This is a genomic window from Klebsiella sp. BIGb0407 (genome assembly GCF_024807845.1).
GTDB lineage: Bacteria > Pseudomonadota > Gammaproteobacteria > Enterobacterales > Enterobacteriaceae > JGM124.
This window is the reverse complement of record NZ_JANUEQ010000007.1, coordinates 1-57,671: the sequence shown is the minus strand read 5'-3', so window position 1 is coordinate 57,671 and position 57,671 is coordinate 1. Positions and strand designations below refer to the sequence as shown.

The following is a 57,671-nucleotide window of genomic DNA, read 5'->3' as shown; positions in this document are numbered from 1 at the left end:
TTCGTCCTGCTTCGACATAGCATTCTCCTTAATTTTATCTCTGTATTTTTATGCATTGCCGAATAGATAACAAGCAGGGAAACCTGTTGTGGCCCTTTCAAATGTGATCCTTTTCTCTTTCTTAGAAGATTGCTTGTACAAGTCGTAGACAAACCTGTTCACAGAGCATATCTTACCCCTATGGATAATAAATCATGAGTGAATATATATTCTGAACGCCAATTAATCGTTTGTTTCTGCTGTTTACTGAGCAGATCATTAACAAAATGGCGTTCTTTTTCACCCAGGTTGAATATTTATTCATTTGAGAATTAACATTCGAGAGGTGTTTTATGAATCCGTTTTCACTCTCCATCGAGGGTTTAGAAAAAAAAGCACGTGCGATTCGTCGTCGCATCATTGTGCTCAATGCTGAAAGCCCGGCTGGCGGCCATACTGGTGCTGACCTGTCACAGGTTGAGCTTCTGACCGCCCTGTACTTTCGTATCCTTAACTGCTCCGTAGAACTGAAAGACAGCAAAGAAAGAGATATCTATATCCAGTCTAAAGGACATGCCGTTGGTGGTTATTACTGTGTACTGGCTGAAGCTGGATTTATCCCTGTAGAGTGGCTCTCCACCTATCAGCACGCTGACTCTCATTTACCCGGACACCCTGTTCGTCACAAAACGCCTGGCGTGGAATTGAATACCGGTGCTCTGGGACATGGTTTGCCGGTTGCCGTCGGTATAGCCCTGGCCGCTAAGCGAGACAACAGCAATCGCCGTGTCTTCGTGGTGACTGGAGATGGCGAACTTGCAGAAGGCAGTAACTGGGAAGCGGCATTAGTCGCGGCACATTACCAGCTTGATAACCTGTTTATCATTAACGATAAAAACAATCTGCAACTGGCAGGTGCGACCAAAGATATTATGAATACCGACCCGCTGGATGAGAAATGGCGCGCCTTCGGTATGGAAGTTACGCAATGTAATGGCAACGATATGGCTGATGTAGTCGCCACTCTGGAAGCCTTACAGCCTAACGGTAAACCACATGTCATTATCGCCAATACAACCAAAGGCGCAGGGGTATCCTTTATTCAGGGTCGTCCTGAATGGCACCACCGTGTACCAAAAGGTGAAGAAATAGCATTGGCGCTCGAGGAGCTAAAAGATGAGTAATAGCGAACATCTCGCCACCGTCATGGTGAATGCGTTTATTGATGCCGTTGACCGCGGCGTGGATCTGGTTCCGGTTGTCGCTGATTCCACATCGACCGCCAAGATTTCACCTTTTATCAAAAAATTTCCGGACAGACTGGTCAACGTGGGTATCGCTGAACAAGTTCTGGTTGGTACCGCGGCAGGGCTTGCTCTGGGTGGAAAAATTGCCGTCACCTGTAACGCAGCGCCGTTCTTAATCTCTCGCGCTAACGAGCAGATTAAAATCGATGTCTGCTACAACAATACTAACGTGAAGCTATTTGGGCTCAACTCTGGTGCCAGCTACGGGCCACTGGCCAGTACTCACCACAGTATTGATGATATCTCTGTTCTACGTGGCTTTGGCAATATCGAAATATATGCCCCATCCTGTCCGATTGAATGTCGGCAGATCATTGATTACGCCCTGGAACACGTCGGCCCGGTCTATATTCGTCTTGATGGCAAAGCCTTACCTGAGCTTCATGATGAAAATTATCAGTTCGCACCAGGAAAAATTGACGTTTTGCGTCAGGGGACAGATATTGCCCTGGTCGCAATGGGCTCAACGGTACATGAAATTGTTGCCGCTGCCGCACAATTAGCAGAAAGCGGTATTGAAGCCACAGTTATCAATGTACCTTCTATTCGCCCCTGTGATACCGAACAGCTGCTGGAAGTTCTCAAGCCGCACCGGGCCGTGGTCAGTGTAGAAGAACATAATATTAATGGCGGAGTTGGTAGTCTGGTGGCAGAAGTCCTGGCTGAAGCAGGATATGGCATCCCACTGCGTCGACTGGGTATTCCTGATGGCGGATATGCTATCGCGGCCGATCGTGCGGCAACACGCGCCCACCATGAAATTGATACTGCCGGAATCGTAAAACAGGCAACGGCCTTACTTCAGGCACAACAAAAATAATAAGACAAAGAATGTCTGGTGGCGTTGACACTTATCTGCATCAGTGAGGCAGCCGTGATCGGTAAAGAAATTATCATCGCCCTCGATGAGGGCACCACCAATGCTAAAGCAGTGGCAATCGATAGCAGTGGTAAAATTGTCGCATCTTTCTCCAGGGCTTTGACCATCAGTACTCCGCAGGAGGGCTGGGTCGAACAGCCTGCAGAACTGCTGATCGAAGCCTCTGTTGATGTGGTATCACAGGCGATTGCCGCAGTAGGTGCAGAGAATGTTGTCGGACTGGCAATAAGTAATCAGCGTGAAACGGCCGTCGGCTGGTATCGCGATAGCGGACGCCCGCTATCTGCGGCTATCACCTGGCAGTGTTCACGTACAGCGCCATTCTGCCAGTCATTACGTGAGTCAGGAAAAGAAGCACAGATTAAAGCAGTTACCGGGTTGCCTGTTGCCCCACTGTTTTCTGCGTCAAAAATGCGCTGGCTACTGGAGTCAGTGCCTGATGGTTTTACGCGGGCTGAACAGGGTGAAATTTGTTTAGGCACCGTCGATAGCTGGCTACTCTGGAACCTGACCGGCGGTGAGTCTTTCCACTGTGATTATTCCAACGCCGCACGCACCCAGCTCCTTAATCTGCATACTGCGGACTGGGATGATGAGATGATGGCGCTGTTCTCGATTCCGCGTCGGGCTCTCCCCGATATTTTACCTTCGAGTGGACACTTTGGTTATACCCGAGGATGCCAGGGTATCCCTGACGGTATTCCCGTGCTGGCAATGACAGGCGATTCACATGCCGCTCTGTTTGCCCACGGGCTGGGGGCGGCAGGCTGCGTCAAAGCGACCTATGGCACCGGCTCTTCGGTGATGGCCCCGGTCAGTTCGGCTCAGTATGACGTGAATAGCCTGGCCACCACCGTCGCCTGGCATGATGGTGAGCAGCTAGTCTATGGTCTGGAAGGTAATATTCCCCATACCGGTGATGCAGTTGCCTGGATGGTGGAGAGTACCGGACTGGATGAGTTAGCCCCGCAGGAACTGGCACAACAGCTGGCTCTGTTACCGGCCTCCGTTGACTCGACATTAGGCGTCTATTTTGTTCCCGCTCTTACCGGGCTGGGTGCCCCCTGGTGGGATGAAAATGCCCGCGGCACGATCAGCGGTCTTAGCCGAGGCGTCAGACGTGCGCACCTGATACGTGCAGCACTGGAGTCCATCACTTATCAGATTGCGGATGTAATAATGGTGATGCGTCAACGCGAAGATTTTCGTTTAACGGCGCTGATGGTGGATGGCGGGCCGACCAAAAATAGCTGGTTAATGCAATATCAGGCCGACCTGCTGGGTTGCCCGGTGCTCCGTAGCGATGTCGCTGAGCTTTCCGCTATCGGAACTGCGCTACTTGCCCGTAAGGCGTTATTGCAAATATCCACCGAGGAACTCCGCCAGTTCTTACCTGAACATCTGAATTTTCAGCCTGATATGGCTCGCCATGAACGGCTACAAAAACGCTGGCATGAATGGCAGACTGCGGTTGAATTAACCCGGAAATCCAAAGTTCTGCAATAAGACTGACTATCAGGCATTGAATCAAGATAACCGATAAGCCCGAATATAACAGGCGAGTCGGTTATCCTCACGGATAAAACCATTTATTCCCGTCATCATTGATAATACTGTACTGAATAGAGTTCGCTCTTTTGCTTCTGTCGCTCAGCGTCACCTGACCGTCACTGTACGGACTGACAACCAGCCCACCAAATACTTCGCCATCAATATTCAGCTCACCAATATTCATATGCCATGGAGTGGGATTTTTAATGGCTAACGTCTCTTTATCATTCACACGAATAACGGAAAAATTGAGTTTTTTTCCATCCTCTTCTTCCAAAACCGGGATATTCTCCGGACGAACAAATACCTTCAAACGAAATCGCAGAGGTAAAAAAACGTGCTGCTCTGCATCATCCGTCTTAGAACGAGGAGGGATCTGGTAAATATTCAACCAGTAAAGTGACTCTCTGTCTTTCAGTATCTTATCCGGTGACACTAACTGTAATTTAACGCTTTTTATCTCACCAGGCTGGATACTGAATACGGGTGGAAGCGCAATCACCGGGGTTCTGCTGTCCTGGGGATTCGCTAGCGGATCGCCATCATCTGTCCATATCTGAACAACCGATGGCTCATTTCCAGAATTAACTAATCTCATAGAAATAACATTGTCACCACTATTGAATACCGCTCTGGTTCCTTCAACATTCACGACTGCAAATGAATGCGTAATACAGCATAAAAAAGGCAGACAGAACAATGTGATATTTCTGGTCAATTTATTGAAAACTAACAAAAACTTGTAACTGTGCATTTACCGCTCCCGCCGTTACTTTTTGATTAGGAATCGTCCCTAACTCAGCAGTAAAGTTTCCGGTGTAAACATCTGAAGATCTTCCGGAGCCAGATAACGTCAATAAGTCTTTAAAACCATACCATCCGGCAGTATTGCCTCTACCAAAAGATGTTTTTGCCGGAAGTAAATTAAGGTACCTGTCATTTTTATCTAAAATTCTGATCCCCACGCCAGCTGCTTGTCCATTAGTGCCATAATTCGTGTCCAGCAACCAGGTTAAAGCACCACTGCTGTTAGACAATTTCAACGCTTTGGCCTTACTGACAGCAGTGGGTTGATTAACCAAAAATCCCATTGCGACATTGGCGGACCCCTTACTACCGTCGGTAGAAGGCGCCGTGCTGGAAGCTGCCCCTGACTCACACTCGAGGCTTACAGTAAAGTTAGCCCGGCTGGTATTTCCCTGGCTGAGCTCATTTACCGTAATTTTGGGTATCAATACTCTGGATGGATAGTCATTCACTTTGCATGATGCGCCTCTTACAAAGGTGACATAGTTAGTCAGTGACCAGCCTGCAGGCCAGGCTGCAGAGAAACCTGAGTGATTAGAGTTATGGTCAGCATTATTCACCAGGTTAGGGCTACGACCGCCGCCTTTAAACGCGATATACCCTGCTGGCTGATTTCTACCGTAGAGATATACCCGCTTATTATTTGGATTACGGCTTACCTCATCAACTTTAAAAAGTTCAACAAAGACATTACTGAAAGCACTGGCAGGAACATAGGTATAGGTGCCATCAGAATACAGATCGCCTTTAGGTAATTGACGCGACTTCCAGTAACGGGAGTAATATTCTCCGGTGGTTAAGTTAGTTAATCGGATCGCAACGTTTTGTACATAAGTAAAGTAAGCTCCTGGTACTTCGGCTGTCTCATATTTACCGCCATAATCATCATCCCCGTTGGTCGCGTAGAATTCAAATAAGCCATCATTAGTAGCTGCAGCATCACATTTGAAAAGAATTTGTTTTGGGTCATAGGCTACGGTATGACCGGAGGTAAGAAAAGTTGCGACAGAACTCGCCAGAAGCGTACCCCCGGGCTGAAATGAGGTCAGCGAGCTAACACTCACAATATTAGGAAGACCTAAACTCGATTGAGAGGCGGAGTCACCGGCCCCACTCCAGTTTTGTGCGGTATAACCCGCAGCAATGGCTGATGAAGATAATGCTTTTATGGCAGTAACGCGCTCGCACTTTCCTGCTGTCCCTGCCGCATATCCGTTAAAACTCCAGCTTATTAATACGGATAAAAAGACCAGAGAAAATTTCTTTATATTTCTTTGATAGTGAATTTTCATATTTATTAATCCTTATCGCAGGATAAATTCAGCTGAGACAGTGTTTTGTCATCTTGAGTGGGTATTGCATATTTAAGATTACAGCCATGGGAATTTTTCTGCCCCCACTTAACAAAAATCGTTCCGGACATATCAGGTACGCGGGCATAAATTTGGCCGCCCTGCCCCACCATGCCAATTTGTTTGCCGTCTTTATCAAAAACTTCCGCTCCCATTGGCGGTAACTCGCCATCAGGAAGTGTTGTTATTAATAAGGCATAGCCATAACGTGATTCAAACTCAATTTTTGGAATAGCGCCGGAGTAAGGAACAACACGCTGGCTACCGCCTTTTAACTCAACGTTCGGGTCAATATTTTTAGGATCTAAACTAATATTATTATATTGATAAGGTGACATTGACGGATAAATCGCATAGCCAAAGCGGTCTATTGTTGCTCCCTGACCATTCTGAACAACCGCACCTTTAGCACCTGCAGCATGAATAATCGCAAAGGTATCGCTCACATAAGGCCCGACGGTAACACCGCCACTATGAGCGACAATCGTTCCCGAATATCCTGCCCCGTATTGTTTATAATCACCGCCACCAGAAATATTACCTCTGACGCTTCCTAATGACGTATTCTGCTGAACAGCGCCACCCCAGGTCGATGAGGCACTGCTATTTTTATATTTTTCCGCACCGGCATATAATGAATAGGTCGTATTACTATTTTCGCCAGCAGATCCACTCAGTCCTAACTGACTATTATTGGATTCTCTATCCCCACTCATACTCAGTGAAAGATTAGAGACGTTTTTCCTGATATTTAAGGGTATTGACAGGTTCAATGAAACCGTATTCTCTATATATTTTCTATTGTTTGATGAATCATAATCAGAATCATCGACGCTGTAAAAATAGCGCCCGCTGGTCATCACACTTTGTTGCCGGGAGACATTGATACTGTAGTTAATATCATGCCAGTCATTACCGTATGAAAGCTGTAACTGTTTTATGCTACCGCGGCCACCATAATAATCTGCGATACTGCCATACAGACTAAGTGTTCCCTGAGCATCGAAAGTCTGGCTTACAGTTAATGATATTTTATTTTTTTGTTTAATCGTATCTGACCAATAATTTTCGCCGTTATCCAGCTCTCGCCTGACACCTAAAACATCCTGTAAATCTCTGAATCCATTGGTTGAATACCGATAGGTTGCCAGAACCAGATTGGTACCCGTCTCAAAACTTTTACTGTAGTTTGCTTCGAATCGCCAGCCAGATTCAGATTGATTTCTTTCAACTTTAGCGCGCGAATAAGTGGTATTAATACCAAAGGCACCCATTCTTGAGGCGATCACACCACCAAAAAGTAGCGCCTGATATTTATTCGCGATACGTAAACCACTGTTCATGGTAAACATATTGGATAAACCCTGCTGTAACGTCAGCTCAGCAAATTCATTCTTAACATTGCTGAAGTTTCTGACTCTACCTACCGAAAAGGAATAATCAGTGTTTCCCGGGCGAATCGACTCCGGAACAGAGGCATAGGGAACGGTAAAATTAGAGACTTTACCATCAGCATCAATAACTTCCACCAGTAAATCGCCCTGACTTTTTGTATTATATAAATCATTAATAACAAAAGGACCAGGAGGGACTGATGTTTGATAAATCACGCTACCTTGCTGGCGGATAACCACGCGCGCAGAACTCGCCGCAACTCCCCTGACCTGAGGAGCATAGGAGCGGCTGCTCTGGGGCAGCATTCTATTGTCTTTCTCTAGCTTCACACCATTAAAGGATAAGCTACCAAACAAACTATTCCCGGTAAAAACATCACCAAGGGAAAGAATGCTTTCAATGGCTTCAATAGGTCTTTGAACCCAGGTTCTGACGGTATTATATTTATACTGACTGCCAGCATAACTATTTGAAGAGTAACGCAAATTACCTATATGTCTGATTTGCCATAATCCAACATTGGTCCCAGAATTAATATTGCTCCACAGATAATCATAGTGATATTTCAATTTTGAATTATCAGTACGTGTAACATTAGTATTATGTTTTAGAAAAATGGCAAATGAACCCTCATCCCAGAGACTGGCTGGAATGTAGCCCCGAGGATGTTTGATTAACTTGGATTGAGGTATGGATATATTAAGACGAGACGATGACAAGTCTATTGTAGAATTAAAATATCCTTTATCTGAGGGTTCACTGAGGCATCCATCAGTGCTATTAAACTCATCGCTCGTTACTTTCTCTCTCAATGCTTTGATAAGCGGCTCATTTAAGCACTGTTCATCCTTATCGGAGGGATTTTTTTTTACCGTGACCTCTTCATTAGTAGCAATGACTTCATCATTAACATAAACATCAAGAAAATATACGCCAGGCGCGACATTTTTATCATCATTATTAAATTTTGTCATATCCATCCCTGAGGATGAACCCTGAAGTAAATTAGAGTCGAAGTAAAAATCATTAGCGAATAATGATGATGAATAAATAATCCCCATCGCAATTATAATCTTGCTAAAGACAAAAAAACGATCGGGTTCAGTTTTATTATAATGAATAACTTTCATTAATCCTGGCCCCTTGATCATTGAGCACTATTATATTAACTGTTTTTCCTTTAATGGTGCTGGATTTAGAGAATTTAAACACTTCGTTTCCAAATGGTGCAATCATACCTGATTCAGAAGCCGATTTTTTCCCATTACTTAAAAAATAGATATCACTAATTGTGACATAAAAAGGCGTATTATTTTTCACACTTACTGCCGAAGCGGAACCAGCTGCCTGAGTAACAGTAAGATCGGGAAATTTATTTCTTTCGAGTGATAATAAAGATGCTGGACGATAAAATAATTTAACTCTATTTCTTAAAATAACAAACATCTTATTAGAATCAGAAACGCCAGCGTTTAAATTAGATGGAGGAATCTGTATGAAATTAAAATAAAAAACGGACTCTTTATCAGCTGGCAGTTTTGCATCACCTAAATAAGTTATTTTAAGAACCTGACCACCATTAGGATTCATACGGAAAATAGACGGTGTTGCAACAAAAGGCACCTTTACTTTTTCGTCCGGACCACTGGTCATGATACCTTTATCAAACCATGTTTGGATAACATAGGGAATATTGGTATCATTTCTCAGATCGACATCAACAGAACGAGAGCCTTCATTGTAAATAATTCTTGTTCCTGTCATAACGACACTGGCATTAACATGAAAAGAAACAAAATTATTTAAAAATAATGCAGCGATCATTATTAGTATTAATTTCATATATTTTAGCATATCAGCACAACCGTTATTTAAGGAGTTAATCAAAAAATACCGGAAGAATATCTTCCGGTATTAATATTATTGATACGTTACAGCATATTGTAAGGATGCTGCGACTGAACCGACAGTTGCACCTCCTGTAGAGAAATATGATGCAATATATTCATGGCTTGCAGAGGTATTAGGATTTTCTGCATCTTTAGATGAGGTGATAGTTAAATCTCCTGCACCTGTATATGAACCTTTACTAAAATCAATCGCAGTGGCAGGTTTAAGCCCATCCGCAATCTGTATTTCTACATTTTTGGCAGTACCGGTATTTCCTAAGTTACCATCTTTTGTCACAATATTACCGACAAATACGGTAGATACTTTAATATCATTAGTATCATTTGCGGTACAACCGGTCACACCAACCTCAAATGTGGTATCACCTGCAGACTGTCCTGCTGTAAGTAAATCATTAGCTCTGACTGTGGGTAATAAAACTACCGGTGAACCCGCGTTGCCATTGATAGAAACTTGACAGGTTTGGTCTGCTACTTCGCCCTGGAATGTAATAGTATTATCTGAAGCAGCAAAAGCGGATGCTGATGCTGTTGCAGACAGTAAAACCCCAAGAGCAATAATTTTTTTATTCATGATAACTCCGTCCCCCTTATTAAGGGTATAATAAATAGCGCCCACACATAAATATATTTACGCGTCAGGGAAAGACTATATGGATAATTAAATAGTCGCTATTTTTAATATAAATAAAACCTTCGCCATTAAACACAGTAATAAATTGATTATTATTTATTACATTTAAAAGATAGTAAAAAAATTTAATTTTTGCAAATTTTCATATAAAAAATAATAATGAAATTGAAATGTTAAATGTATTAAAAATATGTAATTCCGATGTTTTTTAATAAAAAATTTAACGTTAACATTTTACAACCCATTGTTTTCAATTGAAATAAAAAGGTTGCAAAATAAAATAAAACATTAATTTAAATATAAGCAAACAGTGCTTTGTTTAAAAAATATGAAAGCAGATGGTTAATTCGACAAAATTTTCAACAGCCTGATATTACATCTCTATAAAAATGATGGTCGTTATGCCAATTTAATATTAATATCACCCGGATAATTCTTAGTAATGATTATTAATCTGTGCATAAAAATATCTAAAAAAACACTAACCACACTATTAGTGTGGTTATATCGTTAAGAATAATTCTTATCGCATCTCATAACATTGCATAAAATTACCAATAAAAAATAAAATAAATATTTTTCGGTGCATTTAATTATAATATTACTCCATTACCTCCCAGAGATATTCACAGGGGAGTTCAGTGCTTTTCTAAATTTCTCTACATCACAAATAATATACTCATTGAACTGCTTACGAATAAACTGTTCATCAATCAGCTGAGTGATTGCTCGACGATAATTACGCTCTGAACAACCAAAACGTTCAGCTTCCCGATAGACCTGAGAAAAATCGACTAAAGGTTTCTGTTGCCGATAACGTTCATAAATATCTGCCATGATATTAAATACCAGCGGTTGTAAAAAACGCTCCATCGTTTTTGCCATACCATGCTGATAACTGATAGAAAGCAGCTGGCTTAACCAAATACCCACCTCGGGGTGTGTCAGTAAAATTTTCTCCATCATCGCTAACGGAATAACCTGTACCGTCATCGCATCATTCGCAATAACTGAAAACTGACTTGGCGTCTGAGTCAGAAACTCAATTTCACCAATAATGGTATCACTGACAAAACGCTGCCCGAGACTGAAGACTTTTCCATTATCGGCATGGTAATGCATGGTGTACTCACCCAGCATTATCCAGTACAACGCTTTTATCTCTTCGCCCTGGCGTAAAATAGCTTCGCCAGGGCCAAACTCTTTTTTTTTAACGGCGCCGATAGCACCGCTTCACGCAGGGTTTGATAACCTCGCAGAGCATGTTGCTGAAGAGTATTCATCTATTCCGACCTCCGACATATAAAGCCGTTCACAGTTAACCCGAAATCTGAGCTTATTGCTCCCATAGCGAATATTCCAGCAGAGCTATGCCCTCTGAAAAAATAAGAGCGAAAAATGAAATAAGAAACTGCCCACGCGTATTGTCGGCATTCTACCTTTCCGGCAAAGAGTTAACTCTGTATCGGAGACCTAATTCTGGTGAAAAATCAATTTTGTGATCCCGGTCGGGTAGACCCGGACATTTGCCTTTTTCTCAATCAGCGACTCTTTCTAATGTACTCCTGAACTCAGTGAGGAGAGAGAGTCTGATGACACCACATATTAATGCCAGTCCAAGTGATTTTGCTGAAACCGTTATCATGCCCGGGGACCCATTGCGGGCCCAGTATATTGCAGAAGCCTATTTAGATAATGCAAAACGAGTCTGTGATGCCCGCAATATGTTTGGTTTTACCGGTTACTACCGTGGCCAGCCCGTATCAATCATGGCACATGGCATGGGCGTTCCGTCCATTTCTATCTATACCTATGAATTAATTAATTTTTTTAACGTTAAAAAGCTGATTCGCATAGGAACCTGCGGTGTCATCGGTGAGAACCCTAATCTGCAGAATGTAGTCGTTGCAACCGGGGCAGGAACCTCTTCTTCGGTTAACCGCGATCGTTTTGGTGGCTATGACTATGCCGCCGTTCCTGACTTCGAATTACTGCGTCAGTGCTGGGATGTTGCACAGCGACGTAATATCCCAACCCATTTTGGTAATACTTTCACCAACGATCTGCTGTATGACAAACCCGAAGGCATGCTGCAGATATTAAACAAGATGAATATTATTGCCGTCGAAATGGAAACCTCAGCCCTGTTTACTGTTGCGGCACAGTATCGGGCAAAAGCACTGAGCCTGCTGACACCCTGCATTAATAGTCTGACAGGGGAAGAAGTCCCGGCTTTGCAACAACAAACCACACTAGACCAAATGATTGAGCTCGCTTTAGAAACTGCGGTTTATAGCGAGCATTCCATAAGGGCTCTTGAATGAAAAATACCACGTCAAAACCAGCCACTACCGCTCTGAAAGTTGAATCTAATGGCGTCAATGCTGTACCTGAATCTGAACGTTATGGTCATGCTTCCGGGCTTTTCCCTGTCTGGTTCTCATGGAATGTCTCTATTCTCGGCATCACCTATGGAATTTATGTTTACTCACTCGGACTGAGTGTCTGGCAGGCTATCAGTGCCGGTATTATTGGTTATTTGCTGTCATGCTTTCTGGTCGGTATCCTGGCCGTTGGCGGACCTCGCACCGGTCTGCCAACACTAACGCAGACGCGTTTTTGTTTTGGTTATCATGGTAATAAGTTCCCGACACTGTTTGCCTATATTTCAAATATGGGCTGGAAAATTACCCTGATTACACTGGCTTCGACCACTGGAGCCGCCTTAACCGCTAAACTATGGCCGAGTATTTTTGCGCTGGCCGATGGTCAGCCAGCATTAGTCTGTGTTCTAGGCTGGTTTGCTTTGATCCTGGCATTAACCCTGTCAGTCGCTGTTTATGGCCATCAGTTGATTATGCAAGTTGAGAAGTACATCGCCTGGGTCACCGGCTTAATGAGTATTGTCTTTGTGTTCTTAATCGTGCCACATATTCACTGGGACAAAATTGGTCAGACCGCTGTTCATGGGGACTTATTCACCTGGATTGGTGGTGTCGTACTGGCGATGACCATGGTGGGGCTAGGTTTCCTGAACTACGGTGGTGATTTTGCTCGTTACTTACCGAGTAAGACGCCAGCCTCAAAGGTCATCTTCTGGACGACTTCAGGTATCGCTCTGCCGGTCAGTATTTTACTGATGCTCGGCGCTTTCCTTGCTGACAGTAACCCGGCTCTCAGTGCCGCGGCGGCGAACTCTCCGATTACCTCTTTAACAGATTTACTGCCACTCTGGTTTTATGTGCCTTTTTCGATTGTTATTATCGTCTCTCTGCTCTCTGCTGCCATTACCGGAGTCTATAGCTCAGGGCTTGCCTTGCTGGCGATGGGGATCCCTGTCAGCCGTGCGGCTACCACCACGATCAATGCGATTATTATCGGTTTGGGCGCGTTTTACCTGATGTTTATCTCAGATTCATTCCTTGCCACTTTCCAGTCGTTCCTGGTAGCTATTGGCGTTGTTATGGGCTCGGCAGGAGCTATCCAGCTCGTCGATTTTTACCGACAGAGACGTCTGGGCTGGGAAGTAGTCATGGCGAATAGAGCGGGTTACGGTGGCAGAAATGGCCGCTGGACTGCACTGCTCTCCTTATTGATTGCCACTATTGTCGGGACTGGCACTATAACTTCGAGCGACCCTTATATTGCTCATTTGGTCGGTTTCTTGCTAACACCAGAAACACGTGACAGCGTATTCGCTTCAGCAAGCCTTGGAGTCATTGTTTCGATGATGACAGGAGCTGTTATCTACGCTTTTCTGACTTATGTGCTGAAGATAGAACTGCCGGGCATTAGTGCCGAGGAAATGGTACGCAGTAAGAAGAACGTTCTGGAGAAACAGCCGGTACGCTGATGTCCCTTATCCCTTGATGAAACAGCTATCTATCAGTCGGTATCAGTTTTCTGATATCGGCTTTTTTATCTTTCCGGTAAAAAAAAACACCGAAGAGAAACTCTTCGGTGTTTGTCTGCTGTCCATTGTTGTTCTGCAAATTTTGCAGAGAACAATTAACGCTTGGAGAACTGAGGACGACGACGTGCTTTACGCAGACCGACTTTCTTACGTTCAACCTGACGAGCATCACGGGTAACGAAACCAGCTTTACGCAGTTCAGAACGCAGAGACTCATCATATTCCATCAGCGCACGGGTGATACCGTGACGGATAGCACCAGCCTGACCAGAGATACCACCACCTTTAACAGTGATGTACAGGTCAAACTTCTCAACCATATCAACCAATTCCAGCGGCTGACGAACTACCATGCGGGCAGTTTCGCGACCGAAGTACTGTTCTAAAGAACGTTGGTTAATGATGATTTTACCACTGCCCGGTTTGATAAAAACACGAGCTGCAGAACTTTTGCGGCGACCAGTGCCGTAGTATTGATTTTCAGCCATTGCCTATAATCCCGATTAAATGTCAAGAACTTGCGGTTGCTGTGCCGCGTGGTTGTGCTCGTTGCCTGCGTAAACTTTCAGTTTACGGAACATAGCACGGCCCAGTGGACCCTTTGGCAGCATGCCTTTAACCGCGATCTCAATCACACGCTCAGGATGACGAGCAATCATCTCTTCAAAGGTCGCTTGTTTGATACCACCGACATAGCCAGTGTGACGGTAATACACTTTATCAGTACGCTTATTGCCAGTTACAGCAATTTTTTCTGCGTTCAGAACGATAATGTAATCACCAGTATCAACGTGCGGAGTATATTCCGCTTTATGCTTACCGCGTAAACGGCTAGCCAATTCAGTAGCCAGACGACCTAAGGTCTTACCAGCAGCGTCAACAACATACCAGTCGCGCTGTACGGTTTCTGGTTTAGCTGTAAAAGTTTTCATTAAAAGCTTACCCAATATATAGTTACACGTTGGTGAACACCCAAACGCTTAAAATCAGTTGAGGCTCACACGACATTGTCCAGCAAACCTACCCCTTCGAATAGCCTATGCCGGCACGACAAAAGTTTTGGGAAAAAAACTTTGGTTGTAACGTGGGGTCGCAAGATTATAGAGAAGTCGCTGTCAAAAATCGACCCTAATTTATCCTTTCTTCTCTAAATAAATATTTAAGGCATATGCTCCAGGCGTAAATACTCCTCACTTTGCATTTCTTGTAGCCGCGATAAGCACCGCTGGAATTCAAATTTAAGCCTTTCACCTTGATAAATATCGAAAAGATCGGTTTGTGCAGAAACAATCAGTTTGACATGCCGTTCATAAAATTCATCCACCAGCGCAATAAAGCGCCGGGCTTCATTTTCGTTCCTGGTATCCATCACTGGCGCATTAAACAGCATCACCGTATGGAACTGGCGCGACAGGGCAATGTAATCATGCTGACTACGGGCATCGACACACAGCGTTGAAAAATCCACCGCCAGGGTTTGGTTCGCGATACCCAGTGTTGCTAACGGCCGATGGTTAATCTCTATCACGGGCCCGGCCTCACGTGGTGTGCCTGTCAGTGCGGTGTAAAGTTTTTCCATCTGCCCGTTCGTCTGCTGATTAAGCGGTGACAGCCAGATATGTGCCTGGGTCAACGTTCTCAGCCGGTAATCGATACCTGCATCGACATTCATGACATCGCAATACTGTTTGATAGCCTCGATTGCCGGTAAGAAACGAGCCCGTTGCAAGCCATTACGATACAGCTCATCAGGAGGAATATTCGATGTCGCCACTAATGAAATACCCCGGGCGAAGAGTGCTTTCATCAGGGTACCTAACAGCATGGCATCCGTGATATCCGAGACAAAAAACTCATCAAAACACAAAATATCGGTTTCAGCTTTGAAACTGTCCGCCACTTTCTCCAGCGGATCGCTTTGGCCCTGCAACTGAGTCAGTTCTTCATGAACCCGTAACATGAAACGGTGAAAATGCAGCCTTAACTTACGTTCACCAGGCAAGCTTTGGAAAAACATATCCATCAGCCAGGTTTTTCCCCGGCCGACACCACCCCACATATACAGACCCCGGACGGGCTCTTGCACCGCCGAAACGCGACTTTTACCCAGCAGTTTGCTAAATCGTACACGCAGGCTGTCTGCCGCGGGCTCAGGTTTTTGTGAGGTAAACTGCTGCCATATTGTATCCAGTTGGGTTATGGCATTCAGTTGCACATCATCAGGCTGATAATCACCTTGTAACAAGGTTTGCTGGTAGCATGATAGGGGAGAGATATTTTGCATGGTATCCTAGTATTTCCTTTAAAATCGGATAGCTGTTTACTACAGTTGTCGAAAAAAGGCCGTTCTACCCTAAGCGAAGCTGCGGCAAGATTCCACTTCTCTTAAATTAACGGTTATAGTGGCTAAAGTACCCAATGGAATCACAAGACAACGGGAGATGTTCATGACTTGGGAATATGCGCTTATTGGATTGGTTGTGGGCCTGATAATTGGCGCCACTGCGATGCGTTTTGGCAATCGTAAACTGCGCCAACAACAAAACCTTCAATATGAACTGGAAGCAAGCAAAAAAGAACTTGAAGAATATCGTGAAGAGCTTGTCAGTCATTTTGCACATAGTGCAGAGTTACTGGACAAAATGGCCGGTGATTATCGCCAGCTTTATCAGCATATGGCAAAAAGCTCCAGCAGCTTGTTGCCGGGTATGACCGCAGAAACGAACCCGTTCCGCACGCGTCTTAATGAATCAGAAGCAAGCAACGATCAAGCACCGGTTCAGATCCCACGCGATTACTCGGAAGGTGCTTCTGGTTTATTGCGTAGCGGAGCAAAACGCGACTAACCTGCATCTTGCTCGGGGGATTTAGCAGCCCTGGTGTTATCTTCATTCAGATAGTTGGATTACAGCTTGTCTGTGTATCGGCTATCTGAATTCTGTATCTGGAAGTCATACTATCGCAATCTATATTGTGTCCCCTTTTCTTATTGTTATGAGAGCCTGCATCTAATGAAAAAACAAATACGGCTGTTAAGTGCATTAGCGTTAAGTATCGGTGTGACACTCAGCGCTTCGCCTCTGGTTTTTGCATCAACGTCGACAGATGTCCCCTCACAACAGCAAGTATTACCCAGCCTGGCTCCGATGCTTGAAAAAGTTCTTCCTGCGGTTGTCAGCGTACAAGTTGAGCGCAGCGCACCTGCTGCGGGTCCTGAGTTAGCAAACCCATTAAGAAAACCGCCGCGTGGTCTGGGTGGCTTAGGTTCAGGTGTCATTATTGATGCCAAAAATGGTTATATCCTGACCAATAACCACGTGATTGATGGCGCAGATAAAATCAAAATTAAACTCAATGACGATCGCGAGTTTGATGCCAAAGCTATCGGTAGTGATAAGCAAAGTGATATCGCTTTGCTGCAGTTACAAGATGCTAAAGATTTAAAAGAAATTAAGGTGGCTGATTCTGACGCTCTGCGGGTCGGCGATTTTACGGTTGCAGTAGGCAACCCATTTGGCCTTGGGCAAACGGCAACCTCAGGGATTGTTTCTGCGCTGGGGCGTAGCGGGCTGAATTTAGAAGGGCTGGAAAACTTTATTCAGACCGATGCCGCCATTAATCAGGGGAACTCTGGTGGGGCACTGGTTAACCTCAACGGTGAACTGATTGGTATTAATACCGCGATACTGGCCCCTGGCGGAGGTAACGTCGGTATTGGTTTTGCTATTCCCAGCAATATGGCGCAAACCCTGGTTAAACAGCTTATCCAGTACGGTGAAGCTAAACGTGGCTTACTCGGAATTAAAGGCACAGAGCTGAATGCTGATATTGCTAAAGCGTTTAAACTCAATACCCAGCGCGGTGCCTTTATCAGCGAAGTGATTCCTGACTCTGGATCGGCAAAAGCGGGCGTCAAAGCGGGCGATGTTATCACTAGCCTGAACGGAAAAACGATTCAAAGCTTTGCTGAATTACGTAGCAAAATTGCCACCACAGAACCCGGCACCGTGGTTAAACTCGGTCTGTTACGTGATGGAAAACCACTTAACGTCGACGTGACTCTTGATAAGAGCCCGGAGTCGACTATCAGCCTGGAGTCCGTTTTACCTGCACTACAGGGAGCTTCATTCGGTGATGGCCAGTCAAAAGACGGAACGAAAGGTGTTCTGCTGGAAAATGTAGAGAAGGGTTCACCTGCGGCGTTGATAGGGTTGCAGAAAGATGACGTTATTGTCGCGATTAACCGTGAACCGGTCCAAAATCTGGTAGAAATGCGTAAAATTATAGATACCAAACCTGCCATTATTGCCTTGCATATTATTCGTGGTGACAACAGCCTGTATATCATGGCGCGTTAAGATTAATCGCGAAACGGGCATGTCAGCTCAGCCTGCCCGTTTCACTTATGCTACTCTACCGTCCTCTCTGATAACTTAATAAAACGCTATGCTTCTGAAGATACTTCGTTCAGTGGTGATAGGGTTAGTCGTTGCTGGTTTATTGTTATTCACAATACCTTCACTCCGGCAGACAATTAGCCCGCTTACCCCATCAGCCTTTGACAGCACCGATGAAACCCCGGTGAGCTATAACTCGGGAGTACGTCGTGCAGCTCCAGCTGTCGTTAATGTCTATAATCGCAGCACTGGAAATAATGGCCAGCCAGAATTACATATAAAAACGCTCGGCTCTGGCGTGATTATGGACGCCCGCGGCTATATCATAACCAACAAACACGTCATCAATGATGCCGATCAAATCATTGTTGCACTGCAAGATGGCCGTATCTTTGAAGCCTTATTGGTCGGTTCTGACAGTCTGACAGACCTTGCAATATTAAGAATTGATGCCACTAATCTTCCCACTATCCCTATCAATAGCAAACGACAGCCGCATATTGGTGACGTAGTGCTGGCTATTGGTAACCCGTATAACCTCGGTCAGACCGTAACCCAGGGGATAATTAGTGCTACCGGACGCATAGGCCTGAGCACTTCTCGCAGACAATCCTTTTTACAGACTGATGCCTCGATTAACCGGGGAAACTCTGGCGGAGCACTGGTCAACTCTCTGGGTGAACTGATTGGTATTAATACCCTGTCATTTGATAAAAGTAATGACGGTGAAACGCCTGAGGGGATTGGCTTTGCTATTCCAACCGCACTTTCAACCAAAATCATGGAAAAGATCATTCGTGATGGTCGGGTGATCCGCGGCTTTATCGGTATTAACGGTATGGATTACGCGTCACGAAATCCATCGGCTACCGGTATTGAGCGACTACAAGGCATTATGGTCGGAGAAATTACAGAGAACGGGCCAGCTGCTAACGCAGGTATCCGCGTCAAAGATTTGATTATATCAGTTAATCATAAACCGGCTATTTCGGGGCTGGAAACGATGGATCAGGTCGCAGAAATTCGCCCGGGCTCTGTGGTTGACGTTGAAATCATGCGCGAAGATAAAAAGCTGACTTTGCCGGTTACTATTCAGGAATATCCAGAAGGTTGATTTTCAAACATAAAAAGGGAAAAACAGTGTTTTTCCCTTTTTATTTTATTATCAACGCTGAAAACAGATTTGCCTCAGCGTTGATAAGATTAAGGCTTACTTCACAAACTCTTCGCCCAGCTTGATGTCACTCTTCAGAGTATCCAGCATACCGGTCAGAGCGTCTTGCTCATAAGCGCTCAGGGTACCAATGGCTTGATACTCTGCAATACCGTTTTTACCTAACAGCAGTGGCTGAGAGAAGAAACGGGCATATTTGCCGTCACCTTCTACATAAGCACATTCAACGACATTGCTTTCACCTTGCAGTGCGCGCACCAGCGACAGACCAAAGCGTGCAGCCGCTTGTCCCATGGACAAGGTTGCTGAACCGCCACCGGCCTTAGCTTCAACCACTTCAGTACCCGCATTCTGGATACGTTTAGTCAGGTCAGCGACTTCCTGCTCGGTAAAGCTTACGCCTGGGATCTGGGACAGCAGAGGCAGAATAGTCACGCCTGAGTGGCCACCGATAACCGGAACGTCGATTTCAGTTGGTTTTTTACCCTTCAGTTCCGCAACAAAAGTATTTGAGCGGATAATATCCAGGGTAGTTATCCCGAACAGTTTATTCTTGTCGTAAACGCCAGCATTTTTCAGTACTTCAGCAGCGATAGCGACAGTGGTGTTCACTGGGTTAGTGATGATTCCGATTAAAGCTTTCGGGCAAGTTACTGCCACCTGCTGAATCAGATTTCTCACAATACCGGCATTCACATTAAACAGGTCTGAACGATCCATACCTGGTTTACGTGCGACGCCAGCAGAAATCAAGACAACGTCCGCACCTACCAACGCAGGTGTTGCGTCTTCACCAGAGAAACCCTGGATTTTCACATCGGTAGGGATGTGGCTCAGATCAACCGCAACCCCTGGGGTTACCGGTGCGATATCATACAGAGAGAGTTCTGAACCTGAAGGCAGTTGGGTCTTGAGTAGAAGGGCAAGCGCCTGGCCAATACCACCTGCCGCGCCGAGGACTGCAACTTTCATCCTAAAACTCCTTATTATGGGTAGCTAAATCATGCCGTAACTTCCTGCGATGGCGACCATAATCCTGAGAGGGGGTAATTACAATTATTTCGTTGCAAGATTGCGATAGATTACAAATCCTGACGACGTTTTACTGCACTTACTTTCCAGGTGGAATAACGCCAGGTCACGACCTGATGTGGTTTATATCAACCGCGATTACATTACTCGTCTGGAGACATCAAAACAACATCAATTTAATAACATTTGGTTTACTTTAATGCTTATTTTGAAGTCGTGAGCCAGGCATGTTCGTCGATAACAAAATCTGATAAGATTCCTCGTTTCTATAAGATTTTTTCACCTGGCTTTACCATTCGCTATTTGCATAAAAATTCATTAAAACGCATAATAATTTTCTTTATCGCCCTTCTGTCAGGTGAATAATGCGTATTCCTTCAAAACAAGATGAATTAGTTAAAGCTTTCAAGGCCTTGCTTAAGGAAGAGAAATTCAGTTCGCAGGGAGAAATCGTCCAGGCCTTGCAGAATGATGGCTTTGAAAATATTAATCAGTCCAAAGTTTCTCGCATGCTGACCAAATTTGGTGCGGTACGGACACGTAATGCAAAAATGGAAATGGTCTACTGTCTGCCAGCAGAATTAGGGGTACCCACCACCTCCAGTCCGTTAAAGAATCTGGTTCTGGATATCGACTACAACAGTGCTGTGGTGGTGATTCATACCAGTCCTGGTGCTGCTCAGCTGATTGCCCGTTTACTCGACTCCCTCGGTAAATCCGAAGGCATTCTGGGCACCATTGCTGGAGATGATACGATTTTTACCACACCCACCAGTAGTTTCTCGGTGAAACAGCTTTACGAAGCGATTCTGGTCCTGTTTGAGCAAGAATTGTAAATTATTCTGCTATTCCCGCCATCAGACATGGCGGGGAGCCCGTTTCTATCACTTCACTCAGGCATTAATAAGCGTGTGCTGATATTTATGTAATATCAGACTCAGACGCTGCACCAGCTCTATGGTCTGCGGTGGCGCTGACCACTGCTGTAATTTTTCCTCATAAACATCCAGCTCGGCCAGCAGCAGTAAGTATTCACGCTGCCGTTTACTGTCATTATTCGCTGAAATAACCCGGTTTGCCGTTTTGCGTAACTGACGATGAAAAGCCGATAGCTCTCCATTGACCGGTATTGCCACATCGCGCAGGCGCTGATGCAGAATTATCAGCGTCAGTGCCAGACGATAGCGGTCAATATCGCCAGGAAAGCGGCTCAGTAATAAGAAGAGCTGCTGATACAGAGCAGGCAGATGGTTCTCATTACGGCGTGTTTTATTGGTCGTCAGAGCAGAAACCGCCGCCGAGACAAATTGATTAAGCAAGGTGCGCCCGGTTCTCTCTTGCGAGTTATCACGAACCAGCAAAATAACCATCAGCGCCAGGACACTACCGACGATTTGCCCCAGAGCGCTATCAAGGAAGGTACTGAAATGGAAGGTCATCGGGTTATCCAGCACAATGATATTAATCGTCCCCGCCAGAGCACCAAGAGAGCCAAGCCGCCGTTTTTGTACCTCAATACCGATGAAGAAACCGAGTAACGCCAGGCTGATACAGAGCAACAGAAAACTTTGCTGGGTCGAAGGCAGAATAACCAAAAAGTAAAATGCCCCTATTGGGAGTGCGGCTAACATACCGTAGACAAAATCCAGCGCTACCATACGAGGGTTAGGCAGACGCATGGCCAGCGATGTCACAACGGCTATCATGACCATCGCCCCGCTACCCGAGGTCCAGCCGGTCCATAACCAGAACAGGCTGCCCAGCATGCAAGAAATAGTGGTTCGCCAGAAGTTGATCATCGCGTGATGCCCTTCGGCAGACTCGACTTTGATGACCACTTCGTCCTGTAAAATTTCCTCTTCTACTCTGCTTATCGGGGCATGTGTAATAACGCCCTGTTTTAGTAATAAATAGCGCGTTGATGCCCCTACCCAGCTACCGATCGATACCGGAGTAGACTTCTCTCCGAGAGCGGAAATGAGTCGACGGAGTTTTTTCAACTGCTTATGGACATCTGCAGCCGTTTCTACTTTAGTGGCAAAGACTTGCCTGAGAGAAGGAGTGATATCAAGCGGACGTAGATTCTGAACCAGAAAGGTTTCACAAGCCTGAGTAATTTGTGTCAAGGCAAGGGTATTAATCGCTTTAAGACGACGGTTAGCACGTTCCCAGCGCGAAGACTCCATCTGCAGATTACTGCGCATACCGTTTAATGCTGTCACCCGGCGAACCAGATTCCCCCAGCTTTTATCGATTTCGTCTTTATCTTCATGAGCAATACAGAGCTGCATCAATCGATACTGCTCCACCAGCAAGCTATCCAGCTCTCTGTCTATTTCTTGTTTAATCGAACGCGGGGAAAAGAGCAGGTCTGCAACAATGGCGCAGACAATACCGATAATTATCTCACTGCAACGCTCGATAGCGAATTGCGGGGTTGTGAGCGGTACGGTATGGATACTAATGACAATGATTAAAGCGGTATAGCCAGATAACCCCCAGGCATAGGAGTTTTCGACACGTACCAAAGATGAAATCCAGGTACAGAAACCTGCCCATAAACAGCAGGCCAGTAACATTACAACTGGCGCTCTAATCAGTGAAATAATAATAATTAAGGCAGCGGCACAGCCGATAAAGGTCCCGACAATACGCAACATACCGCGATAACGAATCGCCCCGGAATAAGGCTCACCACCGGCAGCAAAAGCAGGCCCGGCCGCAACCAGTGCCGCCGTCAGCGCTGCCCAGCGCGGGGTCTCAAGGTTGAAATGAAAACCAATGAAAACCGCCAGTACAATGGCAAAAGCCAGCTTAATCGCAAAGCGAATATGTAGTGTAGAAATCTGATACATACTTAGCTGACTCAACCGATCTCACGAATGCGGTGCAGAAGCTTCATAAAAAATGAATCATGCTCCGTATCCAGATCTTGTTTCTCAGTAACGACCACCGTCGCAGTGGTTCCCGCAGGATAAAGAATTCCCTGTTGCTCATCGAGATGAATTCTTACCGGAACTCGCTGGGCCAGACGTACCCACTCCAGATTAGAGTCTATACTCGCCATGCCTTTGGCATCACTCACACTGCTTGAGTTAGCGACCCCGGCAGAAATACTGTCCACAGTTCCGCGTAAAATGCGGTTACTTCCCAGAGGAGTGATTTGTACCCGATATCCCGGACGGATGCCGTCAAGCTTCGTCTCTTCCATATAGGCCAGAATATAAAATGAGTTCTGTTTGACTAAGGCAACAGCCGTGGAACCCCGGGTAATAAACTCGCCGGCATAGACATTCAGGTTGGTTATCCAGCCATCAGCGGGAGCACGAATGATAGTACGTTGTAGATCCAGAGTAGCAACGTCGCGCAATGCTTGTGATTTAGCTAACTGATGGATAGCGGTTTGCAGTACGTTATTGGACTGATCTATCTCTTCACGCGATATAGCATTAGCGCCGAGACTATTACGCCTGCCCGCTTCGCGGCGTTTTTCCGTCACTAAAGCCTGGTAATAATCGACGTCGGCCTGTGCTTCGGTTAATGCTTTTTGATAGCGATCTCTGTCGATGACAAATAACACCTGATCTTTCTTCACCAACTGATTATCGCGAACATTTACTTCGCTGATAAGACCAGAAACATCCGGTGCAATGGCAATAATTTCAGCAGAAAAGCGGGCATCACGCGTCCAGGGCGATTCGGTATAAAACGCCCATGCGCGAAAAATAGCGATGAAGGCCAGAACCACCAGCACTAAAGTTATCGCAGGACGAGAGATGTTTTTTACGAAAATTTTCACAAAGACCTCAAGCAAACAGACGCGAAATCAAATAAAAAAGGCAGCAATACAAGGCGGTATTAAATAGTGCCGGATGCCAGACAAAGTCATAAATACCGGTCGGGGTCAGCAACCGGCGAACTATCCAGAATAGTGCCAGCGACAATATCAGCTCGAAAAATATTGGCGGAAAAGAAAGGCCAGATATTACGATGACGGGAAACAGACTCATTTTAGACCTGAAAGATAGTGCTGGAGGCAGGACGCTCGACAGCAGTTTACAATAAGAAACAACTTGGAATTAATCTAAGATTTGGTTAACGCTACGTTAATTACACTATAGTAATGTAATGAAAAACCTGTTATCCACGAAATGCTATATAAATCAATTTTTGTGCCATTGCATAGCGAAAAGGCTAAAAATAGAGGGATTTTGAGAAATTTGAGATTATTTACTACTAAGACAGGAGCAGGGGCGAAACTCAATCCGCCCCATCAGTGCAGAATCAGGCAGTTCCACCGATAGTCAGGTTATCCACTTTCAGGGTAGGCTGGCCTACTCCCACTGGCAGACTTTGCCCCTCTTTTCCACAAACACCGACGCCATGATCCAGCGCCAGATCGTTACCGACCATAGAGATCTGCTGCATCGCTTCGATCCCGGATCCTATCAAGGTTGCCCCTTTAACCGGTTTCGTCACTTTACCATTTTCAATCAGATAAGCTTCAGAAGTGGAGAAGACGAATTTACCGGAAGTAATATCTACCTGGCCGCCACCAAAATTCGGTGCATAGAGGCCATATTCTACCGATTCGATAATTTCCTGCGGAGTAGACTTACCTGCCAGCATATAGGTGTTGGTCATGCGCGGCATCGGTAAATGCGCATAGGACTCACGACGACCGTTACCGGTCGGCGGCACGCCCATCAGACGCGCATTCATCTTGTCCTGCATATAGTTCTTCAGGATACCGTTTTCAATCAGCACGTTGTACTGACCCGGCACGCCTTCATCGTCGATAGCGATTGAACCACGGCGATTCGGCATTGAGCCATCATCGACAATAGTACAGAGCTCTGAAGAGACCAGCTGACCCATTTTTCCGCTAAAGACTGAAGTACCGCGACGGTTGAAATCGCCTTCCAGTCCATGACCGACGGCTTCATGCAGTAATACGCCAGGCCAGCCTGCACCCAGAACCACTGGCAGCATACCCGCAGGGGCGGCAATAGCAGACAAATTCACCAGAGCCATACGCACGGCTTCTTTTGCCCAGGCATCAGCACGAACTTCACCGTTAACGTTTTCCAGGAAGTACTCGTAGCCGAAACGACCGCCGCCGCCGGTTGAACCACGCTCACGTTTCCCTTCATGCTCAACCTGAACACTGACCGATAAACGGACTAACGGGCGAATATCCGCGGCCAGTGTGCCATCTGTTGCGGCGACCAGGATAAGCTCATAGACACCTGTCAGACTCGCAGTCACTTCTTGTACACGGCTGTCGGTAGCTCGCGCTACGCTATCAACACGCTTCAGGATATCGAGTTTTTCTTCACGGCTCATACTGGTTAACGGATCCACGCTGGTATAGAGCGCACTGTGCTGTACCGCACCTAAGGTTTGGGTACGTCCATTACCCTGCTCGCTGACAATACTGCGTGCCGCATGGCTGCTTTGTTCCAGCGCCAGCAGGCTAATCTGATCTGCATAGGCAAAACCGGTTTTTTCACCGCTGATGGCACGCACACCTACTCCCTGGTCAATATTGTAGGAGCCATCTTTAATAATACGGTCTTCCAGTACCCAGGATTCATGATAGCTGGACTGGAAATAGAGATCGCCATAGTCAAGACGACGCTCTGATAACTGACCGAGAATGGAAAACAGATCTTGATGGGTTAAGCCATTCGCAGACAGCAGTTGCTCACTTACCAGGTTCAGACTCATCGTTTCGCTACTCTTATTACTTATCGCTCAAGGCGAAAAAAGGTGGAACTTTGGATAGTTCAAAATAGCAGGTGGCTTTGATAGCCGTTACTGACATGCCATAAAAATGGAGGACATCAGCCCACTGACAGCAGTCCTGCATATTTGAAATATAATGAATATAGCTTTTGAGTGTGTGGTTATTTTCCACTCACTGCAAATTATCTGTCTTCGCCGATTTTCGGCTGACGAAGTACTTCATCGACTTGTGGTTTATCCATCGGGCCAGTGATGCTGTAGCGCAGGATGGAAACTTTGCTCCATAATGGGCTCAGTACCTTACTCGCCGCAAATACCGCAGCACCTACAATAGGGTTGACCGCAAATGCCGTCGCTACGCTGACGGTGGCAGATATTTCCGGGGCGACAAGTGCTTCAAAATTAAGCTCACGTCGCACCAAATCCATTTCGCCTTTAATCGCGATATCCGCTTCCAGGCCGTCTACCAGTGTATCATCGGTATGGAAAATACCGTCTTTTATCCACGCGGTGCTATTGATACTGTCGTAGTAGAAACCGCTGCCAAAAGTATCTCTGAAATCAAAACGTAATTTACGCAGAAGCGCATCAAAACTCACCAGACGGAGTAATTGCCCCGCGCGGCCCGTGCCGACTGATTCGATTTTGCCACGCCCAAGCGACATTTTCAAAATACCACTGAGTGAGCTTTCATCAGGTGTCCATGGGACATCGCGCCAGTGCAAATCGTAGTTTACATCAAAAGAAGATTCCTGGAGCGGAATGCTCACACCAAAGAAACTGGCTGCCTGACCCACTTTCTGCCCGGTAAGAGTCCCTTTAAGGGCGGTACGAATACCACCAGGTTTATTGACCCACTCCCCCTCGGCGGTTAACCGGGCAAATCCGGCTTCTATCAAACCGTTTTCCAGCTGTAGGGTATCGCCTTTAACTATTAAATCGGCGTCAATACGCCCGTATTTTTGTCCCCATAACCAGCACTCAGCACAGCGCAGATCCACACTAGGCCAGCCGCGGAAATCAATAGTGGATGATGAGGACGGGCTGGTATCAGTGCTCTTATCGCTCTTCATCGCCCAGTCAGGGTTATAGTAGAGATAGCTGATACTGGCCTGCCATGCGGCATTTTTGTGCATTTCCAGCGTAGCGTTAAGTTCACGCCCTTTAGCCACCACTTTTGTTCCGCCAGACGTCGGCTGTGTCGTCAGACTGACGTCATGCCACTGCTGCCCGCCTAACGCTAACATCGGCGTGTTTAATGTCACCTTCTGCGGTAACACGATTCTGTCATTGGTAGCCTGGGCTTTATTCTGGTCTGATAAGCCAAGCCATTGTTCTCCGGCGATAGCAGGCAGATAGAGCTCGATACTGTTTGATTCAGGCAGTGCCGGTATACTTTTACTGCCAGAAGCCCAAATAGCGCTATCAAGCTTCAGATTTTTACTAAGCAACCAGCGGCTGGAAAAATGGTTTTCTGCACCCGCATTTCCGCTCAAAGTGAATTCTTTTAACGACCCTTTGACGACAATATTTACCGGTAAAGCGGTTCCAGCGGACTTACTTAATGGTGCAGGTAAGTGACTGCTTACATTCTTCAGATTCCCTGCCAGACTTACCTGATATTTAGCATCACCACGATAAGGGAGCGAGATATCGACCTTACCCGTCCAGCCCATACGACCGCTGAGTTTCTGGCTGATATCATCAGGTAATACATCCATCTTGCCAGGCTGCCAGTCACCATTCAGATTGACATTGATTTGATAATCTTTTTCCCCCGTTTTGGTGGAAAAATCAATATTGACCGGCTGGTTAAACCAGGTTGCCTGCAAAGGCTCACTGCGTAAATCACCATTAGCAAAGCTAAACTTTCCGCTTAAACGATGCAGCGTACTTTCCAGGGGCTTAATCAGAAGATCGTTGTTCTTCAGAGTGACGTCGCCTGTGGCCTGAGCCATTTCACCATCAAGCGGGATATCAAGATGTAAGCGAGCATTCACATCGCCGCTAATTTGCAGCTCATCAAGTGCCGCCGCCAGTGAATCGTCAAGAGGCGTATCTTTAAAATAAGGCCCCACAGCTGCACCCGGGCCATTAATGTCGGCATCAATCAGCAGTTTTTCTTTATCATAATCAGGAATATTTGCCGTTAGGTTGCGTGCGGTAACACCACCCAGTGCCACCTTATCCGCACTCATCCAGAGGCCCTGATTAAGAAAATCAAGGGTGATATCCAGGTCTTTCAGTGCCGGCCAGTCGGGCTGAAAAGCATAGGTCGCCTGACGCAGGGGAACATACACCTGAAACTGACCTTCATTTCCCTTGAAAGGGAATAAACCAGGATCGCCACCAAATACCAGGGTCGCATTATCCGACTGCCCGCCCTGGATTGCACCGCTCAGATAATCAGTGAGATCTTTACCCATCAGATTTTCCGGGAAATAACGCCAGGCTTCTGCGCCATTATTGGTCTTAATTCCGGCCAGAATACCTAACCAGGGTTCACCCTGCGTCGGCTGCAGATAACGAAAATCACCTTTTGCCCAGACAGCGAGTGCCTGAACATCAATATTTTTGCCCTCAAGCTCGAAGCCTTCAGCATCTTTTTTCCACAGTAATGACGCCGAACCTTTGGCTATTTCCAGGGGAGCACGAAATACCGTTTCATAGGGCATTTTGCCATCAACAACCAGGACATCCAGTTTGCCATTCATCACGCTACCGCTCAGGGTTCCGGATAAATGTTCAACGCCAGGTACCAGCTGCCATTGATTCCAGCTGACATTATTCCAGCTCGCCTGCATCCGCGTCTGGTCTGGATGGGCTAATGGAATATCCAGGGCCAGCACAGAAACATGTCCTTTCGGCTGCATGGTTTTCCAGACTTTTACTGCATCAGGAGAAAAGCGTGTCGCAATGGGCATTAATCCATTGAAGCTGGCAAGTTCCATATTACTGGCACGGACGCGGAGTTCATCTCCCTGGGCTTTGTCTTGTCCATTAAGCCACGCAAGCTCGAGCCTCCCTTTTGGCCAGGCACTCTCATCAAGGGTAATATTGGTATCCGGGATAACCAGCTCCCAGCCCGAAGATTCACGACTGATCTCTGCCGTCAGATTATCGACGGAAAGATGGTGTTCAGTATTATCTTCACTTTCCCAGCTAGCTCCACCTTGTTTCAGCCAGATATTACCCCCGCGGATTTCCCCGCCGTTGATATCCATCCAGCCTTCAAGACTAAAACGAGCGCTTTGCAGAGAGAGGTGGTCGGTCATCCAGCGGCTGAACCAGGGTTTAACATCGACATCATCGGCTTGTAGCCAGATTTTACCGCTATCCAGCAGCCCATTTTCGTCCCGCAAGTCTAAACGAACATTGGCAAATCCATGCTGTCCGTTAAAGCTCGATAAACTCACCGTACCCTCAGCACGGTGGCGACTCTGGTTATTAAGCCAGGTAAGCTGCGGAATAGAGAGCTCCGAGCGCTGTCCTGAAAGCGTCAGGAAGCTAAAGGTACTGTCACGAAGATCAAAGTGATCGAACTGACGTAAGAAGAGATCGCTGATTTTGCTGGCTTCCAGCCCGTCACCGCCCCCTCCAGCATCTATCGGGGTATTGATATGCATTTGCAGCTGATAAAAGGTAAGATCGCGAAACTGCCAGCGGGCATGCAATAAACTTTGCCAGACATCCAGTGCCAGAGTAACGCGCTTAATACTCAGTGAACCTCCTTCATTCAGAGGGGCATGAATATCTTCAACATTGAGGGTAGGACCAAAGCTTTGCCAGCTCGCTTCAAGATGGCTGGCTCTAACAGGCACACCCGTTGCCTGCTCTATTTTTTCCAACAGAGCAGGACGCCAGGTATCCAGATGCGGCAGTACTAATCGTAGAGCACTGACCAGCAGCGCCACAATCACAATCAGTCCCACGCCAGTAAGCAGCAGTATGCCTGGCAGTTTCCTCACATCATTCTCCTTGTTATTACAGCGTAATGCACAAATCTCAAGGGAGGATTCACATCATAACCACATCAAACTGCTCCTGATTATAGAGCGGCTCTATCTGTACTTTTACCTGCTTGCCAACAAAGATTTCAACCTCAGCCAGAGCATGAGATTCATCACTTTTTAGCGCTTCACCGACGGCAGGAGAAGCATAAACCAGGAAACGATCCGAGTCGTAAGCATGGTGAACGCGAACTACTTCACGCATGATTTCATAGCAGACGGTCTCAACGCTTTTAACCGTACCACGGCCATGGCAGCTTGGACATTCATTACACAGCACATGCTCAACGCTTTCACGGGTACGTTTACGGGTCATTTCGACCAAGCCCAGCTGTGAAAAATTGCTGATCCCGGTTTTCACCCGGTCTTTACTCAGTGCCTGCTCAAGAGAATGCAGTACTCTGCGGCGGTGATCTTCATTACTCATATCGATAAAATCGATGATGATAATCCCGCCGAGATTACGCAGCCGTAGCTGGCGAGCTATCGCTTGTGTCGCTTCGATATTGGTATTAAATATTGTGTCATCAAGATTACGGTGGCCAACAAATGCCCCGGTGTTGATATCCACAGTCGTCATCGCTTCGGTCTGATCAATCACCAGATATCCGCCAGACTTTAGCTCGACCTTACGCTCCAGAGCGCGCTGGATTTCATTTTCAACATCATAGAGATCGAAAATAGGCTGACGACCGCTGTAGTGTTCTATTTTACTGGTCATTTCCGGCATATATTCAGCCGTGAACTCCAGTAAGTAGTCATAGGTTAAGCGTGAGTCAACACGGATCCTGTCCAACGCCGCGTCAGCAAAATCACGCAGTACGCGCTGTGCCAGCGCCAGTTCACCGTACATCTGATAGCGAGTCTGATTACGCTTTTTACGTTCGCTGACCTTGGTCCAGACCCGTTTAAGGTAGGCGGCATCAGAGGCCAAATCTTTTTCACATACGCCTTCAGCGGCAGTACGGATAATAAAGCCTCCCAGCTCGTCGCAATACTCGCTGACAATACGTTTTAAACGTTCGCGTTCTTCTTCACTGTCAATGCGCTGAGAGACACCCACATGCGAGGAGCCGGGCATAAATACCAGGTAACGTGAGGGTAAAGTGATATCGGTCGTCAGTCTGGCACCCTTGGTACCTAAAGGGTCTTTGACCACCTGCACCATTAAGTCCTGCCCCTGGCGCACCAGCTCTGCAATATCTCGAACATGGAAGTTCTTTTGCTCTTCCCCGGCGACGCACTCAGTGTGAGGCATAATGTCGGATGCATGGAGAAACGCTGCCTTATCCAGGCCAATATCTACAAATGCCGCTTGCATGCCAGGCAGTACTCTACTCACACGACCCTTGTAGATATTTCCGACAATCCCACGACGTGATTCACGTTCAATATGGATCTCTTGCAGTATTCCGCCGTCAATATAAGCAACCCGCGTTTCTGATGGGGTCACATTGACCAATAATTCAGCCGTCATCTTTTCCTCGTCGATTCCGTAACGCGTGAAAATCACTCAGCAATTCATTTGTTTCCACCAGCGGTAGTCCCACCACTGCATGATAACTGCCATTAATTTTTCTGACAAAAGCGCCACCGAGGCCTTGAATACCATAGGCACCGGCTTTATCCATAGGTTCGCCGCTAGCGATATAGTCAGCAATATCCTGTTCCGACAAATAACGAAACGTCACCTGAGTGACTACCAGACTTTCCAGCACCTGGTTCCTGTCAGCAACCGCCACTGCGGTCATGACATTGTGTTGTCGTCCGGATAGCTGGCGCAGCATATGAGCCGCCTGTTCGATACTCTGCGGTTTTTCTAATATTTCGCCTTCGAGTACCACGATAGTATCAGCGCCAAGAACAGGAAGATCCCGCTTAGCCATGACCACTCCCGCCTGGGCTTTTTCACGAGCCAGACGCCGAACGTACTGTTCGGCATTTTCATGCGGCTGTCTCTGTTCCGTAATACCCGGAACTATCTGCTCAAAAACCAGACCCAGTTGAGCCAGTAGTTCTTGACGACGTGGCGATCCTGATGCCAGATATAACGTAATCATAATTACCTTTATTGCACAGCGAATTGTTGGCGAACTTTACGCATTAGCAGGAAAATCCACGGCCACAAAATACCGTTAATCGCACTGCTCCAGAAAACAGCGGGCTGGAAGGCGACGTTGGCATTTAAAAAACCTGACCAGAAAACAATCAGATTGGCTACCAGTGATAACAAAACCACCACTAACGCTTGCTGCCATAAGGCAAGATTACGGAATAACTGGTATTTCAGCGTCACCAGGTAGGCCACAATACTGAGTGCTAATGCACGTACTCCCAGAGTGGAACCGCTGATTAAATCCATAATCGCGCCCATCAAAAAACCGGTTCCGACATTAACACGATGCGGTAAAGCCAGGATCCAGTATAGCAGTATCAGCAATACCCAATCCGGCCGGTATAATTTCAAATCATCCGGCCAGGGCATAACTTCCAGCAGCAGGGCAATAAGAAAAGAGATCCAGATGACCCAACGCCCCTGGCTGCGATAACGACCCACTAGCGGCTCCCTGCTGGCACTGAGGTACGAGGTGTATTTCCCCCGTTAGCTGCCGGAGCTGGAGCAGGAGTCGGCGCAGGAGGCCCCATCGCATCAGCAGCGGGTAAGACTTGCGGCATCATTTGCATCAAACGTTCGTTGGCTACACGATGAACTTCATGAGGAGCCATAGGCGTCAGACCCTCTTTGTCAGCGCCCCACAGCAGCAGCAAATAACGCAAGCGCTGCAATCCTGCGGTTGGACGAGCCTGAATAACAGTATAAGCACGCTGCGTATCCAGTTTAACTGAAGACACGACACCCACCGGATAACCTTCCGGAAAACGTCCTCCCAGCCCTGAGGTCACCAGTACATCTCCCACACGAATATCTGTATTGGCAGGTAAATGTTCAAGTTGTAAATCATCCGTACAGCCCGTCCCTGAAGCCAGTACCCGAATATCATTACGCAATACTTGAATCGGCAGTGAATGCGTGGCATCGCAAATCAACAGTACCCGGCTGGTGAACTGTGCCACCGCTATAACTTGACCGACTACGCCTTTATCACTGATAACCGGCTGGCCTTCATAGACACCATTCGCACTGCCTTTATCAATAACCACCTGATCGCTATAGGGATCGCTCACCGTAGAGATGACCTGGGTGACCATTTTTTGCTCGTCCTGACGTAAAGGCGAACCGAGCAGTTCGCGCAGACGAGTATTTTCCTGCCGATACTGGCCGAGCATCAGCAGTTCACTGTTCTTCAGGATCAGTTCCTGGCGTAAAACACGGTTTTCACGTTCCAGCTGACTACGTGAAGTTAATGTCTGAGACACATTGTCGAGTAATTCACGAGGGCCGTTAGAAACAAAATAGAAAGGACTGACAGCAGTATCAAGATATGTTCGAATTTGGCTGAACACCCCTAAGCGACTGTCGGCAATAATGACCCCGAGCGCGACCAAAACCGCCAGAATAAGGCGAATTTGTAGCGACGGGCCACGGCTAAAAATGGGCTTCATAGGCTATGCGTATTCCCGAACCAACAAGCAAGGGAAGCCGTCAGGCTCCCTTGTACCGAGGCTGTTACTCTTCGCTAAACAAGTCGCCACCGTGCATGTCGATCATTTCCAGAGCCTTACCGCCACCACGGGCAACACAGGTCAATGGATCTTCTGCAACTACTACCGGGATCCCCGTTTCTTCCATTAACAAACGATCGAGGTTACGCAGTAACGCTCCACCGCCAGTTAACACCATACCGCGTTCAGAAATATCAGACGCCAGTTCTGGAGGACATTGTTCCAGCGCAACCATCACCGCACTGACAATACCGGTCAGCGGTTCTTGCAATGCTTCGAGAATTTCATTCGAGTTCAGAGTGAAGCCACGCGGTACACCTTCAGCCAGGTTACGGCCACGCACTTCGATTTCAAGGACTTCATCACCAGGATAAGCGGAACCGATACCATGCTTGATACGTTCTGCAGTCGCTTCACCAATCAAAGAACCGTAGTTACGACGTACATAATTGATAATCGCCTCATCAAAGCGGTCACCACCAATACGTACTGAAGAAGAGTACACCACGCCATTCAGGGATATAACGGCAACTTCAGTGGTTCCCCCACCAATATCGACAACCATTGAACCCGTGGCTTCAGAAACCGGCAGTCCGGCACCAATAGCCGCAGCCATAGGCTCTTCAATTAAGAAGACTTCGCGAGCACCAGCACCTTGAGCTGACTCACGAATCGCACGGCGTTCAACCTGAGTTGCACCAACAGGCACACAAACCAGGACGCGCGGGCTAGGGCGCATGAAGCTGTTGCTATGAACTTGTTTAATAAAATGCTGAAGCATTTTTTCGGTCACGAAGAAGTCAGCGATAACACCATCTTTCATCGGGCGAATCGCCGCGATATTACCTGGTGTACGGCCTAACATCTGTTTGGCTTCATGACCCACAGCTGCAACGCTTTTTGGTGAACCGCTCCGGTCCTGGCGAATTGCCACGACGGATGGTTCATTCAATACAATGCCCTGTCCTTTAACGTAAATCAGGGTATTCGCAGTACCCAGGTCAATGGACAAGTCATTAGAAAACATGCCACGAAATTTTTTCAACATACTAAGGGATAATCCTGAAAGCTGGGGCAGATAAAAATCCGCTTACTTTAGCAACCACTCGTTGTAGCGACAAGGCGGAAAAATGTTCTACAACGGTGAAAAATAGTACAGTTTGCTACAGTTATTACATTTCTGAAACATTCAGTCAAAACGCGCGCAAAAATTCAGCAAACATGATGAAATAAACGTTTCGCTCACAGTAACAAACCGATTTAAAACGGCTGCGATAATCTTAAGGCAGGCATGCGTGTCCCCTTAAGATGCAGTGGGCGTTATTCTACGTGAAATAATGTCAAACGGCAGGTTAAACCGAGTATCTTTGAGAATATTTTTTCACGTCATTGTCGAGTAACTGTGCAGCAGCAATAAAATCGCCTTGTGCGCCTGCCACACCATTATCCATAAGGGTCTGCCATTCACTCAGCGTCCTTACACCTGAGGCATACACATGAGCACGCGTCCCAAGACATGCTTCAACTAAACTCTGCAAAAACAGCTGATTCTCTGTCTGTTTCCCAATATTTCTCACAACAGCAGGATGCAGTTTAATCAACTCGATATCCAGAACCTTAATATAAGAGGTGCTGGCCACCGTTAATCCCGCGTGAATAACCGCTATCTGCCCACCTAATGCTGTGATGAGTTTTATTATCGGACGTAACAGACTGATGTGTTGACATACATCTTCCTCTGCAAGTTCAAAAATAATCCGCGAACGCAGTGATTTTTCACATTGCATCAACGAATTTCGTATCCAGTCCTGAAAAGAGGGACGGATTATTGACTCAATAGAGACCTGAATCGCCAGGGTTTCTTCCGGCCAGAACCGCAGCAATGGCAGCAGGCGTGAGATAATCAGCTGGCCATATTGCTCAGATAAACCAAACTGTTCAACCATTGACATGTATTCATCAGACAGTATCTCCTGCTTACCATCAAAAATACGGCACTGGATATCGCGATGAACCACAATCCCCTGACGATTAACAACCGGGGTTTGATAAAATCGCGGCCCCCCTTGTTTTAACGTTTGCTCCAGCAGAGTACGCCATTTCACGCTCCCTCGTCCGGTATCAGGCAAACTCTCATCATAGACACACCAGTTATTTGCGCCCTGTAACACCGCGTTCCGGGCAGCAATCTCGGCCTGCTCCATAACCTGTTCTTTGGTTTGCCCGTTGCGCCAGGCACAGATGCCGATATGCAATACATTATCTTTATCGACAATGCGGGTAGAGGGTAGAGCATCAACCTGATGGAGTAACTGACTGGCAAAGCCGTTGGCTTCTTTCAAGCTACGATGCGGGAGTAGTACTGCAAAATCATTACGAAAATAACGCGCCAGAATCGCACCAGGATAGCGCATCATAAATGTCGATAGCAGATTAATCAGAGCGAACTGATAGTCCTCAACAACCTCACCTCCCCAAAGCTCTCGCAGGTGCTCAAAATCGGGCAGGCGCAGGATCATGGCCATACCATGAACGTCAGCTTGAGCATGCTCTTCTAATAATATAGAGAGTTGGTTATCAAAAAATTGTCGATTACGGAGGCCTGTTTTAGCATCCTGAGCCGCAAAAGCACGAATTAACGCATCCAGACGGGTACGTTGTTCATTCGCTACCTGTAAGTCAGACAGAAGCACATCTAATGCCTTGCTCACTGAATGTGGATATTCCGTAAACATCCCCTTTACTTCGGCACCCCGCTCACCTTCCAGAATTTTACTCGCCCGCTCTTCCAGTCGCTCCTGCCCCACTAGCGCACCCCTTAACCAATACAGGAACCACAGTAAGATAAAAATGGTAATGACTATCGCAGCAACAAAAGGGGTAACTGGCAACAGCGAGTGAAAATAGCTCGCAATCACATCATGATAAGTCAGGCTAATACTCATTCCGGGATGATGAATTAAATGAATAGTAATATTACGCAGGTCACTATCAGGTACGTCAGATAAAAGATTAGCGGGGATCCGATATCTGAATAACTCACCGTTTTCATTATTCAGGCGAATTTCAGTGATATCAGACTGCATCATCTCTTCATTAAGCCAGGACTCAAGTGTTTCGGGAGAGGCTGAAACTAAATGAATGTCAATCATTGATGCCACAGCGGTCACACGCTGCTCTGTTTTCTCCTGGATCAGATATAAAAAGCTCAATGAACTGCCCGCCAGGATAACAATTACTGTTAACCCGGTTAGCAATATCATGAAAAATGAGAGCTTTGTTGTTAATTTCATCCTGATACTAACCCTGATAAGTAAATACAAAACGTACTATCATCGACCCTAACCACAGATTAATTACGGTAGATAAATCTAAAAGCAGTCAAATATAGCGAGAATAATCGGCACTTTCATTGAGATGAGTCTTCATTGCATCCCAGTATTCAGTATAGATTGCTAAGTCTGTTTACAATGTAAAACCCCTCAGGAGTCAACCATGCAGGCATTAATACTGGAACAGAATGAAGGTCAGACCCATGCCGAGGTAAAAACGATTGCGACCTCGGCACTCCCCGAAGGCAATGTCATCGTTGATATTGATTACTCCGGTTTGAACTATAAAGATGCGCTGGCCATCACCGGTAAAGGAAAAATCATCCGTCAATTCCCAATGGTTCCGGGAATTGATTTCGCAGGCTCAGTTCACAGTAGCGAAGATAGCCGCTTTCAGGTCGGGGATCCTGTCTTACTGACCGGGTGGGGCGTCGGGGAAAATCATTGGGGTGGTCTGGCAAAACAGGCCCGCGTCAACGCCGACTGGTTAGTCCCTATGCCGGAGGGACTGGATGCACGGAAAGCGATGATAATCGGTACCGCTGGCTTTACTGCGATGCTCTGTGTCATGGCGCTGGAAGAAGCAGGCGTTAGTCCGCAAAGTGGTGAAGTTATCGTGACCGGTGCCAGCGGCGGTGTAGGCAGTACCGCGGTGGCGTTATTGCACCATCTGGGATATCAGGTGGCTGCGGTATCAGGCAGAACCAGTACTCATTCATATTTGCAGCAACTGGGTGCCGGTCGTATCCTCGAGCGTGACGCATTCTCCGACTCCCGTCCGCTGGAGAAACAGACTTGGGCTGGCGCTATTGACACGGTCGGCGGCAAAGTATTAGCCACCTTACTGGCACAGATGAATTACGGCGGCTGTGTTGCGGCTTGTGGTCTGGCTGGTGGAACGTCATTACCAACGACTGTAATGCCGTTTATTCTGCGTAACGTGCGCCTGCAAGGCGTCGACTCAGTGATGGCACCTGCCCCACTCCGCCAGGCTGCCTGGGAACGTCTTGCCAGGGAATTACCAGAAAGCTTCTATCAGCAAGCAGCGACTGAGATTACACTCGACCAGGCACCTGAGTATGCTGATGCAATCATAAATAATGAAATTCGTGGGCGTACGGTAGTAAGAATCGACTAATCGATAACCCAGATCCGGACTGATTCAGTTCGGATCTAAATTTCAATTTTTCGTGACATATTCGCCAACACGCCTCATCTCCCCCATGCTAGGGTTCTTGTATTGAGGAGAGCATCATGAAAAAAGTCACCCATCTTAACGAAGCTGACGTTACCTCCGAGTCTGTCTTTATGATGAAGCGCCGCCAGGTGCTGAAAGCATTAGGGCTGAGTGCCGCTGCTCTAAGTTTGCCACAGCCTGCTCAGGCTAATCTCTTATCCTGGTTTCAAGGTAATGACCGTCCTCCTGCTCCAGCTGGAAAGCCGCTGACCTTCAACCAGCCAGAACAATGGCAGTCAACGCTTGCCCTGACCCCGGAAGATAAGGTGATGGGATACAACAATTTTTATGAGTTCGGGCTGGATAAAGCCGACCCTGCAGCCAATGCTGGATCACTTAAAACCGATCCCTGGAAGCTCACCATCAGTGGCGAAGTGGCTAAACCCGTGACGCTGGATTTCGATGACCTCCACCAGCGCTTTCCGCTGGAAGAAAGAATTTATCGCATGCGCTGCGTCGAAGCCTGGTCGATGGTGGTCCCGTGGATAGGCTTTCCACTCAGTAAGCTATTAGCGCTGGTCGAACCGACCAGCGATGCCCGATATGTCGCTTTTGAAACGCTGTATGACCCAGAGCAAATGCCAGGGCAGAAAGATCGCTTTATCGGCGGGGGTCTGAAGTATCCTTATGTAGAAGGATTGCGGCTGGATGAGGCAATGCATCCTCTGACACTCCTGACCGTTGGCGTCTATGGTAAAGCCCTGCCACCGCAGAATGGTGCACCGGTACGTTTAATTGTTCCCTGGAAATATGGTTTTAAAGGGATTAAATCGATTGTCAGCATCAAGCTAGTACGTGATATTCCCCCTACGACCTGGAATATGGGCGCACCGAATGAATATGGTTTTTACGCCAATGTGAACCCTCATGTGGATCATCCGCGCTGGTCTCAGGCTTCAGAAAGATTCATTGGCTCCGGTGGCATATTGGATGTAAAACGCCAGCCAACACAGCTGTTTAATGGCTATGCAGATCAGGTCGCATCTTTGTATCGGGGCCTTAATCTGAAGGAGAATTTCTGAATGCGTCTGACCGCCAAACAGATATTCTGGCTTAAAATCCTGTTGCATCTGGCGGCATTCTTGCCGCTAGTATGGTTAATCTATGCCACTAATCAGGGAGCACTGAGTGCCGACCCGGCCAAGGATATTCAGCATTTTACCGGCCTGATGGCGCTGAAATTACTGCTGGCAACGCTTGCGGTCACGCCGCTGGCGCGTTATGGCAAGCAACCGCTACTGATACGTACTCGTAGATTACTGGGAGTATGGTGTTTTGTCTGGGCTACGCTACACTTGGTTAGCTATTCAGTGCTGGAATTAGGCATAAGTAATCTTAATTTGCTTGGAAGCGAATTGGTGACGCGTCCCTACCTGACCATCGGGATTATTTGCTGGCTGATTTTATTAGCACTGACCCTGACATCCACACAGGCGGCAATGAAACGTCTGGGTGCTCGCTGGCAAAAATTGCATAACTGCGTCTATCTGGTATTAATCCTGGTACCTGTGCATTTTATCTGGTCAGTGAAGGTATTATCTCCGCAGCCTCTGCTTTATGCTCTGGTTGCACTGGCGTTACTTGCCTTACGTTACAAGAAATTCCGCTCCTGGAAACGCTAGCAACATCCCCCGCTATACTGGACTCATCACGAGAGCCCCGTATACTGTTTTAGGGTGGCTATAGATAATCTTCCCTGATAAGACCAGTATTTAGCTGCCAAAAGCTACGAAATAGATATAATATGCGACTTCTGTTTTTCCCGGGTCTCATTTTTTGACTCTGGAGATGACAATCAGACAAGTTCAGTATATTTTGTCTGTTACTGGCTAAATTGCAGGAGATGGCGACACGATGTCGTGTAAATTTAACATTTTACTTTTGAATGGCCCTAACCTGAATATGTTAGGAACTCGGGAGCCAGATAAGTATGGCAGCCTGACATTATCAGAAATTGTTAATACACTTGAGACAGAGGCCAGGGCCTTAGACGTTGCCTTTGACCACCTGCAGTCAAACGCTGAACATGTGTTGATTGACCGAATTCATCAGGCTAAAGGCTCCATAGATTTTATTCTGATTAATCCGGCCGCATTCACGCATACCAGCGTCGCGCTGCGTGATGCCTTGCTGGCGGTGGATATTCCGTTTATCGAAATTCACCTCAGCAATGTGCATGCTCGTGAACCGTTTCGCCATCATTCGTATTTATCAGATAAAGCCGTTGGGGTAATCTGCGGATTAGGCGCCGATGGCTATTCATATGCACTTCAGACAGCGGTAAAACGCTTGTCAAAATCCATCTAAACAAGAGTACGGAACTGACTCATGGATATTCGTAAGATTAAAAAACTGATTGAACTGGTTGAAGAATCTGGCATTTCTGAACTGGAAATCTCTGAAGGTGAAGAGTCTGTTCGCATCAGTCGTGCGCCGGTTAACACTGGCTTCCCAGTGATGCAACAGGCTTATGCTGCACCTATGTATGCGCCACAACCAGGTCTTTCTCAGGCTATCGCACCTGCTGCGGCTCCAGTTATGGAAGCGCCAGCTGCTGCAGAACTGAGTGGCCATATCGTACGTTCTCCGATGGTCGGTACTTTCTATCGTACCCCAACTCCAGACGCGAAAGCGTTCGTTGAAGTTGGTCAGAAAGTCAATGCTGGCGATACCCTGTGTATCGTTGAAGCAATGAAAATGATGAACCAGATTGAAGCGGATAAGACTGGTGTGGTGAAAGCCATTCTGGTTGAAAATGGTCAGCCGGTAGAGTTTGACGAGCCGCTAGTTGTCATCGAATAACGAGGCGAACATGCTGGAAAAAATTGTCATCGCCAACCGTGGTGAGATTGCATTGCGTATTCTGCGTGCCTGTAAAGAGCTGGGCATCAAAACTGTTGCAGTGCACTCAACCGCAGATCGCGATTTGAAACACGTATTACTGGCAGATGAGACGGTCTGTATTGGTCCGGCTCCTTCGGTAAAAAGCTATCTGAATATCCCGGCAATTATCTCTGCGGCAGAAATTACTGGCGCAGCGGCAATTCACCCGGGCTATGGTTTCTTATCTGAAAATGCCAACTTTGCAGAGCAAGTTGAACAATCTGGCTTTATTTTCATTGGCCCTCGCGCCGAAACTATCCGCCTGATGGGCGACAAAGTTTCTGCTATCGACGCCATGAAAAAAGCGGGTGTTCCTTGTGTACCGGGTTCTGATGGCCCGTTAGACGACGATACAGATAAAAACCGTGCCCATGCCAAACGTATTGGCTATCCGGTCATTATTAAAGCGTCTGGTGGTGGCGGTGGTCGCGGAATGCGTGTCGTACGCAGCGATGCTGAACTGGAACAATCCATTACGATGACCCGTGCGGAAGCAAAAGCTGCTTTCAACAACGATATGGTCTATATGGAGAAGTACCTCGAAAACCCACGTCATATCGAAATTCAGGTACTGGCCGATGGTCAGGGTACGGCTATTTATCTGGCAGAGCGTGACTGTTCTATGCAACGTCGCCACCAGAAAGTGGTTGAAGAAGCACCAGCACCAGGAATTACTCCTGAGCTACGTCGCGCGATCGGCGAGCGCTGTGCTAAAGCTTGCGTGGATATTAACTATCGTGGTGCGGGAACTTTCGAGTTTCTGTTTGAAAACGGCGAGTTCTATTTCATCGAAATGAACACCCGTATTCAGGTTGAGCATCCCGTGACAGAAATGATCACCGGCGTAGACTTAATTAAGCAGCAACTGCTGATTGCTTCTGGTAAAAAACTGACCATTAAGCAAAAAGACGTGCATGTTAAAGGTCACGCTGTGGAATGCCGTATCAACGCAGAAGATCCTAATACCTTCCTGCCAAGTCCGGGAAAAATTACCCGTTTCCATTCACCGGGTGGTTTTGGTGTTCGTTGGGAGTCACATATTTATGCGGGCTACAGCGTTCCACCGTATTACGATTCAATGATTGGTAAACTGATTTGCTATGGCGAAACACGTGAAATTGCAATTTCTCGTATGAAAAATGCCCTGGCAGAACTGATCATCGACGGTATCAAAACCAACGTTGAATTACAGATGAAGATCATGAACGATGAAAACTTCCAGAAAGGTGGAACAAATATCCACTATCTGGAAAAGAAACTGGGTCTCCAGGACTAAGTTTTCATTCGATATGAATAATGTCAAAAAGGGCCGGATGCTTCCGGCCCTTTCCTTTCTGAACTCCCATCTGCAGCGATAAGTACTGTCGTCTGCTACCAATGCACGAGACTATCATGGATAAGCGCTTTGTTCAGGCCAACAAAGAAGCGCGCTGGGCGCTCTGGCTAACGTTGCTATATCTTATGGCATGGCTGCTGGCCGCCTATTTACCCGATAATACCCAAGGTATAACCGGCTTACCGCACTGGTTTGAAATGTCCTGTTTACTGATCCCACTGGTATTTATTTTACTGTGCTGGTTAATGGTCAGAGTATTTTTCCGCGATATGCCGCTGGAGGATGATCATCATGCATAACGAAGTGATTCTGCCTCTGATAGCTTATCTGTTAGTCGTATTTGGGCTTTCAGTTTATGCCATGCGCAGACGTCGTACCGGCACCTTCCTGAACGAGTATTTCCTCGGCAACCGCTCAATGGGCGGGTTCGTACTCGCAATGACACTGACCGCGACCTATATCAGTGCCAGTTCATTTATCGGCGGACCGGGCGCTGCGTATAAATACGGGCTCGGCTGGGTGCTGCTGGCGATGATTCAGTTACCTGCTGTCTGGTTATCACTAGGAATATTGGGTAAGAAATTTGCCATTCTTGCCCGTCGTTATAATGCCGTTACGCTTAATGACATGCTCTATGCGCGTTACCGCAGCCGGCTACTGGTCTGGCTGGCAAGTTTCAGCTTACTGGTTGCCTTTATTGGCGCTATGACCGTCCAGTTCATCGGTGGGGCGCGGTTACTGGAAACGGCTGCGGGTATTCCCTACGAAACGGGATTATTGATTTTTGGTGTCACTATCGCACTCTATACTGCCTTTGGTGGTTTTCGTGCCAGCGTACTCAATGACACCATGCAAGGCATTGTCATGCTAATTGGCACCATTTTATTGTTAATCGCTATTATCTATGCTGCTGGCGGTCTGCATAACGCGGTCGAGACGCTCGAGCGTATTGATCCGAAACTGGTTTCCCCTCAGGGAGCGGATGATATTTTATCTCCGGCATTTATGACCTCTTTTTGGGTTCTGGTGTGCTTTGGTGTCATTGGTTTACCCCATACAGCGGTACGTTGTATCTCTTATAAAGACAGTAAAGCGGTTCATCGGGGCATCATTCTCGGCACTATCGTGGTGGCTATTCTTATGTTCGGGATGCACCTTGCTGGCGCTTTAGGCCGTGCGATCATTCCCGATCTCACCGTACCGGATCAGGTGATCCCAACCCTTATGATGACGGTGCTACCGCCGGTCGCTGCCGGGATCTTTCTGGCAGCCCCCATGGCCGCTATCATGTCGACGATCAATGCCCAGTTGCTGCAATCATCTGCCACTATCGTGAAAGATCTTTATCTGAATATTTGTCCGGATCAGGTCAATAATGAAACACGATTAAAGCTTCTTTCTTCTGCCAGTACCTTGATCCTCGGTGCATTGCTGCTCCTGGCTGCATGGCGACCACCAGAGATGATAATCTGGCTTAATCTGCTAGCCTTTGGTGGGCTGGAAGCGGTATTCCTGTGGCCACTGGTGCTTGGCCTCTACTGGGAGAAAGCCAACGCAGCAGGTGCCCTAAGTGGCATGATAGTCGGTGCAGTGCTGTATGCCGTACTGGCCAGTTTTGATATTCACTTTTACGGTTTCCACCCGATCGTTCCTTCACTGTTACTCAGCTTGCTGGCATTCGTGGCAGGTAATCGTTTTGGGCAGGACGTTCCTGAATATCCCATTGTTTCAACTACTGATAAATAAAGAGTTTCGCTATGCCATGGATCCAACTGAAAATAAATACCACCGGTGGACATGCCGAAGATCTCGGTGATGCGCTAATTGAAAGCGGGGCTGTTTCGGTCACCTTCCAGGACACCCATGACACGCCCGTATTTGAGCCTCTGCCTGGAGAGACGCGTTTATGGGGTGATACCGATGTTATTGGTCTCTATGATGCTGAAACCGACATGAAGGAAGTGGTGGCTATTCTTGAGCACTGTCCACTGTTAAGTCCGGATTTCGCCCATAAAATAGAGCAACTGGAAGATAAAGACTGGGAACGTGAGTGGATGGATAATTTCCACCCAATGCGTTTCGGCCAGCGTCTGTGGATTTGCCCAAGCTGGCGTGATGTTCCTGATAAAAATGCGGTTAACGTCATGCTTGATCCGGGACTAGCATTTGGTACCGGGACTCATCCAACGACCTCGCTCTGTCTGGAGTGGCTTGACGGTATCGATTTAACCGGAAAAACGATTATCGATTTTGGCTGCGGCTCAGGCATCCTGGCGATTGCCGCTCTGAAACTGGGCGCCACTAAAGCCATTGGCATAGATATCGACCCACAGGCGATTCAGGCGAGTCGTGATAACGCTGAGCGTAATGGTGTATCCGACAGACTTGAACTCTATTTACCTCAGAACCAACCGGCAGAGATGCGTGCTGATGTCGTGGTCGCAAACATCCTGGCAGGCCCTCTGCGCGAGTTAGCGCCCTTAATCAGTATATTACCTGTCCAGGGTGGCTTACTGGGCTTATCCGGCGTGCTGGCAACCCAGGCAGCAGGTGTATGCGAAGCCTATGAAGGTCTGTTTACGCTTGACCCGGTAGTGGAAAAAGATGAGTGGTGTCGTATCACTGGTCGTAAAGTTTAAGCCTAAAAAACCTGACCTTGTTGCGAACGAGTTTAGTAAAAATGAGAGCTCGTTCGCATAAAATAGCAAAAACTGTTCATTATTACAGCAAGTTATCTGCTATTGTTCTGCTGCTAAAATGCTTAATTACATGAATTTCCATGAAGATTTAGTTGATTGCAAATCAACCAATTTAACTCAACCAATTGATTTACATGGTGAATTTTAATTAATTTTCATGAGTCTGTGATGTCATTCGGGTGTTTTAAGCACATTGTTCAAAGTTTGGCCTTTCATCTCAGGCCAAAAATGCGTAATATACGCCGCCTTGCAGGCACAGTATGGTCATTTCTTAACTCATGCGCATCGGACATTACCAGCTCAGAAATCGGTTAATTGCAGCGCCTATGGCGGGGATTACAGACAGACCCTTCAGAACGCTGTGTTACGAAATGGGAGCAGGTTTAACCGTTTCCGAGATGATGTCTTCTAACCCAGAAGTCTGGGTCAGTGACAAGTCTCGTTTACGGATGGTTCATGTAGATGAACCGGGTATTCGCACCGTGCAAATTGCAGGTAGTGACCCGGATGAAATGGCAGCAGCTGCATGTATTAATGTGGCTAATGGTGCCCAGATTATTGATATCAATATGGGCTGCCCGGCTAAAAAAGTGAATCGTAAATTGGCAGGATCGGCCCTGCTGCAACACCCGAGTCTGGTCAGGGATATCGTGACAACGGTGGTAAACGCAGTGGATGTACCCGTTACATTGAAGATTCGCACAGGCTGGGATCCGGAGCACCGGAACTGTGTACAAATTGCCCAACTTGCTGAAGACTGTGGCATTCAGGCACTGACAATTCATGGACGCACTCGCGCCTGTTTATTCCAGGGCCATGCTGAATACGACAGCATTCGGGAAGTTAAGCAGAAAGTTTCCATTCCGGTTATCGCGAATGGCGACATTACTGACCCGCTTAAAGCCAGAGCTGTACTGGACTATACAGGGGCTGATGCTCTGATGATAGGACGTGCGGCTCAGGGAAGACCCTGGATCTTTCGGGAAATCCAGCACTATCTGGACACTGGAGAGTTGCTTCCTCCCCTGCCTCTGGCAGAGGTTAAGCGCTTACTCTGTAGTCATATTCGGGAACTGCATGACTTTTATGGTCAGGCTAAAGGTTACCGGATTGCACGGAAACATGTTTCCTGGTATCTCCAGGAGCACGCTCCAAGTGACCAGTTTCGGCGCACATTCAACGCCATTGAGGATGCCAGCGAACAGCTGGAGGCGTTGGAGGCATACTTCGAAAATTTTGCCTAAACAGAAATAAAGAGCTGACAGAACTATGTTCGAACAACGCGTAAATTCTGACGTACTGACCGTTTCAACCGTGAACTCTCAGGATCAAGTAACCCAAAAGCCCCTGCGTGATTCCGTAAAACAGGCACTTAAGAACTATTTTGCTCAACTGAACGGTCAAGATGTTAATGATTTGTATGAGCTGGTTTTGGCTGAAGTAGAGCAGCCATTGTTGGACATGGTGATGCAATACACCCGTGGTAACCAGACCCGTGCTGCGTTAATGATGGGTATCAACCGTGGCACCCTGCGTAAAAAATTGAAAAAATACGGCATGAACTGATACTAATCAGTTAATCTGTTGATGGAAAAGGCGCTACTCGGCATGGGGAAGCGCCTTTTTTAATGTCTGTGATATGCCAGAGCTCTACCTCAAGTAAAATCATCATGTTATCGGGAAAACCTTACAACGCCCATCACTCAGTAGCACTTGCCTCGGAAATAATTTCTAAGGATTAATGGGTAAATTAATTAGAATCCATAACCATAAAATTCCAATTATATTTTATCTGTTAAAGGCTGATAAATATCTTTCTCTATTAATTTATTTATATTTTACACATGGTTATCAACTAAATTCCATTATTAATTTCCTTTGCTAATCAATTCCATTGGTCAATATATGGATTTTTATAATTTTAATTTCCATAAAGTAACAGAACTTATCTTTAAAGATATACTCGCCCTCCAATAAGTAAATTAGTATAACTCCTATAAGTTTATATTTTCTTGGAATCAACCCTATGATACATTCCCTAATGGAATAAGACGAATGGACACAAGGGAAAGCTAACTCGCAATAATTTATTGCTGGTTGATTCTTTATATTTCTTATTCTTCAATCCATTAATGAGGGAAATAAAATGGTTAAATCTTTAATATTACGTACGGCATTACTCGCTTCTGTTTCAGCTTTCACTATTAATGCCATCGCAGCAGAGAAAGTCACCTTGCAAGGTGTTCTGACCTCAACCACCTGTACTATTAATACCAACGGGGGCAAATCTACCCTCAATGTCGGCGTTTTTAATACCAAAGTCGGTGTGGCTGGAGCGAGTTTCTCGGGAGTGAATACCATTACTTCCAATCCTGTCGCTATGCCAGTTGCCTTAACCGGTTGTACGGCAGGCGAGGTTGGAGAGTTGGTGATTCAAGGCACCACCTCGACCGGTAATGCCGAACAGAATGTATTCGTGGCAGAAAGCTCTCAGCCAGTCGGCTTTATGATTGAAGACGCCGCAGGTAACGTCATTACAGAAGGCGTTCCACTGACTATTGGCGCAGCAGCTACCAGCGCAAGCTACACCTTTAATGTGGGTATGGCGACCACCACGCTAACGCCAGAGGCCGGTGCCTATAGTGCGCCAATTTTAGTGGCCTATATTGTGAACTAAATGCGTGGCTATTCAGGTAGGGCAGCAGGTTATTGCCCTACCTTCATGGATGAGTCTGATGAGGGAATAGTGCATGCGAAATATCTTACTCGCGGGTGGCTTGCTGTGGTTATCTGCGTCATGCTGGGCAGGGATATCGTTAGACGCCACGCGTATTATCTTTTCATCCACAGATGATACCTCCGGGCAAAGTGTCGGGATAGTCAGTTCCAGTGATTCCCCAACCCCCTATTTAATCCGCACACAAATTTTAGCCACACCCTATGGTGACCAGGGAGAGACTCCTTTTCTGGTAACGCCTTCGCTATTTCGTTTAGAGCCGGGCGCAACCAACCAAGTACGGATTATGAAAAAAAACGTCCCATTACCACAAGATAAAGAGTCGGTTTTTTATTTGCGGGCTATCGCTATTCCAGCCAGTAATAAAGCCCAGGCGGAAGGAAAAAATAATATTGGCGGTAACGTTCAAATATCAACGGGGAGTGTGATAAAACTCTTTTATCGCCCGGCGAATCTGGCAATGTCGCAACAGCAAGCGATGAGTTCTTTAATATTCACCCGCTCAGAAAATGGCGTTACTGTTTATAATTCGTCGCCGTATTATATTACGCTGAACTCATTAAAAATTGCTAATACGGTCATACCCATCAGCGTGAAGCAAGGTAATACGCTTATAGCCCCAATGAGCCGCCAGACCTATTCCCGAGCCCCTCTTCAAGGGACTGTGGAATGGATCGCAATTAATGACTACGGTGGTATGGGGGTATTTCATGGGAAGGTGCAATAACCTGATCGGGGGCATTGTGCTCCTTTATCTGGGAACGTCTTCGCTGACTTTTGCCGCCCAGACAGATATCCGCGCGGTTATCTCAGATGATATCGGATGTGAAATTCGTTTACCGGTCTCCCTCACCTTTACACCCCAACGCACGTCAGCATTTCAAGGAGCGCCTACGGCACGCGAGATTAAACCTTTACGTGCTGAACTTGCCTGTCCGGAAAAAACGACTCAATTAGTTCCCAGACTCAGCATAGAAGGCCATACCCCCTACGATACCGACACCATTTTTTTAGATGGGGAACCTAATGGAGTGGGATTTATGTTACGCCACGGGGAAGGTACAGCGCCCTCTTTGAATGATTTCTATGCTCCCGACAAAGCCATTAAACCTGGGGTGGCACTGTCATTATCGCCCTTAAATATCGCTAATCAGCATCATACCGAGGAGGTTTTTTGGGTAGGTCTGGTCGGACCGGTTCAAGGGAATGTATTACCGGGTAAGTTTTTTTCAGCACTTACTTTTAATGTTTTTTTTCAATAACTCACATTAAGGAAAATGTCAGGATGAAAATATTAAATAACAACGCTATACCACTTTGCCTGGCTGCCGTGGTCAGTGCATTGAGTATCACCTCACCCGTTTTCGCAGCCACATCAGCAAATACCACTATCACCGCCAATATCGTCGGAGGCTCATGTGATATTGCCGCCCCCGCAACGGTTTCTATTATGGATGGTGAGCCCATTTCCGCGGCCAGTATTACGCCAACCAGCGATATTTCGGACACCTTTGACCTGACTCTTAGTGGCTGCAAAGGGTTCGGGCTGACGCCTTCCATCAGTATTGTCGGGGATGCTGACAACGACTCTGGCACCCTTTTATTTGTCTCAAGCAGCAGCACCAGCAAAGGTTACGGTATTTTATTATCCACCACAGGTAACACTAATTTCTCCGCCAGCACCAACTTAGCGACCACTAAAAATATCGTGGCGGTAACAAAAACCTGGGACAGTACTATGGCAAGTACCTTGAATGGCACCATTCCCCTTAAAGCGGTAGTCAGCTGCGGAACCTGCACGGCAAGTACTCTGCAAGGCGGAGTACTCAATGCCTCTCTCACCTTTAATTTTGTCTATCAATGATGAATAACATCCTTACTTTTTGATAGAAAAAAATTTTAAAGCTGAGAGGCGATAAATGACGCTCATATACAAACGTTCTTTACTCACGCTCATCGTCGGGTTGCTACTGCCTGTCTCTCAACTTCAGGCGGCGGGACGTGCTGAGCAAGATATTCAATTTACGGCCACCTTTTATGGCGGAGGCTGTGATATCACCGCCCCGGCAGCCGTCACCTATAGCCAGGGCGTAGTTCCGCAGGACACTATCCCGGGTGAAAATGTGCGTAGCGATCTGTTGCTAAACCTGAGTAATTGCCAGGGATATTTTATGAAACCGATCATCACTGTGGCAGGAGAGACGCAGCTGATTAACGGTAAAACATTATTCGCCAATAGCAGCAGTACAACAATTGGCTATGGCGTTTTGCTCACCACCTCAGGCAACAGCGTATTTGCGGCAAATAGCAATTTAGCGGCGAACAAGGAGATAACGACAAATACATGGCCTGCAGCAGGTAGCGAGAATGTGGCGTCTCTTAACGGAAATTTGCTGCTCAATGCCATTTTAAGCTGTGGCAGCTGTCAGCCCGCCAACGTACGGGGAGGGGTATTGACCTCTAACCTCACCTTTACCTTTGTCTATAACTAGGACGGAAGCCTTGATGATTCTACCCCACTCTCCGTCACCTACTGCCAGGCTCTGTGCTCTTGTCCTGGCAACCGGGATCCTGCATACACCGATAAGTGACGCAAAAGGCGGATTACGTTTAGCGCAAACACGTGTGGTTTTTGACGCCCAGCAGTCTAATGCCAAAGCCATCATTATCAATAACAGCCCGCAAGTCTATCTGGTCAAGGCATCGGTGATGAATACCCCCGACGTTCAGGATATGACGGCATCACCCTTTATGGTCACCCCGCCGTTGTTTCGTCTGGAGCCGGAAAGCCAGCATACCGCTTTAGTGGTGCGCCAGGGTGCCACACAGCTACCAGCGGACAGAGAATCGGTTTTTTACCTGAGCTTTTTAGCCATTCCAGCTTCTGCCAAAACAGGTGAGCCCGAAGAAAATATGACGATGGCGCAAATATCGATTGGTATTCGCAATATCATCAAATTGTTTTATCGACCCGCGGCGTTACCTATGAACGCGGAGACCGCCTACAGCAAGCTGAGCTTCCGGCAAGCGGGTGGGCGAATTGAGGTAAGTAACCCCACGCCCTATTACGTGACCCTGGCTCAGGTGACGATCAATAAGCAACTGCTGGATGTCGGCCAGCATGACCCGATGATTGCCCCCTTTTCACAGCAGTCTTACCCATTTACCGGGCGAGGAACCCAGGTTGAATGGTCTGCTATCACTGACTTTGGTGATATGAGCCCCCGTTACCAGGGCAGTCTGGCATCAAAGGGAGAGGGAAAATGACTGAATCTGCCGTCAACTGGAAGATAAAAGCCAGTATCGGGGTGCTTTTGAGCAGTTTGAGTGGCTGGGCTCAGGCGAGCACACCGCAGGGAATGACCGGTATCACGCTACACAATACGCGGGTGGTTTACCCATCCACGGCTACCAACGGTGTGACCTATCAACTGACCAATAACAGCTCGGTGCCTTATTTGCTGCAAGCGCGGATACAGCCTTGGGAACCATCAGCAAATGAGTCATCACTGAAAGCTGGCGAGCAGTCTGATAATAGCCGGGCATTTATTGCCTTACCGCCGCTACAGCGCATCGATGTCGGGGAAACGGTCACCTTACATCTGCGATTAAAACAGCATGATTTGCACCCACAGGATCGTGAGTCGATAGCGGTCCTGGCATTAACGGCTATTCCTGCCGAGAAGCCGGAACAGACATCAACAACGCCACAGATGGTTATCGCCGTGCAAAACAACGTGAAACTGTTTTACCGCCCGGCAGCGCTCCAAAGGCCTGACGAGGAGACAATCAATAACCAACTGCAATTTGTACCAGCGACAAGCGACATCACGGTTAAAAACCCAAGCGCATTTTATGTCACCTTCGACCGATTATCCGTGAATCGTCAGGCAGTGGATTTAGGCAACACCCGGATGATAGCCCCCTACAGTGAACAGCGCTGGCCAATGGTTCTGGATAAAGCGCCAAAGAATATCGAATGGCAAGTAATTAACGATAAGGGGGGAGTCAGTGACAAAATTTATCAGAAACAGCTCCCTGAAGTTAAGCGTTAACCCGATAAGAAAAGGACGCCATTTTTATCTGCGACACCCTGCCGAAGATAGGCGGTATCGCAAACCGGACAGAGGTATTCCATGGAAATTTGCTGCAAAACAGCTGGGAAAAAAATGATAGATGGATTTTTTCGTTACCACCCGCTGGCCTGGTGCCTGATGGCGGCTGCTGTTCCGGCCTTCGCTGAAGATTATTTTGATCCGAGTTTTTTAGGTGTCTCCGGGGAGTATTCTGAGGTTGATCTCTCGGTTTTTTCGCGGGCGGGCAGCGTAGCTGAAGGTGAATATACCGTATCGGTGTTTATTAACCAGCAGGATATGGGGCAGTATACGCTCCAGTTTGTGAAAAACGCGCAAGGGCAAGTCGCACCTGAGTTAACGCCAGAGCAGCTCGAAACCTTTGGGGTCAATATGGCCCAGCTGCCGGCGTTAAAAGCCCTACCGGTAACAGCAGTGGTTTCGGATTTGGGTGCAGTGATACCGCAAGCCACCACTTCGTTAGACCTGGCACGGTTACGCCTCAATATCAGTGTGCCTCAGGTAGCCATGAAGCCTAATATTTCGGGCTATGTTGACCCCAAATTATGGGAAGACGGCATCCCGGCCTTAACGGCGAATTATAATCTCAGCGCAGGCCGTACCCGTAATAGCTATCAACAATCCACGACCGATAGCACTAATCTGTTTGCCTCGGTGCGTGCTGGCGCGAATGCAGGCGCATGGCGGCTGCGCAGTACCCTGACCCACACGCATTCTGAATACAGCGGGGCGCAGAATTATTCCCGCTCGGTCAATACCCAGACTCAGTTCAGCAATACGACACTAGCCCGTGATATTCAGGCGTTAAGGTCGAGTCTGGTGGTGGGGGAAACCTACACCCGCAATGATGTGCTCGATGGTATTCCCTTTAAGGGAATACAGCTGGTGTCAAATGAGCAGATGCTACCGAGCCAGCTACGCGGCTATGCCCCGGCCATTACCGGGGTGGCAAACAGTAATGCCCGCATCACCGTCCGCCAGAATGGCAATGTGGTGTATGAAACCTATGTAGCCCCCGGTCCCTTTAATATCAATGACATTCAACAGGCGGGTTTGTCAGGGGATTATGATGTCACTGTTACCGAGGCCGATGGCACGGAGCGGCAGTTTATCGTCCCCTACTCTTCATTACCGATGATGCTGCGCCCCGGCAGCTGGAAGTACGAGTTAGCCTCAGGCCGCTATGATGGCAACCTCACCTCCAGCTCGCGTCGTTCAGATTTTATCCTCGGGACTGCGGTGTACGGTCTGTATAACAACATCACGCTCTATGGCGGCATGGTGCTTGCCAGAGACTACCAATCAGCGAGTGCGGGCACCGGTGTGTCACTGGGGCAGCTGGGGGCTATTTCCACCGATGTAACGCATTCCTCCTCACAGTTCGCCTACACCAATACTTCGCATAGCGAGAAAAAAACAGGGCAATCGTACCGGGTTCGTTATTCGAAAAGTATGATCTCAACCGGCACCTCAGTGGACTTAACCGCCTTGCGTTATTCCACCGAGGATTTCTATAACTTCAGTGAATTTAATAGCCAGGGTTACCGCCTGGAAGACGGCGTCAGCCCCTGGTTATTGCAGCGTCGGCGCAGTAGTTTTCAAACCCAGATTAGCCAACAAATGGGCAGTATGGGGTCATTACGCCTGCGGGCAAACCGCGATGATTACTGGGGCAGCGACCACTCGTTAACCGGTATGTCTGTGGGCTACAACAACAGTATTAGGGGTGTAAGCTATGGCGTGAATTACAATATTGACCGCATCAAAGACTCACGTGGCGACTGGCCGGAAAACCGTCAGCTCTCTTTAAATGTCAGCCTGCCGTTCAGCATTTTTAGCCATACTGAAAACATGCGCTCAATGTATGCGAACTACTCTGTAAGCCATGATAATAAGGGCAGAACGCGCAATAACACCGGACTGAGCGGCAATGTACTGGGCGGTAGACTCTCCTACGGGGCGTCACAAAGCTGGGGCAATCAAGGCCAGACGGCGAATAGCAACCTCAATGCCGGATATCAAGGCAGTAAAGGCTCAGTCAGTAGCGGGTACAGTTATAGCGCTAACACCCAGAGCCTGAATATTAACGCCAGCGGCGGCGTACTTGTGCATTCGGAAGGTATCACGTTCGCAAGATCGATGGGCGATTCGGTTGCGCTGGTCAGCGCCCCCGGAGCAAGTGGTGTCAGCGTCAATAATGGTACCGCCGTAACCGACTGGCGGGGCTATGCCGTGGCCCCTTACCTGGCGGATTATAACAAAAATAGCATTGGCTTAGACCCCAGCACGCTTCCCCCTCATGTCGATTTAACCCAGTCAAATATCAACGTTTACCCGACAAAAGGTGCGGTGGTGAAAGCAAACTTTACCACCCGCATTGGCTATAAAATGCTCATGACCATCAAACAGGACGATAAATATGTGCCCTTTGGGGCGACAGCAACAGTCATATCTAGTGATACCGCCAACCCAATCAGCAGTATTGTCGGCGATGAAGGGCAAGTCTATCTCACTGGGTTGCCGTCGAAGGGTGACTTGATAGTGAAATGGGGTAGCCGTGAGGAGCAACAATGCCAGGTCAGCTTTGATGTGAGCCAGCAAACCAGCACGGCAGAGTCTCTATTAGCCCAAGCGACCTATAGTTGTATCCCTGACGAGGCGCGGGATCTTCCTCCAAGGGAGAGATAACGCAACAGCAGTGGCAGCAAGTTGAATTCTTACCTTGAAAACAATGAATAATAGTCACCTGATGGAGCAGCAAGATGACAACGATAAATGAACAACAGCACATGGATAGTCTGCGTCTCGACATAAGCTGGCAGTGGTTATGCCAGGCACGAAAATCAGCCCCCGCGAATGCCGATATATGGGATTTACGCTACCGCTGGACCGCGTATCGGGAGATCTTCCTCGCGCAATTGCAGTCCGGTGAATACCGTTTATCACCGATGCGAGTGGTCGGGCGTGAACGGCAAGTGGTGTGGTCAGCAGAAGATGCCTTGGCGCTTAAGTGGGTCGCGTTGCAACTGGTGGGTGATATCCAACTGCATGAAAAATGTGAACATCTGAAAGGGCATGGTGGTGGGCAGGCCTCAGTACAGCGAGTACAAGATGCGATCAGCACCCAGGCGTATCGCTGGGTCTGTCGAACCGATATCAAGGGGTATTATGGTGCGATCAATACGGATACGCTGTTACTGCAATTAACAGCACATATCGCCCGACCCGCATTGTTATCACTGCTACGACAATTTTTGCACTACAGTGTCGAAGAAGGTGGCAATTTTCATACACCGACACAAGGGATAGCACGCAGTTGTGCTTTAAGTCCCTTAATGGGGGCCTTGCATCTTTGGGTGGTAGATCACTATTTTGCCACACAAGAAAAAATCTATTATGCTCGCTATATGGACGATTTTTTAATTTTAACCGCAACGCGCTGGTCACTGCGTCGCCAAGTAAAACAACTGAATCGTTACCTGAACCAGTTTGGTTTTGAGAAACATCCTGAAAAAACGTTTATAGGACGAATTACAAAAGGCTTTGACTGGATGGGAGCCTGGTTAACGGATGCAGGTGTGACCGATATCGCCCCCAGGGCAAAAGCTAATCACCAAGAAAAACTGCGACGGCTTTATGAGCAAACCCAGCACTGGCCTAAGGACCGACAGAAACAACGGGTGTCGGAGTATAAGAAACGCTGGGCAAGGTGGTTTGGAAACAACCCAGGTGCCCACCGGGTGTACATGACCTTGGTCTTACCCATTTTTCGAATAAACTCCCTCTACCAACGACGGATGAGCTATCTGAAGGTTATCCAGAGGAGTCTAGTTATAATAATAGCAAGTTTGACCATCTCCCCCCCTGTACACTCTGCCTTTGAAACTGGGGAATATTGGCCTGGGGCTGGCGTCTTAGGGACCGACGTGCCCGTGTGGGGCAATGGATCAGCGGCCTCACAAGACTGCAACCGGCCATCATACGGAGTTGCGATCCACTCGACCTATACAGGTATCAATGATGAGTGGGGGACAAGCAGTGACGGATTGTATTACGGATTATTTTTTTACGGTGCTGCGTCCGATGTTCTGGTCTTTTTTACCGGTACATTAGAGAGCATTAACCCAAGTCTTAAGAGTGCTCTCTCTACCGCGGGTAATGGGGACGAAGTATACCGCGTTACCTTTGGGATGGATGGACGATGGACTGCTAATCTCCCCTCGGAGGAAGCCAACTCCGGTAACTTTTTTATAATTCCCTCGTCTAATATGAGAAATACTACTGGGCCGACTTCCGGAACCACCTCGCTTAGTGCTCGTGTTTACATAGGACCAAATGCACGGCCTGGGAGGTACAGATTTGGCGTTCTAAGTGGTGGAAATACGTGTAAGTTAGGTAATGCAACAAGGATTCAAGAACCGGCTGATATCACTGTGTTAGAACGACAATGCGCCATTAATGTGTCGCCGACAAATATTTCACCTGCGAATGCACTTCTTCAAAGTGGTACTGGGCGATTGATCGATTCTGGTGTTATAAGCATTCGAGGAACCTGTAATGAACGTGATGATAGTTCATCTGACAATTTGGGAATATCCATTAGGGGGAATAATCTGACTTCTTTACCAAATGGTCAAATAGATAGTGCTCTGTCTTTGAAAAATGATTCAGGAAGTCCCGTTGCTTCAGTCTCGTTCGGCCTACCTAACTCATCGCAAGAAATCTATCTAGATGGGACTCAGTACTTCGTACCTGTATCGTGGAGAGACATAATAGTTGACATTCCCTACAATATGTATGACCTAAGTGTGAATGACCCCTTGGCAGTGGGTGTAGGAAGAGCAACAGCTAAACTTATGATATCTTGGCCTTAACTTGGCCTTTTATGCGGACCTTCCAGTAGCGCAAATAATCAAAAATACTGCGAGTGATTGATCTATGCTCATAGAGTCTATTTTTTCCGGAAGAGAGATATCTATGAGCAAAGATCCGCTGGAAACCGATGTAAACGAAGGTCTGGCAAAAATGCATGAAGCCAGCGAGTTGGTTAGCGAAGAAGAAGTTGAAGCTCTGGCTGAAAAAGCCCGTAAAGAAGCAGAGCTAACCAGGAAACAACATCAGAATAAGTTAGAGCAGCAAGGTATTGAACCTAAAGGTTAAGTCACCTAAGCTACTGATAAAAAGGCGCTACTCAGTATGAGAAAGCGCCTTTTTTAATATATGAATCTGGTATTCCATAAACGCAAAAAACCCCAGTCTTCCGACTGGGGTTTCTGCTTAATTGATGTCTGACAGTTCCCTACTCTCGCATGGGAGACCCCACACTACCCTCGGCGCTAAGTCCTTTGTCTTTTACCCTGATACCGCGTTGGCTGCGTCCGGTCAGCTCAGTCACATACCGGAGTATGCTCCTTCCCCGCCCGAATTTGCCACCTTGTCTCAGCGTAAAATCCGGCGGACTCTGGTTCAGAGAAAAGAAAATTAAAGCCATAAACGCAAAAAACCCCAGTCTTTCGACTGGGGTTTCTGCTTAATTGATGTCTGACAGTTCCCTACTCTCGCATGGGGAGACCCCACACTACCATCGGCGCTACGGCGTTTCACTTCTGAGTTCGGCATGGGGTCAGGTGGGACCACCGC

Annotated in this window: 52 protein-coding genes and 1 rRNA gene (1 of these 53 running past the window's edge); 30 read left to right on the top strand and 23 right to left on the bottom strand. The window is 47.2% G+C overall.

The annotated features are described in order from the left end of the window. Positions 1-18, bottom strand: partial view of a sugar-binding transcriptional regulator gene (locus M2387_RS18860; RefSeq protein ID WP_259051645.1) — the 5' portion only. It extends 933 nt beyond the left edge of the window; the window shows 18 of its 951 coding nt (coding positions 1-18); its start codon is at positions 16-18; its stop codon lies beyond the left edge, outside the window. Positions 19-332: 314 nt separating this feature from the next. Here M2387_RS18860 and M2387_RS18855 point away from each other — a divergent pair, with 314 nt between their 5' ends. Genes M2387_RS18855 through M2387_RS18845 form a run of 3 tightly spaced genes read left to right on the top strand, consistent with a single transcriptional unit; the run spans position 333 to position 3,672 of the window. Next, entirely contained in the window at positions 333-1,163 is an 831-nt protein-coding gene (locus M2387_RS18855) for a transketolase (RefSeq protein ID WP_259051643.1), read from the top strand. Then, on the top strand, positions 1,156-2,106 hold the full coding sequence (locus M2387_RS18850) for a transketolase family protein (RefSeq protein WP_259051641.1): 951 nt from the start codon (positions 1,156-1,158) through the stop codon (positions 2,104-2,106). The genes M2387_RS18855 and M2387_RS18850 overlap by 8 nt, the downstream gene beginning before the upstream one ends. 54 nt (positions 2,107-2,160) lie before the next feature. Then, positions 2,161-3,672 (top strand): FGGY family carbohydrate kinase, encoded by a 1,512-nt coding sequence (locus M2387_RS18845; RefSeq protein ID WP_259051989.1) that lies wholly within the window; start codon positions 2,161-2,163, stop codon positions 3,670-3,672. A 67-nt stretch (positions 3,673-3,739) separates the two neighbouring features. Here M2387_RS18845 and M2387_RS18840 read toward each other — a convergent pair whose 3' ends face one another. From M2387_RS18840 to M2387_RS18815, 6 genes are all read right to left on the bottom strand, one after another. Continuing rightward, positions 3,740-4,471 carry a fimbria/pilus periplasmic chaperone gene (locus tag M2387_RS18840; RefSeq protein WP_259051638.1) on the bottom strand — a complete coding sequence of 244 codons (732 nt, stop codon included), beginning with the start codon at positions 4,469-4,471 and terminating at the stop codon, positions 3,740-3,742. Beyond that, positions 4,437-5,816, bottom strand: a complete 1,380-nt coding sequence (gene stbD / locus M2387_RS18835; RefSeq protein ID WP_259051636.1) for a fimbrial usher protein StbD — start codon at positions 5,814-5,816, stop codon at positions 4,437-4,439. Before stbD ends, M2387_RS18840 begins: the two co-directional genes overlap by 35 nt. 5 nt (positions 5,817-5,821) lie before the next feature. Then, entirely contained in the window at positions 5,822-8,401 is a 2,580-nt protein-coding gene (locus M2387_RS18830; RefSeq protein ID WP_409040084.1) for a fimbrial outer membrane usher protein, read from the bottom strand. Further along, positions 8,382-9,125: a fimbria/pilus periplasmic chaperone gene (locus M2387_RS18825; protein ID WP_259051634.1), complete on the bottom strand. Its 744-nt coding sequence runs from the start codon at positions 9,123-9,125 to the stop codon at positions 8,382-8,384. Before M2387_RS18825 ends, M2387_RS18830 begins: the two co-directional genes overlap by 20 nt. Positions 9,126-9,191: 66 nt before the next feature. Continuing rightward, a complete protein-coding gene (locus tag M2387_RS18820) occupies positions 9,192-9,755 on the bottom strand; it encodes a fimbrial protein (protein ID WP_259051632.1) in 564 nt (187 codons plus the stop codon). 669 nt (positions 9,756-10,424) lie between these two features. Beyond that, positions 10,425-10,967, bottom strand: a complete 543-nt coding sequence (locus tag M2387_RS18815) for a Crp/Fnr family transcriptional regulator (protein ID WP_259051631.1) — start codon at positions 10,965-10,967, stop codon at positions 10,425-10,427. 440 nt (positions 10,968-11,407) lie between these two features. Between M2387_RS18815 and deoD the strand changes: the two genes are divergently transcribed. Both deoD and M2387_RS18805 read left to right on the top strand, forming a co-directional pair. Continuing rightward, a complete protein-coding gene (gene deoD, locus M2387_RS18810; protein WP_259051629.1) occupies positions 11,408-12,139 on the top strand; it encodes a purine-nucleoside phosphorylase in 732 nt (243 codons plus the stop codon). Continuing rightward, on the top strand, positions 12,136-13,668 hold the full coding sequence (locus M2387_RS18805; RefSeq protein ID WP_259051628.1) for a purine-cytosine permease family protein: 1,533 nt from the start codon (positions 12,136-12,138) through the stop codon (positions 13,666-13,668). The genes deoD and M2387_RS18805 overlap by 4 nt, the downstream gene beginning before the upstream one ends. A 155-nt stretch (positions 13,669-13,823) precedes the next feature. Here the strand turns inward: M2387_RS18805 and rpsI are convergent, their stop codons facing one another. The 3 genes from rpsI to zapE form a co-directional block, all read right to left on the bottom strand. Continuing rightward, positions 13,824-14,216 (bottom strand): 30S ribosomal protein S9, encoded by a 393-nt coding sequence (rpsI, locus tag M2387_RS18800; protein WP_259051627.1) that lies wholly within the window; start codon positions 14,214-14,216, stop codon positions 13,824-13,826. 15 nt (positions 14,217-14,231) lie between these two features. Then, a complete protein-coding gene (gene rplM, locus M2387_RS18795) occupies positions 14,232-14,660 on the bottom strand; it encodes a 50S ribosomal protein L13 (RefSeq protein ID WP_259051626.1) in 429 nt (142 codons plus the stop codon). A 227-nt stretch (positions 14,661-14,887) separates the two neighbouring features. Beyond that, positions 14,888-16,012 carry a cell division protein ZapE gene (zapE, locus tag M2387_RS18790; protein ID WP_259051625.1) on the bottom strand — a complete coding sequence of 375 codons (1,125 nt, stop codon included), beginning with the start codon at positions 16,010-16,012 and terminating at the stop codon, positions 14,888-14,890. A gap of 163 nt (positions 16,013-16,175) precedes the next feature. Between zapE and zapG the strand changes: the two genes are divergently transcribed. The 3 genes from zapG (at position 16,176) to degS (ending at position 19,239) form a co-directional block, all read left to right on the top strand. Next, entirely contained in the window at positions 16,176-16,574 is a 399-nt protein-coding gene (gene zapG / locus M2387_RS18785) for a Z-ring associated protein ZapG (protein WP_259051624.1), read from the top strand. A 165-nt stretch (positions 16,575-16,739) separates the two neighbouring features. Then, on the top strand, positions 16,740-18,086 hold the full coding sequence (locus M2387_RS18780) for a Do family serine endopeptidase (RefSeq protein ID WP_259051622.1): 1,347 nt from the start codon (positions 16,740-16,742) through the stop codon (positions 18,084-18,086). A gap of 88 nt (positions 18,087-18,174) precedes the next feature. Then, entirely contained in the window at positions 18,175-19,239 is a 1,065-nt protein-coding gene (degS, locus tag M2387_RS18775; protein WP_259051620.1) for an outer membrane-stress sensor serine endopeptidase DegS, read from the top strand. Positions 19,240-19,335: 96 nt separating this feature from the next. Here the strand turns inward: degS and mdh are convergent, their stop codons facing one another. Then, positions 19,336-20,271 carry a malate dehydrogenase gene (gene mdh / locus M2387_RS18770; protein WP_259051617.1) on the bottom strand — a complete coding sequence of 312 codons (936 nt, stop codon included), beginning with the start codon at positions 20,269-20,271 and terminating at the stop codon, positions 19,336-19,338. A gap of 425 nt (positions 20,272-20,696) precedes the next feature. On the opposite strand from mdh, the gene argR reads away from it, so the two are divergent. Beyond that, a complete protein-coding gene (gene argR, locus M2387_RS18765) occupies positions 20,697-21,167 on the top strand; it encodes a transcriptional regulator ArgR (RefSeq protein WP_259051615.1) in 471 nt (156 codons plus the stop codon). Positions 21,168-21,224: 57 nt separating this feature from the next. Here the strand turns inward: argR and aaeB are convergent, their stop codons facing one another. The 11 genes from aaeB to csrD form a co-directional block, all read right to left on the bottom strand. Continuing rightward, on the bottom strand, positions 21,225-23,186 hold the full coding sequence (gene aaeB, locus M2387_RS18760; protein ID WP_259051612.1) for a p-hydroxybenzoic acid efflux pump subunit AaeB: 1,962 nt from the start codon (positions 23,184-23,186) through the stop codon (positions 21,225-21,227). An 11-nt stretch (positions 23,187-23,197) separates the two neighbouring features. Then, on the bottom strand, positions 23,198-24,130 hold the full coding sequence (gene aaeA / locus M2387_RS18755; RefSeq protein WP_259051610.1) for a p-hydroxybenzoic acid efflux pump subunit AaeA: 933 nt from the start codon (positions 24,128-24,130) through the stop codon (positions 23,198-23,200). Between the two features lie 7 nt (positions 24,131-24,137). Further along, positions 24,138-24,341 (bottom strand): p-hydroxybenzoic acid efflux pump operon protein AaeX, encoded by a 204-nt coding sequence (gene aaeX / locus M2387_RS18750; RefSeq protein ID WP_259051608.1) that lies wholly within the window; start codon positions 24,339-24,341, stop codon positions 24,138-24,140. A gap of 274 nt (positions 24,342-24,615) precedes the next feature. Continuing rightward, positions 24,616-26,061 (bottom strand): metalloprotease TldD, encoded by a 1,446-nt coding sequence (tldD, locus tag M2387_RS18745; RefSeq protein WP_259051607.1) that lies wholly within the window; start codon positions 26,059-26,061, stop codon positions 24,616-24,618. Between the two features lie 200 nt (positions 26,062-26,261). Then, complete coding sequence (gene yhdP, locus M2387_RS18740) at positions 26,262-30,047, bottom strand: AsmA2 domain-containing protein YhdP (RefSeq protein WP_259051606.1); 3,786 nt, start codon at positions 30,045-30,047, stop codon at positions 26,262-26,264. 49 nt (positions 30,048-30,096) lie between these two features. Beyond that, complete coding sequence (gene rng / locus M2387_RS18735; protein WP_259051605.1) at positions 30,097-31,566, bottom strand: ribonuclease G; 1,470 nt, start codon at positions 31,564-31,566, stop codon at positions 30,097-30,099. Further along, the gene (locus tag M2387_RS18730; RefSeq protein WP_259051603.1) at positions 31,556-32,149 is read right to left on the bottom strand and encodes a Maf family protein; all 594 of its coding nucleotides are present in this window, start codon (positions 32,147-32,149) and stop codon (positions 31,556-31,558) included. The genes rng and M2387_RS18730 overlap by 11 nt, the downstream gene beginning before the upstream one ends. An 8-nt stretch (positions 32,150-32,157) precedes the next feature. After that, entirely contained in the window at positions 32,158-32,646 is a 489-nt protein-coding gene (mreD, locus tag M2387_RS18725) for a rod shape-determining protein MreD (RefSeq protein ID WP_259051600.1), read from the bottom strand. Beyond that, entirely contained in the window at positions 32,646-33,653 is a 1,008-nt protein-coding gene (gene mreC, locus M2387_RS18720) for a rod shape-determining protein MreC (protein ID WP_259051598.1), read from the bottom strand. The genes mreD and mreC overlap by 1 nt, the downstream gene beginning before the upstream one ends. A gap of 64 nt (positions 33,654-33,717) precedes the next feature. Then, positions 33,718-34,761: a rod shape-determining protein MreB gene (gene mreB, locus M2387_RS18715; protein WP_259051597.1), complete on the bottom strand. Its 1,044-nt coding sequence runs from the start codon at positions 34,759-34,761 to the stop codon at positions 33,718-33,720. A gap of 304 nt (positions 34,762-35,065) precedes the next feature. Continuing rightward, on the bottom strand, positions 35,066-37,006 hold the full coding sequence (csrD, locus tag M2387_RS18710; RefSeq protein ID WP_259051596.1) for an RNase E specificity factor CsrD: 1,941 nt from the start codon (positions 37,004-37,006) through the stop codon (positions 35,066-35,068). 202 nt (positions 37,007-37,208) lie between these two features. Here csrD and acuI point away from each other — a divergent pair, with 202 nt between their 5' ends. The 21 genes from acuI to M2387_RS18605 all read left to right on the top strand — a co-directional run bounded on the left by acuI (position 37,209) and on the right by M2387_RS18605 (position 57,191). Beyond that, the gene (gene acuI, locus M2387_RS18705; RefSeq protein ID WP_259051595.1) at positions 37,209-38,183 is read left to right on the top strand and encodes an acrylyl-CoA reductase (NADPH); all 975 of its coding nucleotides are present in this window, start codon (positions 37,209-37,211) and stop codon (positions 38,181-38,183) included. A 116-nt stretch (positions 38,184-38,299) separates the two neighbouring features. Beyond that, on the top strand, positions 38,300-39,304 hold the full coding sequence (gene msrP / locus M2387_RS18700; RefSeq protein ID WP_259051594.1) for a protein-methionine-sulfoxide reductase catalytic subunit MsrP: 1,005 nt from the start codon (positions 38,300-38,302) through the stop codon (positions 39,302-39,304). Next, a complete protein-coding gene (msrQ, locus tag M2387_RS18695) occupies positions 39,305-39,904 on the top strand; it encodes a protein-methionine-sulfoxide reductase heme-binding subunit MsrQ (protein WP_259051593.1) in 600 nt (199 codons plus the stop codon). Between the two features lie 232 nt (positions 39,905-40,136). Beyond that, complete coding sequence (gene aroQ, locus M2387_RS18690; protein WP_259051592.1) at positions 40,137-40,589, top strand: type II 3-dehydroquinate dehydratase; 453 nt, start codon at positions 40,137-40,139, stop codon at positions 40,587-40,589. Between the two features lie 21 nt (positions 40,590-40,610). After that, positions 40,611-41,084, top strand: a complete 474-nt coding sequence (accB, locus tag M2387_RS18685) for an acetyl-CoA carboxylase biotin carboxyl carrier protein (RefSeq protein WP_259051591.1) — start codon at positions 40,611-40,613, stop codon at positions 41,082-41,084. A 10-nt stretch (positions 41,085-41,094) separates the two neighbouring features. Beyond that, a complete protein-coding gene (gene accC / locus M2387_RS18680; RefSeq protein WP_259051589.1) occupies positions 41,095-42,441 on the top strand; it encodes an acetyl-CoA carboxylase biotin carboxylase subunit in 1,347 nt (448 codons plus the stop codon). A 116-nt stretch (positions 42,442-42,557) separates the two neighbouring features. Further along, the gene (locus tag M2387_RS18675) at positions 42,558-42,800 is read left to right on the top strand and encodes a YhdT family protein (protein ID WP_259051587.1); all 243 of its coding nucleotides are present in this window, start codon (positions 42,558-42,560) and stop codon (positions 42,798-42,800) included. Then, positions 42,793-44,247 carry a sodium/pantothenate symporter gene (gene panF / locus M2387_RS18670; RefSeq protein WP_259051583.1) on the top strand — a complete coding sequence of 485 codons (1,455 nt, stop codon included), beginning with the start codon at positions 42,793-42,795 and terminating at the stop codon, positions 44,245-44,247. The genes M2387_RS18675 and panF overlap by 8 nt, the downstream gene beginning before the upstream one ends. An 11-nt stretch (positions 44,248-44,258) precedes the next feature. Further along, entirely contained in the window at positions 44,259-45,140 is an 882-nt protein-coding gene (gene prmA, locus M2387_RS18665) for a 50S ribosomal protein L11 methyltransferase (RefSeq protein WP_259051580.1), read from the top strand. 338 nt (positions 45,141-45,478) lie between these two features. Next, positions 45,479-46,444: a tRNA dihydrouridine synthase DusB gene (gene dusB / locus M2387_RS18660; RefSeq protein ID WP_259051579.1), complete on the top strand. Its 966-nt coding sequence runs from the start codon at positions 45,479-45,481 to the stop codon at positions 46,442-46,444. A 25-nt stretch (positions 46,445-46,469) separates the two neighbouring features. Beyond that, positions 46,470-46,766, top strand: a complete 297-nt coding sequence (fis, locus tag M2387_RS18655; RefSeq protein ID WP_000462905.1) for a DNA-binding transcriptional regulator Fis — start codon at positions 46,470-46,472, stop codon at positions 46,764-46,766. Between the two features lie 580 nt (positions 46,767-47,346). After that, entirely contained in the window at positions 47,347-47,877 is a 531-nt protein-coding gene (locus tag M2387_RS18650) for a fimbrial protein (protein WP_259051578.1), read from the top strand. A gap of 73 nt (positions 47,878-47,950) precedes the next feature. Next, positions 47,951-48,664 (top strand): fimbrial biogenesis chaperone, encoded by a 714-nt coding sequence (locus M2387_RS18645; RefSeq protein WP_259051577.1) that lies wholly within the window; start codon positions 47,951-47,953, stop codon positions 48,662-48,664. Beyond that, complete coding sequence (locus M2387_RS18640; protein ID WP_259051576.1) at positions 48,648-49,199, top strand: fimbrial protein; 552 nt, start codon at positions 48,648-48,650, stop codon at positions 49,197-49,199. Before M2387_RS18645 ends, M2387_RS18640 begins: the two co-directional genes overlap by 17 nt. A 23-nt stretch (positions 49,200-49,222) precedes the next feature. Further along, complete coding sequence (locus M2387_RS18635; protein WP_259051575.1) at positions 49,223-49,801, top strand: fimbrial protein; 579 nt, start codon at positions 49,223-49,225, stop codon at positions 49,799-49,801. 55 nt (positions 49,802-49,856) lie between these two features. Beyond that, a complete protein-coding gene (locus M2387_RS18630; RefSeq protein ID WP_259051574.1) occupies positions 49,857-50,429 on the top strand; it encodes a fimbrial-like protein in 573 nt (190 codons plus the stop codon). 13 nt (positions 50,430-50,442) lie between these two features. After that, positions 50,443-51,204 carry a fimbrial biogenesis chaperone gene (locus M2387_RS18625; RefSeq protein ID WP_259051572.1) on the top strand — a complete coding sequence of 254 codons (762 nt, stop codon included), beginning with the start codon at positions 50,443-50,445 and terminating at the stop codon, positions 51,202-51,204. Next, positions 51,201-51,992, top strand: a complete 792-nt coding sequence (locus M2387_RS18620; protein ID WP_259051570.1) for a fimbrial biogenesis chaperone — start codon at positions 51,201-51,203, stop codon at positions 51,990-51,992. Before M2387_RS18625 ends, M2387_RS18620 begins: the two co-directional genes overlap by 4 nt. Positions 51,993-52,106: 114 nt before the next feature. Beyond that, positions 52,107-54,719 (top strand): fimbria/pilus outer membrane usher protein, encoded by a 2,613-nt coding sequence (locus tag M2387_RS18615; protein ID WP_259051568.1) that lies wholly within the window; start codon positions 52,107-52,109, stop codon positions 54,717-54,719. 74 nt (positions 54,720-54,793) lie between these two features. After that, the gene (locus M2387_RS18610) at positions 54,794-56,905 is read left to right on the top strand and encodes a reverse transcriptase domain-containing protein (protein WP_259051567.1); all 2,112 of its coding nucleotides are present in this window, start codon (positions 54,794-54,796) and stop codon (positions 56,903-56,905) included. A 103-nt stretch (positions 56,906-57,008) separates the two neighbouring features. Continuing rightward, positions 57,009-57,191, top strand: coding sequence for a hypothetical protein (locus tag M2387_RS18605; protein ID WP_259051566.1), 183 nt, complete (start codon positions 57,009-57,011; stop codon positions 57,189-57,191). Positions 57,192-57,570: 379 nt separating this feature from the next. Here the strand turns inward: M2387_RS18605 and rrf are convergent. Next, positions 57,571-57,671: ribosomal RNA gene (gene rrf, locus M2387_RS18600) — 5S ribosomal RNA — on the bottom strand; the annotation flags it as partial.

Bases quoted from the DNA above. Each gene is read 5' to 3' on its own strand.
- prmA (WP_259051580.1), top strand. From the start codon at position 44,259: ATGCCATGGATCCAACTGAAAATAAATACCACCGGTGGACATGCCGAA.
- M2387_RS18855 (WP_259051643.1), top strand. From the start codon at position 333: ATGAATCCGTTTTCACTCTCCATCGAGGGTTTAGAAAAAAAAGCACGT.
- fis (WP_000462905.1), top strand. From the start codon at position 46,470: ATGTTCGAACAACGCGTAAATTCTGACGTACTGACCGTTTCAACCGTG.
- M2387_RS18840 (WP_259051638.1), bottom strand. From the start codon at position 4,471: ATGCACAGTTACAAGTTTTTGTTAGTTTTCAATAAATTGACCAGAAAT.
- M2387_RS18620 (WP_259051570.1), top strand. From the start codon at position 51,201: ATGACTGAATCTGCCGTCAACTGGAAGATAAAAGCCAGTATCGGGGTG.
- aroQ (WP_259051592.1), top strand. From the start codon at position 40,137: ATGTCGTGTAAATTTAACATTTTACTTTTGAATGGCCCTAACCTGAAT.
- stbD (WP_259051636.1), bottom strand. From the start codon at position 5,816: ATGAAAATTCACTATCAAAGAAATATAAAGAAATTTTCTCTGGTCTTT.
- M2387_RS18605 (WP_259051566.1), top strand. From the start codon at position 57,009: ATGAGCAAAGATCCGCTGGAAACCGATGTAAACGAAGGTCTGGCAAAA.
- acuI (WP_259051595.1), top strand. From the start codon at position 37,209: ATGCAGGCATTAATACTGGAACAGAATGAAGGTCAGACCCATGCCGAG.
- msrP (WP_259051594.1), top strand. From the start codon at position 38,300: ATGAAAAAAGTCACCCATCTTAACGAAGCTGACGTTACCTCCGAGTCT.
- rplM (WP_259051626.1), bottom strand. From the start codon at position 14,660: ATGAAAACTTTTACAGCTAAACCAGAAACCGTACAGCGCGACTGGTAT.
- aaeX (WP_259051608.1), bottom strand. From the start codon at position 24,341: ATGAGTCTGTTTCCCGTCATCGTAATATCTGGCCTTTCTTTTCCGCCA.
- tldD (WP_259051607.1), bottom strand. From the start codon at position 26,061: ATGAGTCTGAACCTGGTAAGTGAGCAACTGCTGTCTGCGAATGGCTTA.
- M2387_RS18805 (WP_259051628.1), top strand. From the start codon at position 12,136: ATGAAAAATACCACGTCAAAACCAGCCACTACCGCTCTGAAAGTTGAA.
- M2387_RS18635 (WP_259051575.1), top strand. From the start codon at position 49,223: ATGAAAATATTAAATAACAACGCTATACCACTTTGCCTGGCTGCCGTG.
- csrD (WP_259051596.1), bottom strand. From the start codon at position 37,006: ATGAAATTAACAACAAAGCTCTCATTTTTCATGATATTGCTAACCGGG.
- M2387_RS18625 (WP_259051572.1), top strand. From the start codon at position 50,443: ATGATTCTACCCCACTCTCCGTCACCTACTGCCAGGCTCTGTGCTCTT.
- M2387_RS18780 (WP_259051622.1), top strand. From the start codon at position 16,740: ATGAAAAAACAAATACGGCTGTTAAGTGCATTAGCGTTAAGTATCGGT.
- M2387_RS18830 (WP_409040084.1), bottom strand. From the start codon at position 8,401: ATGAAAGTTATTCATTATAATAAAACTGAACCCGATCGTTTTTTTGTC.
- rpsI (WP_259051627.1), bottom strand. From the start codon at position 14,216: ATGGCTGAAAATCAATACTACGGCACTGGTCGCCGCAAAAGTTCTGCA.
- M2387_RS18730 (WP_259051603.1), bottom strand. From the start codon at position 32,149: ATGATTACGTTATATCTGGCATCAGGATCGCCACGTCGTCAAGAACTA.
- dusB (WP_259051579.1), top strand. From the start codon at position 45,479: ATGCGCATCGGACATTACCAGCTCAGAAATCGGTTAATTGCAGCGCCT.
- mreC (WP_259051598.1), bottom strand. From the start codon at position 33,653: ATGAAGCCCATTTTTAGCCGTGGCCCGTCGCTACAAATTCGCCTTATT.
- M2387_RS18640 (WP_259051576.1), top strand. From the start codon at position 48,648: ATGGGAAGGTGCAATAACCTGATCGGGGGCATTGTGCTCCTTTATCTG.
- M2387_RS18630 (WP_259051574.1), top strand. From the start codon at position 49,857: ATGACGCTCATATACAAACGTTCTTTACTCACGCTCATCGTCGGGTTG.
- rng (WP_259051605.1), bottom strand. From the start codon at position 31,566: ATGACGGCTGAATTATTGGTCAATGTGACCCCATCAGAAACGCGGGTT.
- degS (WP_259051620.1), top strand. From the start codon at position 18,175: ATGCTTCTGAAGATACTTCGTTCAGTGGTGATAGGGTTAGTCGTTGCT.
- M2387_RS18820 (WP_259051632.1), bottom strand. From the start codon at position 9,755: ATGAATAAAAAAATTATTGCTCTTGGGGTTTTACTGTCTGCAACAGCA.
- M2387_RS18610 (WP_259051567.1), top strand. From the start codon at position 54,794: ATGACAACGATAAATGAACAACAGCACATGGATAGTCTGCGTCTCGAC.
- argR (WP_259051615.1), top strand. From the start codon at position 20,697: ATGCGTATTCCTTCAAAACAAGATGAATTAGTTAAAGCTTTCAAGGCC.
- msrQ (WP_259051593.1), top strand. From the start codon at position 39,305: ATGCGTCTGACCGCCAAACAGATATTCTGGCTTAAAATCCTGTTGCAT.
- aaeB (WP_259051612.1), bottom strand. From the start codon at position 23,186: ATGTATCAGATTTCTACACTACATATTCGCTTTGCGATTAAGCTGGCT.
- mdh (WP_259051617.1), bottom strand. From the start codon at position 20,271: ATGAAAGTTGCAGTCCTCGGCGCGGCAGGTGGTATTGGCCAGGCGCTT.
- M2387_RS18615 (WP_259051568.1), top strand. From the start codon at position 52,107: ATGATAGATGGATTTTTTCGTTACCACCCGCTGGCCTGGTGCCTGATG.
- mreB (WP_259051597.1), bottom strand. From the start codon at position 34,761: ATGTTGAAAAAATTTCGTGGCATGTTTTCTAATGACTTGTCCATTGAC.
- M2387_RS18825 (WP_259051634.1), bottom strand. From the start codon at position 9,125: ATGCTAAAATATATGAAATTAATACTAATAATGATCGCTGCATTATTT.
- zapE (WP_259051625.1), bottom strand. From the start codon at position 16,012: ATGCAAAATATCTCTCCCCTATCATGCTACCAGCAAACCTTGTTACAA.
- accB (WP_259051591.1), top strand. From the start codon at position 40,611: ATGGATATTCGTAAGATTAAAAAACTGATTGAACTGGTTGAAGAATCT.
- accC (WP_259051589.1), top strand. From the start codon at position 41,095: ATGCTGGAAAAAATTGTCATCGCCAACCGTGGTGAGATTGCATTGCGT.
- M2387_RS18650 (WP_259051578.1), top strand. From the start codon at position 47,347: ATGGTTAAATCTTTAATATTACGTACGGCATTACTCGCTTCTGTTTCA.
- panF (WP_259051583.1), top strand. From the start codon at position 42,793: ATGCATAACGAAGTGATTCTGCCTCTGATAGCTTATCTGTTAGTCGTA.
- M2387_RS18850 (WP_259051641.1), top strand. From the start codon at position 1,156: ATGAGTAATAGCGAACATCTCGCCACCGTCATGGTGAATGCGTTTATT.
- zapG (WP_259051624.1), top strand. From the start codon at position 16,176: ATGACTTGGGAATATGCGCTTATTGGATTGGTTGTGGGCCTGATAATT.
- M2387_RS18675 (WP_259051587.1), top strand. From the start codon at position 42,558: ATGGATAAGCGCTTTGTTCAGGCCAACAAAGAAGCGCGCTGGGCGCTC.
- deoD (WP_259051629.1), top strand. From the start codon at position 11,408: ATGACACCACATATTAATGCCAGTCCAAGTGATTTTGCTGAAACCGTT.
- M2387_RS18645 (WP_259051577.1), top strand. From the start codon at position 47,951: ATGCGAAATATCTTACTCGCGGGTGGCTTGCTGTGGTTATCTGCGTCA.